Raw genomic sequence first — 57,107 nt, forward strand, 5'->3', positions numbered from 1 at the left:
GTGTTTAAGCGGCGAGTGCGAAACGTTCGTCGTTTGCAGTTAGTTTTTTGAATGCAGATTTACGAGCGCCACTCAAGCTCGACATGCACCACGCCGATTCCGAACCCACGTCGAAACCAGGGCAGCCCCAAGCCTCGTATCTTAAGGCGCCGAGATCAATTTCAACACCTCGATGGGAGATTTAATTACAGCGTGTGCGCCCCACTCATGCACAGCGGTTTGCGTACCGAGGTAACCGTACAGAGCAGCCACCGTACGCATGCCGGCTGCTTGACCCGCAATGATGTCGCGCTCGTCATCACCGACGTAGATGCAATGCGCCGGCTCGATACCCAGACGCTTTGCCGCTTCCAACAAGGGCGCAGGATGCGGTTTGCTGTGCGGCGTCGTGTCGCCACTGATCACCGCACCGGCAGTATTGAATAGCGGCGTGGCACCCACCAGCACATTCGTAAATCTGGCCGCCTTGTTGGTGACAATGCCCCAGGCCATGCCAGCTCGGGTCAATTGGTCAATCAGGGCATCCACACCGTCGAACACTTTCGTGCGCTGCTGAATGCACGCCTCGTAGTTGACAAAGAACTCTTCCCGCAAGGCTGGGAAATCGGGATGGGTTGTGTCCATGTCGAATGCCACGGACAACATACCCCTCGCTCCGGCCCCTGCCATGGGCCGATACCGCTGTGCAGGCAGAGACGGCAAGCCACGGTCCGTTCTCAATTTGTCGGCGGCGGCGCCCAAGTCGGGAGCACTGTCGATCAAGGTGCCGTCGAGGTCAAACAATACGGCACGAACATGGGTGAAGGCGGATGAACTCATACGGCGGCGCGGCGTGCAGCGAACATGTAGTTGACGGAGGTGTCGGCACTGAGCCAGTAGCGCTTGGTCAGCGGGTTGTACTCAAGACCCCTGCTGTGAGAGATATCCAGTCCTGCTAGGCGGCAGGCGTTCGCCAACTCGCTGGGTTTGATGAATTTGGCGTATTCGTGCGTTCCCTTGGGCAGCATCCGCAATATATATTCCGCACCCACAACAGCCAGCATGAATGCCTTGGCATTGCGATTGATGGTGGAAAAAAACACCCAGCCGCCCGGCTTGACCAAGCGCGCGCATGCCTGCACGACGGAGGCAGGGTCTGGCACATGCTCCAGCATTTCCATGCAAGTCACGGTATCGAAGGTGCCGGGCGCTTCATTCGCCAAGTCCTCTACGCTGACTTCACGATATTGCACATTGGGAGTTCCGGTCTCCAGTGCATGCAGTTGCGCAACGCGCAATGATTTGCTTGCCAAATCGATGCCTGTGACGTGCGCGCCTTTTCTGGCCATGGAATCCGCGAGGATACCGCCACCACACCCCACATCGAGCACCTGCTGCCCATTCAGCGGCGATATTCCATTGATCCATTCAAGGCGCAAAGGATTAATCTGATGCAACGGGCGAAATTCACTTTCCGGGTCCCACCATCGATGGGCGAGTGCGGAAAATTTGGCCAGTTCTGCCGGGTCGGCATTAATGTGATCGCTCATGTGAAGAGATGCTCCAAAAGAGATGGCCCATAAAAAAAGCCCCGTTTCCGGGGCTTTTCATGGCTGATTTGAAAATCAGTTAGAAGCGCGGGTACCGACCACTTCGATTTCCACGCGACGGTTCTTCGCACGGCCTTCCTTGGTCTTGTTGTCGGCGACAGGTTGCTTCTCGCCCTTGCCTTCAGTGTAGACGCGGTTCTTTTCGATGCCCTTGGACACCAGATAAGCCTTCACAGCTTCAGCGCGGCGAACCGACAGCTTCTGGTTGTAGGCGTCCGTACCGACGGAGTCGGTGTGACCCACAGCGATAATGACTTCCAGGTTCACGTTCTTGACCTTGGAAACCAAGTCGTCCAGCTTGGCCTTGCCTTCTGGCTTGAGCACGGACTTGTCAAAGTCGAAGAATGCATCAGCTGCATACGTCACCTTGCTGGCCACTGCAGGAGCAGGAGTCACAGCAGGAGCAGGCGTAGCAGGCGTTGCTGGGGTAGCAGCGGCGGGGGTAGAAGCGGGAGCCTGAGCAACCAGAGCACCATCACAACCGACAGCAGCGGTAGCAGGGGTCCAGTTGGCATCGCGCCAGCACAGTTCATTCGTGCCGTTCTTCCACACCAGTTCGCCGGTACCGTTCTGCCAGTTGTCAACAACCTTGCCGCCGTCGGCTGCTTTGACTTGAGCGCCAGCCGAGGTAGCAAGTACAGCGGAGGCCAACAACATCGCCACTTTGTTCAGTTTCTTCATGGTTCTCCTCTTGGGGAAAAAGCCGCAGCCGCGCTGCGAATATGGACGTCATCAGTGACCATCACTAAAAACGTTGAAATGATTGTGCCATACGTAACAACCCAAAGTGGTTGCAGACAGGGGGGGTACGGTAGGACAAAAGCGCTTTACCCCTGATGTGTTGCGCACTTGCGACAAGACGTTGCGCCTAGAATGGCCCTCCTCCGCCGTCCACGCAGTTCTCCATGACACAGTTCGCCAAAGAAACCCTGCCCATCAGCCTTGAAGAGGAAATGCGGCGAAGTTATCTCGATTACGCAATGAGCGTAATTGTGGGTCGCGCACTGCCCGATGCGCGTGACGGCCTCAAGCCTGTACACCGGCGCGTGCTGTTTGCCATGCACGAACTCAACAACGATTGGAACCGGCCTTATAAGAAGTCCGCCCGCATCGTGGGCGACGTGATCGGTAAATACCACCCCCACGGCGATCAATCGGTGTACGACACCATCGTGCGCATGGCGCAAGACTTTTCCATGCGCCATCTGCTGGTCGATGGGCAAGGCAACTTCGGCTCGGTGGATGGCGATAACGCAGCAGCCATGCGTTACACCGAAATCCGGTTGGCGAAGATCGCCCATGAAATGCTGGCCGACATCGATAAAGAAACCGTCGATTTCGGCCCCAACTACGACGGCAGCGAAAGGGAACCGCTGGTGCTTCCCAGCAAGCTGCCCAATCTGCTGGTCAATGGTTCTGGCGGCATCGCCGTGGGCATGGCCACGAACATTCCACCGCACAACCTCAACGAGGTGGTGGATGGCTGCCTGCATTTGCTGCACCACCCGGATGCGACCATCGACGACCTGATGGAGATCATTCCGGCCCCGGACTTCCCCACCGCCGGGATCATCTACGGCATCAACGGCGTGAAAGATGGCTACCGCACGGGCCGGGGCAAGGTGATCATGCGCGCGCGCTGCCACTTCGAGGACATCGACCGCGGCCAGCGCCAGGCCATCATCGTGGATGAGCTGCCCTACCAGGTCAACAAGAAGACGCTGCAGGAGCGGATGGCCGAGCTGGTGCACGAAAAGAAGATCGAAGGCATCAGCCACATCCAGGACGAATCCGACAAGTCGGGCATGCGCTTGGTGGTCGAACTCAAGCGCGGCGAAGTGCCCGAGGTGGTCCTGAACAACCTGTACAAGCAAACGCAGCTGCAGGACACGTTCGGCATGAACATGGTGGCCCTGGTGAACGGGCAGCCGCGCCTTTGCAACCTGAAGGAACTGGTCAGCGTCTTCCTGCAGCACCGCCGCGAGGTGGTGACCCGCCGCACGGTCTTCGAGCTGCGCAAGGCACGCGAGCGCGGCCATGTGCTGGAAGGCCTGGCGGTGGCGTTGGCCAACATCGACGATTTCATCCGGATCATTCGCGAGTCGCCGACACCTCCAGTTGCCAAGGCAGAACTGATGACCCGTTCGTGGGACAGCAAGCTGGTGCGCGAAATGCTCACACGCTCCCGGGCCGATGGCGGCACGGTGAATGCCGACGATTACCGTCCAGAAGGCTTGGAGCGCGAATACGGCATGGGCCAGGACGGCCTGTACCGGCTGTCCGATACCCAGGCACAGGAAATTCTGCAGATGCGTCTGCAGCGCCTGACAGGCCTGGAGCAAGACAAGATCGTCTCCGAATACCGGGACGTGATGGCCGTGATCGAAGACCTTCTGGACATCCTGTCCAAGCCCGAGCGCGTGTCCGTCATCATTGGCGAAGAACTGGCGTCCATCAAGCAGGAGTTCGGCCAGCACAAGCTGGGCGCGCGGCGCAGCGTGGTCGAATACAGCGCGCAAGACCTGTCCACCGAGGACCTGATCACGCCCACCGACATGGTGGTCACGCTCAGCCACACCGGCTACATCAAGAGCCAGCCCCTGTCCGAATACCGGGCGCAAAAGCGCGGCGGACGCGGCAAGCAGGCGACGGCCACCAAGGAAGACGACTGGATCGACCAGCTCTTCATTGCCAACACGCACGACTACATCCTGTGCTTTTCCAACCGGGGCCGCCTGTACTGGCTCAAGGTGTGGGAAGTGCCAGCCGGCTCGCGTGGCTCGCGCGGCCGCCCGATCGTCAACATGTTCCCGCTGCAAGAAGGCGAAAAGATCAACGTGGTTCTGCCGCTGACCGGCGACATGCGCACGTTCCCGGCGGATCGCTACGTGTTCATGGCCACGAGCATGGGCACCGTGAAGAAGACGGCGCTCGATGAGTTCAGCAATCCCCGCAAGGGCGGCATCATTGCCGTCAACCTGGACGATGGCGACTACCTGATCGGCGCGGCGCTCACCGACGGTGCGCACGACGTCATGCTGTTCAGCGATGGCGGCAAGGCGGTGCGCTTCGACGAAAACGACGTGCGCCCCCTGGGCCGCCAGGCACGCGGCGTGCGCGGAATGATGCTGGAAGACGGGCAAAGCGTGATCGCCATGCTGGTGGCCGAGGACGAAACCCAGAGCGTGCTCACCGCCACCGCGAACGGCTACGGCAAGCGCACCAGCATCGTCGAATACACGCGCCATGGCCGGGGCACCAAGGGAATGATCGCGATCCAGCAGAGCGAGCGCAACGGCAAGGTCGTGGCGGCCACGCTGGTCCACGCCGATGACGAGATCATGCTGATCACCGACAAGGGGGTCCTGGTCCGCACGCGGGTGTCGGAGATCCGCGAACTGGGCCGCGCCACCCAAGGGGTCACGCTGATCGCGCTGGACGAAGGCTCGCAGTTGAGCGGCCTGCAACGCATCGTGGAAAACGATGCCAATGTGGCGGATATCGAACCGGACGAAGAAGGCGACACGCCGCCCGCAGAAGCCTGAACACGCTCCATGCAAAGCGTCCCAGCGGACGCCTTGCTACTATAAATATAGCAATCAGCCCTAGATGAATATGCGCTGAAGCCCTATTTGACTTGAAAACCATGAATCGCCCGTACAACTTCTCCGCCGGCCCGGCCGCCATTCCCGCCGAAGTCCTGCAGCAAGCGGCTGCCGAAATGCTGGACTGGCATGGAAGCGGCATGGGCGTCATGGAGATGAGCCACCGCGGCAAGGAATTCGTCTCGATCTACGAACAGGCCGAAGCCGACCTGCGTGAGCTGCTGGCGGTGCCTTCGCATTTCAAGATCCTTTTCATGCAGGGTGGCGGACTGGCAGAGAACGCCATCGTGCCGCTGAACCTTTCGCGCGCAGCGACGGTGGACATGGTCGTCACGGGTAGCTGGAGCCAGAAATCGGTGAAAGAAGCCCGCAAATATGCGGCGGAAGTGCGCGTGGTGGGGTCCAGCGAATCCAGCAACTTCACCACGCTGCCCGAGCCTGCCAGCTGGGATTTGAGCCGCGGTGCGAGCTACCTGCACCTGTGCAGCAACGAGACCATCCACGGCGTCGAGTTCCACGAACTACCCGACCTCAAAGCATTGGGCAGCGACGCTCCGCTGGTCATCGACTTTTCCTCGCACGTGGCGTCACGCCCTGTCGACTGGTCGCGGGTGGGCTTGGCATTCGGCGGGGCGCAAAAGAACCTGGGGCCGGCTGGCCTCACGCTCGTGGTGGTGCGCGAGGACCTGCTCGGCCATGCCCTGCCCGCCTGTCCCAGTGCCTTCGACTACAAGATCGTGGCGGACAACGGGTCCATGTTCAATACCCCGCCCACCTGGGGCATCTACGTGGCCGGCCTCACGTTCCAGTGGCTCAAGCGCCAGCGCGAGGGCGAACTCAGCGGTATCGCAGCGCTGGAGCAACGCAACATCGCCAAAGCCCGGCTGCTGTACGGCACCATCGATCAATCGCAGTTCTACGTGAACAAGGTGTCTGAAAACGCCCGGTCCCGCATGAACATTCCCTTTTTCCTGCGCGACGAATCGCGCAACGATGCATTTTTGGCGGGCGCCAAGGAGCGGGGCCTGCTGCAGCTCAAAGGGCACAAATCGGTGGGCGGCATGCGCGCCAGCCTGTACAACGCCATGCCCCTGGCAGGCGTCGAGGCCCTGGTGGCCTACATGCGAGAATTTGAACAGAAGCACGCTTGAGCCCTGATCGCCGCCCAGAGAAACGCTCCTCCACATTTTCATGACCATTCCGCAAGCCTCTCCGGACCTCGCCAGCCTGCGCGTCCAGATCGACAACATCGACCAGCAGTTGCTCACGCTGCTGAACCAGCGCGCCCTGGTCGCCGAACGGGTGGGCGAAATCAAGAAGCGCGAAGGCACGCCCTTCTTCCGGCCTGACCGGGTGGCCCAGGTCATCGAAAAAATCCAGACGGCCAATCCCGGTCCGTTGAAGGGACCGCATGTCGCGGCCATCTGGCGCGAGATCATGTCCGCCTGCCTGGCGCTCGAGTCCCCGCAGCGGGTGGCCGTGCTCGGCCCGGCCGGCACCTTCTGCGAGCAGGCAGCAGTGGAGTTCTTCGGTGGCGCAGCCGACCTGATGTATTGCGCCAATTTCGACGAGGTGTTCCACGCCACGGCGGCAGGCAGCGCGCAATACGGCGTGGTCGGCGTGGAGAATTCGGTCGAAGGCGTGGTGACCCGCTCGCTCGACCTGTTTCTGCACACGCCTTGCCACGTGGTCGGTGAAGTCAGCCTGCTGGTGCGGCACAACCTGATGCGTCAATCCGACTCGCTCGAAGGCATCGAAGCCGTGCTGGCGCATCCGCAAGCGCTCGCACAGTGCCAAGGGTGGCTGTCCAAGCACCTGCCCCACGCAGAACGCCGTCCGGTGTCCAGCAATGCGGAGGGTGCCCGGCTCGCCGCCACCAACCCGGCTTGGGCGGGAATTGCCAGCGAACGTGCTGCCACGCAATTCGGCCTGCACCTGGTTGCACACGCCATCCAGGACGATGCCTACAACCGCACCCGGTTCGCCATCATCTGCCTGCCGCACACGCTGCAGACGCCGCCGCCTTCGAGCAAGGACTGCACGAGCCTGGTGATCTCCGTGCCCAACCGGCCAGGGGCGGTCCATGATCTGCTGGTGCCGCTCAAGACGCACGGGGTGTCGATGACCCGGTTTGAATCCCGGCCAGCCCGCACCGGCCAGTGGGAGTACTACTTCTACATCGACCTCGACGGCCACCCGTCCCTGCCCCATGTGGCACGCGCCCTCGAAGAACTGCGCGCACTGTGCGCGTTCTACAAGGTGCTGGGCACCTACCCGGTCGCGCCATGAGCGGCCCCGCCATGTTTGAACAACTCGGGTTGATCGGCTGCGGCTTGATGGGCGGATCGTTCGCCCTGGCCATGAAGAAGGCTGGACTCGTCAAGCGCGTGGTCGGCTACAGCAAGTCGCCATCCACCACCGACCGCGCCCGCCAGATGGGCGTGATCGATGTCGAGGCGCCCTCGGCCTTGCTCGCCGTGGCGGGCGCGGACATTGTTTTGATTGCCGTCCCCGTGGCCGCGACCGAAGCCACGCTCAAGGCCATCAAGCACCTCGTCACGCCGCAAATGCTCGTCATGGACGTGGGATCGACGAAGGCCGATGTGGTACAGGCGGCGCGCCGCGCCCTGCGCGACCAGGTCGGCTCTTTCGTTCCCGCCCATCCGATCACCGGACGCGAAGTGTCCGGTGTGGAGTACGCGGAGGCCGAGCTGTACAGCGGGCGCCAGGTCATCCTCACGCCGACCGAGCGGACCCTGACCGCTCATTTGCAGAAAGCCGAAGAAGTGTGGCGCACGCTGGGCTGCAGAGTGCAAAGCATGTCGCCCGAATCGCACGACGCAGCCTTCGCATCGGTCAGCCACCTGCCGCATCTGCTGGCTTTCGCGATGATGAACAGCATCACGGCGCAGGACCATGGCGATATGTTCCTGTCTTTGGCAGGCCCCGGCTTTCGCGATTTCACCCGCATCGCGGCCAGCGACCCCAAGGTCTGGCGCGACATCCTGCTGTCCAACCGCGAGGAACTGCTGTCGCAGTCGCGGCTTTTCCAGCAGGCACTGCAGCAAATGGAACAGGCCATGCAGCAGGGCAACTCCCAGGCGCTGGAAGACCTGATCACCCTGGCCAGCGAGACCCGCGCGCACTGGCGCATGGGCGCGCAGCGCACAACGACCCACAATTCCTGATGTTCAGCACTGAGTTTCTCGACCTTCCGCCACTGGCCACGGCGGGCGGTGCCATTCAGTTGCCGGGCTCCAAAAGCATCTCCAACCGCGTCTTGCTGCTGGCGGCGCTGAGCGAAGGCACCACCGAAATCCACGACCTGCTGGCCTCCGACGACACGCGGGTCATGCTCGATGCGCTGCGGCAACTGGGCTGCGCAGTGGACGAGCAAGGCGCCAGCGTTCGCATCACGGGCCTGGGCACCCAACCTGCGCGCGCCCCGGCTGCGCTCTTCCTGGGCAACGCTGGCACCGCGATGCGCCCGCTGACGGCTGCGCTGGCACTGCTGGGCGGCGAGTTCGAGTTGTCCGGCGTGCCACGCATGCATGAGCGCCCCATCGGCGACCTAGTGGATGCGCTGCGCCAGTTCGGATGCCGCATCGACTATCTGGGCAACGAAGGGTTTCCGCCGCTTCGCATCGCGCATGCAGAGGGCGTACCGCCGCTGTCGCTGTCCAAGGCGATTCCCGTGCGCGGGGACGTGTCGAGCCAATTCCTCACCGCTCTGCTGATGGCCTTGCCGCTCGTCGCGGTCAAGGAAGACGTGGTGATCGAGGTGGTGGGCGAGCTGATTTCCCGTCCCTACATCCATATCACGCTGCAATTGCTCTCGCGGTTCGGCATCGATGTGCAGCACGACCAATGGCAGCGGTTCACCATCGCGGCTGGCAGCCGATACCGTTCGCCGGGAAGCATCCATGTCGAAGCCGATGCGTCGTCGGCCAGTTATTTCATTGCGCTGGGCGCCATTGCAGGCATCGCGCAGCACGACGATGGCGTGCAGATCCTTGGCGTGGGGCAAGACTCGATCCAGGGCGACATCCGCTTCATCGAGGCCGCGCGGGCCATGGGCGCGCAGGTCACGGGCGGCCCCAATTGGCTCAAGATCCGCCGGGGGGCGTGGCCGCTCCAGGCCATCGATCTCGATTGCAACCACATTCCCGATGCCGCCATGACGCTTGCCGTCATGGCGCTGTATGCCGAAGGGACGACCACCCTGCGCAACATCGCCAGTTGGCGCGTGAAAGAAACCGACCGCCTGACCGCCATGGCGACCGAACTACGCAAGCTCGGTGCCTTGGTGGAAGAAGGTGCGGATTTTCTGCGCATCACCCCACCGGCGGCGCTGGCGGACTGGCGTGCCGCCAGCATCCACACCTACGACGACCACCGCGTGGCCATGTGCTTTTCGTTGGCAGCCTTCAACCCGGCGGCCCTGCCTATACGCATTCAAGACCCCAAATGCGTGGCCAAGACGTTCCCCGACTATTTCGAAGCGCTGTTTTCCGTCACGCAAACCCCCACCGAACGCATTCCGGTGATCTGCATCGACGGCCCGACGGCATCCGGCAAGGGCACCGTGGCGGCTGCCGTGGCGCAGCGGCTGGGCTACCGTTTTCTGGATTCCGGTGCCATGTACCGCATTGCCGCGCTGGCGGCCCTGCGCACAGGCCTGCAGATCGATGCCGCGCATGAGTCGCGCATCGCAACCTTGGCACGCGCGCTGCCCGTGCGTTTCGAGGGCGGGCGGATCTGGCTCGGTGCCGACGATGTGACCGATTCAATACGCACCGAAGAAGCGGGCATGAATGCCTCGCGCGTCTCTGCGCTTCCCGCCGTGCGGGAGGCTTTGGTGGCGCTGCAGCACAGTTTCCGGCGGCTTCCCGGCCTGGTGGCGGACGGACGCGACATGGGCACCGTGATCTTTCCCCAGGCAGCCCTGAAGGTCTACTTGACCGCCAGCGCGGCATGCCGGGCGGAACGCCGGCATAAACAGTTGATTTCAAAGGGGATTTCGGCTAGCATCGCGGATCTTCGCGCCGATTTGGAGGCGCGCGACGCCCGGGACAGCTCCCGCAGCGTTGCGCCCTTGAAGCCGGCGCAGGATGCCCTGGTTCTGGACAACTCCTCGCTCACGGTCGATGCGGCCGTCGAGCAAGTGCTTGCCTGGTGGCAGGAACGACAGCCCTTCGCCATCTAGGCACGGGGTTGCAAACCCGAGGCTCGCTGCCCCGGGCAGGCCCATACGGTCCCACACGCGCATGCAGCGCCCAGGCCGTGCGGTTCTACAACCTAACCGCGGTTTTGCCGCAAAAAACCTCCGCAGGCAGCTTTAAAAACGATGGCAATGGTGCTGTCGGAACCCTGTTTGCGCTTTAGGAAATACATGTCTGAATCTTTTGCCGCCCTTTTCGAAGAGTCTTTGACACGCACCGAAATGCGTCCGGGCGAAGTGATCACCGCCGAAGTCGTGCGCGTGGAACACAATTTCGTCGTGGTGAACGCTGGCCTCAAGTCTGAAGCCTACGTGCCCCTGGAAGAGTTCAAGAACGACAAGGGCGAAGTCGAAGTCCAAGTAGGCGATTTCGTCTCCGTGGCCATCGGCTCGATCGAAAACGGTTACGGCGACACCATCCTGTCGCGCGACACCGCCAAGCGCCTGGCCTCCTGGCTGGCGCTGGAAAAGGCCCTGGAATCCGGCGAATTCGTCACCGGCACGACCAGCGGCAAGGTCAAGGGTGGCCTCACGGTGCTGGTCAACGGCATCCGCGCCTTCCTGCCAGGTTCGCTGATCGACACGCGTCCGATCAAGGACCTGACGCCTTACGAAAACAAGACCCTGGAATTCAAGGTCATCAAGCTCGACCGCAAGCGCAACAACGTGGTGCTGTCGCGCCGCGCTGTGGTGGAAGCGTCCATGGGCGAAGAGCGCGCCAAGCTGATGGAAACCCTCAAGGAAGGCTCCATCGTTCAAGGCGTGGTCAAGAACATCACCGAATACGGTGCATTCGTGGACCTGGGCGGCATTGACGGCCTGCTGCACATCACCGACATGGCATGGCGCCGCGTTCGCCATCCTTCGGAAGTGGTCACGGCCGGTCAGGAAATCACGGCCAAGATCCTCAAGTTCGACACCGAGAAGAACCGCGTGTCCCTGGGCCTCAAGCAAATGGGCGACGATCCCTGGATGGGCGTTTCGCGCCGCTATCCTTCGAGCACCCGCCTGTTCGGCAAGGTCACGAACATTGCCGACTACGGCGCTTTCGTGGAACTGGAACCCGGCATCGAAGGCCTGGTGCACGTCTCCGAAATGGACTGGACGAACAAGAACATCGCTCCTTCCAAGCTCGTGTCACTGGGTGACGAAGTCGAAGTCATGGTCCTCGAGATCGACGAAGACAAGCGCCGCATCAGCCTGGGCATGAAGCAGTGCAAGGCCAACCCATGGCAAGAGTTTGCACAGAACACCAAGCGTGGCGACCGCGTCAAGGGCCCGATCAAGTCGATCACCGACTTCGGCGTGTTCGTGGGCCTGGCTGCCGGCATTGACGGCCTGGTGCACCTGTCCGACCTGTCCTGGAACGAAACCGGCGAAGCCGCCGTTCGCAACTACAAGAAGGGCCAGGAAGTCGAAGCGATCGTGCTGGCCGTGGACGTGGACCGCGAGCGCATCTCCCTGGGCATCAAGCAGCTCGACGGCGACCCGTTCACGACCTTCGTGACGGTGAACGACAAGGGCCAGACGGTGACCGGCAAGGTCAAGACCGTGGATGCCCGTGGCGCTGAAATCGACCTCGGCGAAGACATCATCGGCTACCTGCGCGCTTCGGAAATCTCACGCGACCGCGTGGAAGATGCCCGCAACGTGCTCAAGGAAGGCGACGAAGTCACGGCCGTGGTGGTGAACGTGGATCGCAAGACCCGCAACATCCAGCTGTCGATCAAGCAAAAGGACATGGCCGACGAGCAAGGCGCCATGGCCAACCTGAGCCAGCAATCGAGCCGCGAGAGCGCCGGCACGACCAGCCTGGGCGCCCTGCTGCGCGCCAAGCTGGACAACTCGGACAAGTAAGCCGAGAGTCGAACAACGACCGCTTCGGCGGTTGTGAACGGCGGGCGCCTCGTGCGCCCGCTTCTTTTTGTTCTGTTTCCCAGGTTGCAAAGACTAGGATTCCATGACCCGATCAGACCTCGTTGAAGAACTGGCAGCACGGTTCAGCCAGCTGACCCAGCGCGATGCCGAGTACGCCGTCAAGACCATTCTGGACGCCGTGGGCGACGCATTGGTGCGCGGGCACCGCATCGAGATCCGGGGTTTCGGCAGCTTTTCGGTCAACCACCGCCCTCCCCGGATGGGACGCAATCCCCGCAGCGGCGAAGCCGTGGCGATCCCGGAAAAGCGCGTGCCCCACTTCAAGCCCGGCAAGGCGCTGCGCGAAGCGGTGGACCAGCGCACGGTCGAAATGGGCATCGTCGATGCCCCGCAGCCGAAAGATCAAAATTGATAGCTGCCCGCGCTTTCCTGTCAAGCGCCGACAGCCTGTAGCACGGGTATCGGCAAGGATGGAAGACACGCCACGGCGTGCCCGTAGAATGCCCCCACACCACCAGGGAGACGCATGAAATACCTCCTGTGGCTGCTCAAGGCAGCCATTTTTTTTACCCTGTTCGCTTTTGCGCTGAACAACCAGCAAGACGCCACCGTGCACTTTTTCTTCGGCACGCACTGGAGCGCCCCCTTGGTGCTCGTCGTGCTGACCGCCTTCGCAGCGGGGGTCGTGGTGGGTGTGCTGGGCATGGTGCCCCGCTGGTGGAAGCACCGCAGCGCCGCCCGCCGCGCGCAGGCCGCCTTGCCGCCCGAGCCCGCTGCCCCTGCGCCGGTGGCGGCACCCGCCGTGCCGGACCTGCAACAACAACCGCCCTCCATCCATGGAATTTGATTTCAGCTGGCTGCTGCTGGGCCTGCCGCTGGCGTTCGTGCTGGGATGGTTCGCCTCCCGCTTCGACCTGAAGCAGCTGAGGGAAGAGAACCGCCGTGCGCCCAAGGCCTATTTCAAGGGCCTGAACTTTCTGCTCAACGAGCAGCAGGACCAGGCGATCGATGCGTTCATCGAGGCGGTGCAGAACGATCCGGACACGTCCGAGCTGCATTTCGCGCTGGGCAATCTCTTTCGCCGCCGGGGCGAATACAACCGCGCCGTGCGCGTGCACGAGCATCTGCTGTCCCGGGGCGACCTGAGCCGCACCGACCGCGACCGGGCGCAGCATGCGCTGGCGCTGGACTTCCTCAAGGCGGGACTGCTCGACCGTGCAGAAGATGCCCTGCGCCGGCTGGAGAACACGCCGTTCGAAAGCCAGTCGCGCCTGGCCCTGCTGGCCATCTACGAACGCTCGCGCGACTGGCCTCAGGCTGCGGCCATCGCCCTCAAGATGCACGGCTCGCACCAGGGCGACTTCAGCACGCGGCAGGCCCATTACCTGTGCGAACAGGCGATTGCGCGCGCAGCCCAGGGCGACCAGGAAGCGGCGCAGGCCCAGTTGGAAGAGGCCGTGGCCGCCGCGCCCCACGCACCCCGGCCGCGCATCGAACTGGCCCGCCTGCACCACCGCTGCGGCCGGCCGGAAAAAGCATTCGCCACGCTGCTGGAACTGTCGCGCGAATCACCCGGCGCCCTGCCCCTGGCGGCGCCGCTGCTCGTCGAAGTCGGCGCGGCCACGCGGCGGACGGACGAAACCTACCAATTGCTGCTCGGCCATTACGAACGGGCGCCGTCGCTGGACATGCTGGAGGCCATCGTGTCGATGGACGAGGCTTCGGGCGACGCGGCCCGGCCGGGGCCACAGTGGTATGTGCGCCATCTGGACAAGGAACCTTCGCTGGTGGCCGCCGCAAAGTGGCTGGCGCAGGAAAAACTCGAGCATGAGCAGTTCCATCCCCAGGTGCAAAAAGCGCTGGACCAGGCGACCAAGCCCCTCACCCGCTACCGCTGCGCGGCCTGCGGCTTCGAGGCGCGGCAGCATTTTTGGCAGTGCCCCGGATGCCAGACCTGGGACAGCTACCCGGCCCGGCGCGTGGAAGAGCTGTGACGCCCCTTGCCATGAAACACCTTAACGGCGGGCCTCGACTGCCGTCCCGCGCCAAAGCCCTGCTGCGCTCCCTGATCGCCCTGGTCGCGGCTTTTCACTGCATGGCCGCATCGGCCGCGGTGGAGGTCAATACCGCCTCCGTGGCCGATCTGGACGGCATCAAAGGCATCGGCCCTGCCCTGTCGGCCAAGATCCTCAAGGCGCGGGAGCAAGGCCCTTTCGAGGGCTGGACCGACCTCGTCGCGCGCGTGCAGGGCATGGGCAAGACCTCCGCCGCGCGGCTTTCCAACGAAGGTTTGACCGTCAACGGCGCAGCGTTCGGCCAATCGCCCACTGCAGCGGCCCCGCAGCCGCCGATCGCAGGCGCGTCGCGTTAGACGCCCAAAGGATTCCGGGCCCGCAGCAGGCCCAATCTCCGGGCTCTGCTAGGGTATTCATAGCAGGTGCGAAAAGGCATGCCCGTAGAATCGTTCGGGCATGCCCCTGATCCTCCTCGTCCTCCTCCCCTTCATCGGCAGCCTGCTGGCGGCGGTGCTGCCATCGAATGCGCGCAACACCGAATCCACGCTCGCCGGTGCGATCGCGCTGTTCTGCGCGGTACAGACGGCGCTGTGCTTTCCGGAGATCGCCGCGGGCGGGGTATTGCGGCAGGAGATCCCCTGGCTGCCCGCGCTGGGGCTGAACCTGGTGATCCGCATGGACGGGTTCGCCTGGATGTTCTGCATGCTGATCCTGGGCATCGGCTCGCTGGTGGTGCTGTATGCGCGCTACTACATGTCGCCGGCCGATCCGGTGCCGCGCTTCTTCTCGTTCTTCCTGGCGTTCATGGGGGCGATGACCGGCGTGGTGCTGTCGGGCAACATCATCCAGCTGGCCTTCTTCTGGGAGCTGACCAGCCTGTCCTCCTTCCTGCTGATCGGCTACTGGTACCACCGCCAGGACGCGCGCCGCGGGGCGCGCATGGCGCTCACGGTCACGGGCACCGGCGGGCTGTGCATGCTGGCGGGCATGCTGGTGATCGGGCACATCGTGGGCAGCTACGACCTGGACCATGTGTTGGCCGCCGGCGAGCAGATCCGCAACCACCCCTGGTATCTGACGGCGCTGGTACTGGTGCTGCTGGGCGCGCTGACCAAGAGCGCGCAGTTTCCCTTCCACTTCTGGCTGCCCAACGCCATGGCCGCGCCGACGCCCGTGTCGGCCTACCTGCACTCGGCCACGATGGTGAAGGCAGGCGTTTTTCTGCTGGCGCGCATGTGGCCGGTGATGGGCGGCACCGAGCCCTGGTTCTGGCTGGTGGGCGGCGCGGGCGTGTGCACACTGCTGGTGGGCGGCTACGCGGCCATGTTCCAGAACGACCTCAAGGGTCTGCTGGCGTATTCCACGATCTCGCACCTGGGCCTGATCACGCTGCTGCTGGGGCTGAACAGCCCGCTGGCGGCCGTGGCGGCCGTGTTCCACATCATGAACCACGCCACCTTCAAGGCGTCGCTCTTCATGGCGGCGGGCATCGTGGACCATGAAAGCGGCACGCGCGACATCCGGCGCCTGTCCGGGCTGCGCACCATGATGCCGGTGACGGCCACGCTGGCGATGGTGGCCAGTGCGTCCATGGCGGGCGTGCCGCTGCTCAACGGCTTTCTGTCCAAGGAAATGTTCTTCGCCGAGACGGTGTTCCTCGACGCCTCGCCGCTCGTGGCCACCGTGCTGCCCGTCGCCGCCACGCTGGCCGGCGTGTTCAGCGTGGCCTATTCGCTGCGCTTCATCGTGGACGTTTTCTGGGGCCCGCGCGCGCAAGACCTGCCCCGCCAGCCGCACGAGCCGCCGCACTGGATGCGCGTGCCGGTGGAGCTGCTGGTGCTGGCTTGCCTGGTGGTCGGCGCCTTTCCCGCGTGGTCGGTCGGGCGCTATCTGGACGCGGCTGCGCGCCCGGTGGTCGGCGGAACCCTGCCGGAATTCAGCCTGGCCATCTGGCACGGCTTCAACACCCCCTTCGTGATGAGCCTGGTCGCCCTGGGCGGCGGCACCGCGCTCTATCTTCTGCTGCGCCGCCAGCGCGCCGCGGGCAAGGTGGATGCGCCCCCGCTCATCTACCGTGTGAGCGGGCGGCGGCTGTTCGAGATCGCGCTCACCTGGCTCACGCTGTGCGGGCACAACGGCCGGCGGCTGATGGCCACGCCGCGGCTGCAGTGGCAGATGCTGTGGCTGGTGCTGGCGGCGCTGGCCGGCGCGGCCTTGCCGCTGTGGACGCAGGGCCTGCAGCTCGGCGACCGCGGCACCCTGCCCTTGTCGCCGGCCTTCGTCGTGCTGTGGACCCTCGGCTCGATCTGCGCGGTGGCCGCCGCGTGGCAGGCCAAGTACCACCGGCTCGCGGCGCTGACGCTCATGGGCGGCGCGGGCCTGTGCACCTGCATCACCTTCCTGTGGTTCTCGGCGCCCGACCTCGCGCTCACGCAGATCGTGGTGGAGATCGTCACCACCGTGCTCGTGCTGCTGGGCCTGCGCTGGCTGCCGCGGCGCGACGAGCGGCTGCGCGGCGTCGATACAACCCATCCGGGCATCGTGCGGGCACGGCGGCTGCGCGACATGGCGGTGGCGGTGGCCGCCGGCGGCGGCATGGCCTGGCTGGCCTTCACCATGATGAGCCGGCCGTTCCCCGAGAGCACCTCCACCTTCTTCCTGGAGCGTGCGCAGACCGAGGGCGGCGGCACCAACGTGGTCAACGTGATGCTGGTGGACTTCCGCGGCTTCGACACCTTCGGCGAGATCGTGGTGCTGGGCATCGTCGCCCTGACGGTCTATGCGCTGCTGCGCCGCTTCCGCCCCGCGCGCGAGACCATGGACCTGCCCGAGCAGCAGCGCAACATGCCGGCCGATCTGCAGACCGACCTGCTCAACCCGCGCAATGCCGCCGACACCGCCATCGGCTACCTGATGGTGCCCGCCGTGCTGGTGCGGCTGCTGCTGCCATTCACGGCCCTGGTGTCGTTCTACATGTTCATGCGGGGCCACAACGAGCCGGGCGGCGGCTTCGTGGCCGGGCTGGTGCTGTCGGTGGGGCTGCTGCTGCAATACATCATCTCGGGCACGCACTGGGTCGAGGCCCACCTGCCGCTCTACCCGCGCCGCTGGATCGGCATGGGGCTGCTGTTCGCCCTGGGCACCGGGCTGGGCGCCATCGCGCTGGGCTACCCGTTCCTGACCAGCCACACCGCACACCTGCACCTGCCGGTGATCGGCGACATCCACATCGCCAGCGCGCTGTTCTTCGACATCGGCGTGTTCACCCTGGTGGTCGGCTCGACGCTGCTGATCCTCACCGCCATTGCCCACCAGTCGGTGCGGGGCCACCGCTACCACGCGCGCCTGGCCGAGGAGCGCGAGGCCGAGCTGGCCGCCAGCCCCGGCGCCACCGCCCCTGAAGGAGGAGCCCGCTGATGGAAATCGTTCTCGCCATTGCCATCGGCGTGCTCACCGGCTCCGGCGTGTGGCTGCTGCTGCGCCCGCGGACCTTCCAGGTCATCATGGGCCTGGCGCTGCTGTCGTATGCGGTCAACCTGTTCATCTTCAGCATGGGCCGCCTGGGCCTGGCCATCAACAAGGAGCCGGTGCTGGTGGAGGGCATCCCCAAAGACCTGCTGCACTATGCCGACCCCATGCCGCAGGCGCTGGTGCTGACCGCCATCGTGATCGGCTTCGCCATGACGGCGCTGTTCCTGGTGGTGCTGCTGGCATCGCGCGGCATGTCGGGCACCGACCATGTGGACGGCACGCGCTCGCACGACGTGCAGGAGATGCCATGACCCCGGCCCTGGCGCACACCCTCTCCGCGCTGATGCCGCACCTGATGCTGGCCCCCATCGTGCTGCCGCTGCTCACCGCCGCGCTGATGCTGCTGCTGCGCGAAGAGCGCCAGCGGTTCAAGCTGGGCCTGAACATCGCATCCACCTTTCTCGGGCTGATGATCGCCGTGGCCCTGCTGCTGTGGACCGCCCAGGCCACCGTGCCGACCACCATGGGCGTGTACCTGCCGGGCAACTGGCCGGCGCCGTTCGGCATCGTGCTGGCGCTGGACCGGCTCTCGGCCATGATGCTGGTGCTGACCAGTGCCGTCGCGCTGTGCTCCATCGTCTTCGCGGCCGCGCGCTGGCACCGCGCCGGGGTGCACTACCACCCGCTGTTCCAGTTCCAGCTGATGGGGCTGGCGGGCGCGTTCCTCACCGCCGACCTGTTCAACCTGTTCGTATTCTTCGAGATCATGCTGGCGGCCTCCTACGGGCTGCTGCTGCACGGCTCGGGCCGCACGCGCGTGCAGGCCGGTCTGCACTACATCGCGATCAACCTGGCGGCGTCGTCGCTGTTCCTCATCGGCGTGTCGATGCTCTACGGCATCACCGGCACGCTGAACATGGCCGATCTGGCGCAGAGCATCCCGAAGGTCGCGGCGGCGGACCGGGGCCTGCTGCATGCGGCAGCGGCCATCCTGGCCACGGCCTTCCTCATCAAGGCCGCGATGTGGCCGCTCAACTTCTGGCTGGTGCCGGCCTACAGTGCCGCCACCGCGCCGGCAGGGGCCCTGTTCGCGCTGATGACCAAGGTGGGCGTGTACACCCTCCTGCGGCTGTGGACGCTGATGTTCAGCAGCGAGGCCGGAGCCTCCGCGCTGTTCGGCAGCCTGTGGCTGATCGGCGGGGGCATGCTCACCATGGCCTTCGGCGGCATCGGCATGCTGGGCTCGCAGCGGCTCACGCACTTGGCGGGCTATGCGGCCATTCTTTCGTCCGGCACCTTGCTGGCCGCCGCCGGCTTCGGGCAGAACGTGCTGACCGCCGGGCTGCTGTATTACCTGCCCAGCTCCACTCTGGCGATCAGCGCGATGTTCCTGCTGGCCGACCTGATCGACCGCTGGCGCAACGACGGGGCCACGCTCGCGCCGCACGAGCGGCACGACGACGCGCCCTTTCTCACCGCCGAGCTGGTGCCCGCCGCAGGCCTGAACCTCGACGAAGACGAAACCGTGCTGATCGGCCGCGTCATTCCCGCAGCCGCCGCCTTCCTGGGTCTGGCCTACCTGCTGTGCACGCTGGTGATCGCCGGGCTGCCGCCGCTGTCGGGCTTCGTGGGCAAGTTCGCCATGCTCACCGCGCTACTCAACCCGCTGGGGCTGGGATCATCGGCCGGCTACCAGCCCGGCGCGCCGGGCTGGATGCTGCTGGCGCTGATGATCGTCACGGGCCTCTTCGCGCTGATCGCGCTCACGCGCACCGGCATCCGCTATTTCTGGACCACGCACGACCGCCGCCCGCCCCAACTGCGCGTGCTGGAGGGCCTGCCGATCGCGGTGCTGCTGGCCGGGTGCGTGGGCCTCACGCTGTACGCCGGTCCGGTGATGCGGTTCACGCAGGCCACGGCGAACGCGCTGCACACGCCGTCCAACTACATCCGCGCGGTCATGTCGGCGCGGCCCGTGCCCGGGCCGGTCACGCCGGCGCAGCCGCCGGCCCAGGAGACGCCATGAAACGCCTGTTCCCGGCCCCGCTGCTGTCCGTGGCGCTGTTCGTGCTGTGGCTGATGCTCAACCGGGTCAGCGCAGGGCAGATCGTGCTGGCGGCTTTCGTGGCGATCGCCATTCCCGCGCTCACGCGCGGCCTGCGGCCCCTGCCGGTGCGCATCCGCCGGCCGGGCACCGTGCTGCGGCTGGTGGCGTCGGTCATCGCCGACAGCCTGGCGTCCAACCTGCAGTTGCTGCGCTTTCTGGCCACGCCATCGGGCCGGCGGCCCCACCCGCCGGGCTTCGTGCAGATTCCGCTGGAGATGCGGGACCCGAACGCCCTGGCCGTGCTGGCGATGATCGTGTGCATCACTCCCGGCACGTCGTGGGCCGAACTGTCGCTAGACCGCTCGATCCTCATGCTGCATGTGCTGGAGCTGGACGACAAGCAGGCCGCGATCGATCACGTCAAAACGCGCTACGAGCGCCCCCTGATGGAGATTTTCGAATCATGACCAACGGTTCCATCCTGGCCATCGCACTGCCGATCGCGGTCTTCCTGCTGGTGCTGGCGATGTCGTGCGCCCTGGTGCGCATGCTCAAGGGCCCCTCGGCGCAGGACCGGGTGCTGGCCCTGGACTGTATGTACCTGAACGGCATGCTGTGCATGCTGGTGCTGGGCATTTACTACGGCAGCACGAACTATTTCGAGGCGGCGCTGCTGATCGCGCTGCTGGGCTTTGCCAGCTCCACCGCGATGGCGAAGTTCCTGCTGCGCGGCGAGGTGATCGAATGACCGCCACCACCCTGCCCCTGTGGGCCGAGATCGCCATCGCGGCCCTGGTGCTGATCGGGTGCGGCATCGCCTTGCTGGGGTCGCTCGGGCTGCTGCGCCTGCCGACCTACTTCGAGCGGGTGCATGCGCCTTCCGTGATCGCCACGCTCGGGTGCTGGTGCATCGTGCTGGCCACGCTGCTGTACTTTTCGGTCCAGGGCGCCGGGCTGGCGCTGCACGCGCTGCTCATCGGCCTGTTCGTGGCGGTCACCGTGCCGGTGACCAACATCTTCCTGATGCGCGCGGCCCTGTTCCGCGCGCGCCGGGCCGGCCAGAACGTGCCGCCCAGCCTGAGCCGCCTGCTGGAGAGCACCGACCGCGACTCCTGAATCGATTGCTACTGAATTTATAGCAATATGCCCTAGTGGAATATGCGGTGGAGGCCTTTTTGGCTGATATGCCGAACCGCGGCCCTGGAAGGGATGGCGACCAGCTGTGGCCTTGGCCTGTTGCTATTGAATAAATAGCAACAGGCCCTAGTCCCATATGCGCTGGTGGCCTTTTTCAATCGGATGCCGAACCCGCACCACCAAAGCCGCCACCGCCCGGCGTGTGCACCTCGAACACGTCGCCCGGCTCCATCTGCGCCTGGCCGATGTGCTCCAGCACCTCCACCCGGCCGTCCGCACGCACCACGCGGTTGACGCCCGGCTGCCCAGGCTGGCCGCCCGCCATGCCGAACGCGCCGTGGCGGCGCCCGTTGGAGAGGATGCCGGCCGTCATCGGCTCCAGAAAGCGCACCCGGCGCACGCCGCCGTTGCCGCCCCTCCAGCGCCCGGCCCCGCCCGAATCGGCGCGGATGGCATAGCTCTCCAGCCGCACCGGAAAGCGGAACTCCAGGATCTCCGGATCGGTCAGGCGCGAGTTGGTCATGTGCGTCTGCACCACGCCCGTGCCGTCGAAACCGTCCACCAGTTCTCCGCCGTCGCCGAACACCCCGCCCGCGCCGCTGCCGCCCGAGATGGTCTCGTAGTACTGGTGGCGGTCGTTGCCGAAGGTGAAGTTGTTCATCGTGCACTGGCTGCCCGCCGACACGCCCAACGCGCCCAGCAGCGCGTTGGTGATGCAAGTGGACGTCTCCACGTTGCCTGCCACGACGGACGCCGGCGGCAAGGGGTTGAGCATGGAGCCGGGCGGGATGATGACCTGCAGCGGCTTGAGGCAGCCGGCATTCAGCGGAATGTCGTCGTCCACGAGCGAGCGGAACACGTACAGCACCGCGGCCATGCACACCGCCGTGGGCGCGTTGAAGTTGTTCGCCTGCTGCGGCGAGGTGCCAGTGAAGTCGATCACCGCGCTGCGTGCCGCGGCGTCCACGCGCACCGCGACCTGGATCTGCGCGCCGTTGTCCAGCGGCAGGGTGAAGGCGCCGTCCTGGAGCCGGGCGGCCAGGCGGGTGATGGCGCGGCGCACCGACTCCTCGGCGTTGTCCTGCACATGGCCCATGTAGGCCTGCACCACGGGCAGTCCGAACTGCTGCACCATGCGCCGCAGCTCCTGCACGCCCTTTTCGTTGGCGGCGATCTGCGCCTTCAGGTCGGCCAGGTTCTGCTGCGGGTTGCGGCTGGGGTACTCGCCGCCCTGCAGCAGGGCCACCATTTCGGCCTCGCGCAGCACGCCGCTCTCCACCAGCTTGACGTTGTCGATCTGCACGCCCTCTTCCTCGATGCGCGTGGAAAACGGCGGCATCGAGCCGGGGGTGGTGCCGCCCACGTCGGCATGGTGGCCGCGGCTGCCCACGTAGAACGTGGGCTCGGCCTCTTCGGCCAGGTACACGGGCGTGATGACGGTGATGTCCGGCAGGTGCGTGCCGCCGTGGTAGGGGTCGTTCAGCACGTACACGTCGCCCGGCTGCATGCGCCCGGCATTGCGGTGGATGACCGCCTTGATGCTCTCGCCCATCGAGCCCAGGTGCACCGGCATGTGCGGCGCGTTGGCGATCAGGTGGCCTTCGGCGTCGAACAGCGCGCAGCTGAAATCGAGGCGCTCCTTGATGTTCACCGAGTGCGCGGTGTTCTGCAGCTGCAGGCCCATCTGCTCGGCGATGTTCATGAAGAGGTTGTTGAACACCTCCAGCAGCACCGGGTCCACCGTGGTGCCCAGCGCATGCCGCACGCTGCGCGCGGTGGTGCGGTCGATCACCAGGTGGTCGAGGGCCGTCAGCGCGGCCTGCCAGCCCGGCTCCACCACGGTGGTGGCGTTCTTCTCGGCAATGATGGCCGGGCCGGCGATCACGTCGCCGGGGCGCAGGTCTTCGCGCACCACCAGGGCCGCGTCGTGCCACGCGGGCACGCCATCGACGCCCACGGTGTACATGCGCACGGTGCCGCGGCGCGGCGCCTCGCGCGACGGGTGCAGGGCCTGTACCGGCTCGACCGGCGCGTCGCCCGCCACCACCGCCTCGACCGAGACCGCCTCCACGATCAACGCCCGGCCCGGCATGAGAAAGGCGAAGCGCTGGCGGTAGGCCGCCTCGAACCCCGCCGTGATGGCCGCCACCTCCGGCACCTCACCGAAAGGCACGACCAGCGCCGCGTCCGAGCCCTCGTACCGCACATGCACCCGGCGGCGCACCGACACCGGCGCGGCGCCCAGCTGCTGCTGTGCCATCTCGGCCCGGGCCGCCGCGGCCAGCGCATCCAGCGTGCGGCCGATGCCGCCCAGGGCTTCGGGCGACAGACGCACCTCCACCGCCTGCTCGCGGATCAGGTTCTGGTCGGCCAGGCCCATGCCATAGGCCGAAAGCACCCCGGCCAGCGGATGCACGAACACGCGCTGCATGCCCAGCGCATCGGCCACCAGGCAGGCGTGCTGCCCGCCCGCGCCACCGAAGCACTGCAGGGTGTAGCGCGTCACGTCGTAGCCCCGTGCGACCGAGATCTTCTTGATGGCATTGGCCATCTGCTGCACCGCGATCTGGATGAATCCGTGCGCCACGTCGTGCGCGGGGCGGCCGGCCTGCGCCGCGAGGTCGGCAAAGCGGGCCTGCACCACGCCCGCATCGAGCGGCTCGTCGCCGCCATGGCCGAACACGTGCGGAAAGTGTGCGGGCTGGATCTTGCCCACCATCACGTTCGCATCGGTCACGGCCAGCGGCCCGCCACGGCGGTAGCTGGCCGGCCCCGGGTTGGCGCCCGCGCTCTGCGGGCCCACCCGAAAGCGTGCGCCGTCGTATTCCAGCAGCGAGCCGCCGCCCGCGGCCACGGTGTGGATGCTCATCATCGGCGCGCGCATGCGCACGCCCGCCACCTGGGTTTCGAACTCGCGCTCGAACTCGCCCGCGTAGTGGCTCACGTCGGTGGAGGTGCCGCCCATGTCGAAGCCGATCACGCGCACCGAATCCCCGGGGGCCGCGGCCCCGCCGGCACCTCCCGCCTCGCCCGCGAAGGCCAGCTCCGCCGTGCGCGCCATGCCCACGATGCCGCCGGCCGGGCCGGAGAGGATCGCGTCCTTGCCCTGGAAACGGTGCGCATCGGTGAGCCCGCCCGACGACTGCATGAAGTACAGGGGCACGCCCGGCATCTCGGCCGCCACCTGCTCCACGTAGCGGCGCAGGATGGGCGACAGGTAGGCATCGACCACGGTGGTGTCGCCCCGGCTCACGAACTTCATCAGCGGGCTGGTGCCGTGCGAGGTGCTGACCTGCGTGAAGCCCGCCTCGCGCGCGAGCCGCGCCGCCGCCTGCTCGTGCGCGGTGTAGCGGTAGCCGTGCATGAACACGATGGCCACGCTGCGCAGGCCCGCGTCGTGGGCGGCCCACAGGCGCTCGCGCAGGTGGGCCTCGTCCAGCGCCTGCTCGACCTCGCCGTGGGCCCCCACGCGCTCCTGCGCCTCGATCACGCGGCTGTACAGCAACTCGGGCAGCACGATGCGGCGGTCGAACAGGCGGGGACGGTTCTGGTAGGCGATGCGCAGCGCATCGCGAAAGCCGCGGGTGGTCACCAGCAGCGTGGGCTCGCCCTTGCGCTCCAGCAGCGCGTTGGTGGCCACGGTGGTGCCCATCTTCACGCACTCCACCTGCGTGGGCGACACGGGCGCGCCGGGCGCCAGGCCCAGCAGGTGGCGGATGCCGGCCACCGCGGCATCGCGATAGTGCCCGGGGTTTTCGGACAGCAGCTTGTGCGTGACCAGGGAGCCGTCGGGCCGGCGGCCCACCACGTCGGTGAAGGTGCCGCCACGGTCCACCCAGAACTGCCACAGTTGCGTTGCCATGTCGATGCTTTCCTCAGCCTGTTACGAATGAAATGTTTGGACAACATTGACGCAGGCATCACCTTCGAGACAGGAGAACATCCACGATTTGCCGACCTTTTTCGATGATATCTTCGGCCCGCGGCATGCCGCGGCGGCCCGCTTGCATCCCAGGGTGCGCGATTGTCGAATTCCCCTCCTTTCAACGAACTGGCCCGTTCCACCGAATGCGGCAGCCACCGACCACCTTCATCCACCAGACATGCCAGAACAAATCGACTATGCATTCCTGAGCGCCCTGGAGGGCGGCTCGCTGACCACCGGCTACGTGCCGGCGGCCAACGTGAGCAAGAGCGGCGTGACCATCGCGACCGGGTTCGACCTGGGCCAGCGCTCCGAGAGCGATCTGAAGAACCTGGGCCTGGCCAGCGGCCTGGTCACCAAGCTCAAGCCCTACCTCGGCACCAAGGGCGCCGATGCCAAGACGCTGATCGAGAAGACCCCGCTGACGATCACCGCCGCCGAGGCCGAATCCATCGACAAGGCCACCAAGGCCAGCCACATCGCCAGCGTGAAGCTGAAGTACGACTCGGCCTCGGCCGCCAAGAAGAATTTCATCGACCTGCCGGCGGAAGCGCAGACCGTCATCGCGTCGGTGTCGTTCCAGTACGGCGTCAACCTGGATGCCGCCACGCCGAAGTTCTGGAAAGCCGTCACCGAACAGGACTGGACCGAAGCGGTCAAGCTGCTCAAGAACTTCGGGGATGTGTACCCCACCCGCCGCGGCAAGGAAGCCGCCCTGCTGGAGAAAGTCAAATGAAACGATGGATCGCCCTGGCCACCGCCGTGATGGTTTCCGGCGCCGTGCATGCCGCCAATGCCGCCAGTTCAGCCCATGCCACCCATGCCGCTGACAACGCGGCCGGCGTGGTGCACGTCGCCAACCCCGAACTGCTGTCGGCGCTGCAGAACCTGAAGGCATCGCTCACCGCCGACCGCACGCCGCTCGCGTTCGACAACGGCGCGTCGGCCAAGAACTGCGTCGAATATTCGGACCTGCTGTCGAAAAGCCAGCCGGTCGAATCCACCCGCAACTTCGAGATCCGAAGCGAATACCTGCTGTGCGACAGCATCCGCCTGGTTGCCGGCAAGCCCTTCGTCGCCGAGAAGGCATCGGCCTCCGGCCAGCAGGCCAAAGCCCTGTACGAAAAGCTGGACCTGCGGTCGTTCCCTTCGTCGCTGCGCAACCGGGCCGATGCCAAGAAGCACACGCTGAAGACGCTGCTGCCCGGCAAGCCCCAATCCGAAGGCGGCGCTGTGAAGGTGGAAACCCCGGACCAGTTCTTCCGGCTGGAGGTCGTGGGCACCATCGACCACGGCAAAGGCAGGAAGCCCGAATGGATCGTGTGGGTGACGGACGAGCTGAAGAACGGCACCTACCGCGGATACAGCAACATCGTCGTGCATCCACCCCGCACGGCTTCGGGGCTGTACACCGCTGCAGGTGCTGCCGCCCGATGAGCGGCCTTTTCTTTTAGCCCCGCCTTCGGGCACCGCAGGAAATTTGTCGCATGTCCGCTTTCGCACCCAGCCATCCCCTGTGGGACCAGACCTTCCCGCGCACCCTGGACGCATGGGTGGACCGCTTCGGGCAGCCCGCGCATCGCGGCGCCCGCATCGAAGGTTGGCTGTTCGAAGGCGTGGCAGCGCGGCGCGCGGCCGAGCAGCGTTTGGCGGCGGCGGGTGTTGCGGCGCGCCTTCGCAGCGCCTACAAGCCGCTGGTGCACTACTTTCTGGAAGAGGTCGATACCGACCAACTGGCCGCCGCCACGGTGCGCTACCCGGTGCCGGCCACTGGTTCGCCCGGGCGTTTTCTGCTGGAGGCCTATCCGCTGGCCGACCTGCTGGCCGGCTGCGACCTGCGGTTCGAGCCCGGGGACGACGACCTGCACTACCGCGTGGCGCTGCGCTTTCGCGATGGCCGCGAAACGGCCGATCGGGTCTTTGCGCCCAACCGGGTGCATGCAGACCCCACCGGCCCGGACCCGCTGCTCTCGCCCACGGGCTGGTTGCGCGTGGTCTCGTCCGGTGCGCCGGGCGGCCACCTGGATGGGGCCGAATCCACCGACTTCGAAGACCTCTTCGCGCACGCCATGCGCACGCTGCGGGAGCACGCCTGGCCCGCGCAGGAGCCCTACTTCGAACGGCTGGACATTCGCGTCGATCTGCCGGGCTTCGAGCAGCCGCTGTTCACGCCGCACGAATGCATGAGCCTGCACGAGGCCCTGCACGAAGACCTGTATTTTTCGCTGCTGGAGTTCTTTCAGCAGCGCTCCGGCCGCCCGGCCGGCGACCGCCGGCTGCAGCCCGGGCAGATCGTGCCTGACGTGCGCCACTACGACGGCCCGCCGCGCCTGCGCATCGCGCTGCGCGCCTTCGACATGGCCGCGCAGGACGCCAGCGCGTGGGCGGACACCACGGCCGGACAAGCCCTGGACGACATGGGCCAGGCCCCGCCGCCAGAGCGCATCGCGCAAGCCATGGCGCGGCTGGGCGGCCAGCGCTTTTCCGCGCGCAGCCGCCAGGGGCGCGAGGTGCTGGGCCTGTACCGTACCGGCACCGACGCCCCGGTCCTGCTGAGCGGCGGCCAGCACGCCAACGAAACCTCCGGCGTCGTGGGCGCCCTGCGCGCGGCCGAGGCGCTGCAGGCGCGGCCCGGTGCGCACTTCGCCCTCATCGCGCTGGAGAACCCCGACGGCTATGCGCTGCATCGCGAACTGGGCGCGCACCATGCCCACCACATGCAGCATGCCGCGCGCTACAGCGCGCTGGGCGACGACATCGAATACCGCGAGACCGCGCCGCTTTATGAGCGCGAAGCCCGCGAACAGGCCCTGGCCCTTTCCGGCGCGCAATTGCACATCAACCTGCACGGCTACCCCGCCCATGAGTGGACCCGGCCGCTGTCCGGCTACGTGCCGCGCGGCTTCGGCCTGTGGACGGTGCCCAAGGGGTTCTTTCTGATCCTGCGCCACCACCCGGGCTGGCAGGCCGAGGGCCGCGCGCTGCTGGAGCGGGTGGCCGCCGCGCTGCAGGCCGTCCCCGGCCTGCCCGAGTACAACGCCCGGCAGATGGCGCTGTACGAACGCCACGCGGGTGCGTTGCCGTTCGAGGTGATCCACGGCACGGCCTGCACGCAGTCCGAGAACCCGCGCGGCGCGCCGGTCACGCTCATCACCGAGTTCCCCGACGAGACGGTGTCGGGCGATGCCTTCCGCTTCGCGCACGGCGTGCAGAAGGCCGCCGTGCTGGCGGCGGTGGACGCGTGGCAGGCCATTCTTTCCCAACGCGGCTGATTGCGCCTGGGTGGATGGGGGGCGCGGCCCCTGTTCCCTTCGGCGGTGCGTGACGTGGTGCACGCCCGGCGCTGAAGGCCATCGCGTCGCATGCCGCAAGCGCCAAGCGGCATGAAAGCAGGGGGGTTGGCAGCACCCTTCTCTGGCACGGTCTGTGCATACCGAACCGCAGTGGCGATGGGCCCGGTCCGGGCCTTTGCCATGCGCTTTGTTCAGGTAAACACCTGAGGGTGTTACCGCAAACACGCGGTTACATTGAATGCGGTCTTCCGTTTCCCTGTCTCACTACCACTGTGGAGTTCATCGATGAAGCGTAGCGCTCTCCCTCTGTCCGCATGGGCCCTCGCCGGCGCCCTGGGTTGCGGACTGTTTGCCCCCACCGCATTCGCGCAGACCAAATGGGACCTGGCCGCAGCCTATCCCGCCACCAACTTCCATACCGAGAACCTGGCCGAATTCGCCAAGGACGTGGACACCGCCACGGGCGGCAAGCTCAAGATCACGGTGCATGCCAACGCATCGCTGTTCAAGGCCAACGAGATCAAACGCGCGGTGCAAGGCGGCCAGGCGCCGGCCGGTGAGATCCTGCTGCCCAACTTCGAGAACGAGAACCCGATCTTCGGCGTGGACGGCATTCCCTTCCTGGCCACCTCCTACGCCGACTCCAAGCGGCTGTACGAAGCGCAGAAGCCCGTGCTGGAGAAGCTGCTCAATGCGCAGGGCCTGCGGCTGCTCTACACCGTGGCCTGGCCTCCACAGGGCATCTACTCCAAGCGGGAAATCACCTCGGTGGCGAATCTGCGCGGCATCAAATGGCGCGCCTACAGCCCCGCCACGGCCAAGATCGCCGAGCTGATCGGCGCGCAGCCCGTCACCATTCAGGCGGCCGAGCTGTCGCAGGCCACCGCCACCGGGGCGGTCGAATCGATGATGACGTCCGGCTCCACCGGCTACGACAGCAAGCTGTACGAGAGCATCAAGTACTTCTACGACACCCAGGCCTGGCTGCCCAAGAACGCCATCATCGTGAGCAAGAAGGCCTTCGATGCGCTCGACAAGCCCACGCAGTACGAGTTGCTCAAGAGCGCCGCCGCGGCCGAGGCCCGCGGCTGGAAGATCAGCGCGGAAAAGAACGAGTGGTACAAGAAGGCCCTGACCGACAAGGGCATGAAGATCCTTCCACCGCCACCCAAGCTCGTGGCCGACCTGCGGCAGGTCGGGGACATCATGCTGGCCGACTGGCTCAAGAAGGCCGGGCCCGATGGTGAGGCGATCATCGCCGCCTACCGCAAGCCGGCCCCTGCGGCAGCCCAGTGATGCGCCGCTTCCTGGATCGGCTCTACCTGGGCGCAGGCGCCCTGGGCGCCACTTTCGTGGCGCTGATCTGCGTGCTGATGATCGCCCAGAGCGTGCTGCGCGAGGTCGGCGTGCGCACCGGGGCGCTCAACGACGTGGTGGCGTGGTTCTGCGCCGCCGCGGCGTTCTTCGCCATGGCGCATGCCTTCAAGCACGGCGACTTCGTGCGGGTCACGCTGCTGCTGGAGAAGCTCTCGCCGCCCCGGCGCCGGCAGTTCGAGATCGTCTCGCTGGCCATCGGCTCGGTGGCGGTGGCCTACCTGGCCTGGTCGGCGTGTCTCTTCACCTACGAAAGCTGGGAGTTCAACGATGTCGCCCAGGGCCTGCTGCCGCTGCCGATGTGGATCCCCCAGATGAGCTTCGCGCTGGGTTCGGTGCTGCTGTTCGTCGCAGTGGTCGATGAATTCATCATCGTGCTGCGCGGCGGCGTGCCCACCTTCGTGCGCCAGGTCGAGGAGCGCCACGCGCGCGGCGACTTCTCCTCCGACATCTAACCCACCCCGATCCGACCTGAACCCTTGCTGCGGCCCGGCCGGGCCCGAAAGAAGAATCCCATGGACATTCTGATGGTGGGCGGCGTCCTGCTGCTGCTGATGATCGTGCTGCTCTCGGGCGGCGTGTGGATCGCGATGACGCTGGCGATCTGCGGCTGGGTCGGGCAGGCGTTCTTCACGAACACGCAGCCCGGCAAAAACCTGTTTTCTGCCTTCTGGGAAAGCAATGCCAGCTGGGAGCTGGCGGCGCTGCCGCTGTTCATCTGGATGGGCGAGATCCTGTTTCGCACCAAGCTGAGCGAAGAGATGTTCGAGGGCCTGCGCCCCTGGCTCAACCGGGTGCCGGGCCGGCTGATGCACACCACCATCCTGGGGTGCGGCATCTTCGGATCGGTGTCGGGCTCGTCCGCCGCCACCTGCGCCACCATCAGCAAGGTGGCCCTGCCCGAGCTGCTCAAGCGCGGCTACGACGAACGCCTGGCGCTGGGTTCGCTCGCCACGGCAGGCACGCTGGGCATTCTCATTCCGCCGTCCATCACGATGGTGGTGTATGCCGTGGCGGCCGATGCGTCCATCATCCGCATCTTCCTGGCCGGCTTTCTGCCGGGCCTGCTGCTGATGCTGCTGTTCTCGGGCTACATCGGCTGGTGGAGCCTGCGCAACCCCGACAAGGTGCCCCCGGCCGATCCACCGACCACCTTCCGGCAGAAGATCCGCCAGTCGGGCAACCTGATTCCGGTGGCGGTCCTGATCGTCTTCATCGTGTGGGTGCTGGTGGCCGGCTACGCCACCGCCACCGAATGCGCGGCCTACGGCGTGGCCGGCTCGCTCGGGCTGGCGCTGTGGAGCCGCTCGCTCACGTGGAAGAACTTCACCGAAGGGCTGATGAGCACCACGCGCACCAGCTGCATGATCATGTTCATCCTGGCCGGGGCGGCCTTCCTGACCAAGACCATGGCGTTCACCGGCATTCCGCGCGAACTGGCCGAGTGGGTCAATGCGATGAACCTCTCGCCCATCGCGCTCATCGGTGTGCTGACCATCGTCTATCTCGTGCTGGGCACGGCGCTCGACGGCATCAGCATGATCGTGCTCACCAGCGCAGTGGTGCTGCCCATGATCCAGAAGGCCGGCTTCGACCTGATCTGGTTCGGCATCTTCATCGTGCTGCTGGTGGAAATTGCCGAGGTCACGCCGCCGGTGGGCTTCAACCTCTTCGTGCTGCAGAACATGACCGGCAAGGACAGCAACACCATTGCGCGGGCGGCCATCCCGTTCTTCCTGTGCCTGGTGGTGTGCATCGCGATCATCACGGTGTTTCCGCAGATCGTCACCGTGCTGCCGGATTTGGTGATGGGCAAGGACGGCGGCTGAAGGCACAAACACGCGCCAGTCCGTTCGACGCGGCGCCGATCCACGGCACGGGCGGCTGGTTGCCTCCTGGTTTTTGCGATACTTTGCGGCATGCTGCTCAACGTCGCCGTCATCTGCCTGGCTGCCTGCCTTGGCGCCCTTCTGCGCTGGGGCTTCGCCCTGTGGCTCAACCCTGGCGGCTTGCTGCCCTGGGGCACGCTGGCGGTGAACCTGATCGGCGGCTACCTGATCGGCATCGCCATCGCCGTGTTCACCCAGCGGCCCGACATCGACCCGGCCTGGCGGCTGCTCATCATCACCGGCTTTCTCGGCACCCTGACCACCTTCTCCAGCTTCTCTGGCGAAGTCGTCACCATGCTGATGCAGCAGCGCTACGGCATCGCGCTGGCCACGCTGCTTTTGCACGTGGGCGGCTCCTTCACCCTCACCTGGGCCGGCATGCGCACGGCCCTCTGGTGGGCAGCCCGCTGACCCCTGGCCCGGCAACGGGCCCTTCTTTTTTGCCCGCACAATCTCACCCCATGGATTCCAACACCGACCTGAACGACAGCCGCCTGGCCAATGCCTGGGCCGAACTGAACAACCACGCCGTGAACGGCAACCCGCTGCATGCCGATGCCTACCGGCTGGCGTTTGCAGACCCCGAATTCCTGCTGCGCCGCGAAACGCGCGGCATCCGCTTCCAGCTCGAAATGCTCAAGCCCGACCTGGGCCAGACCGCGCAAGGCATCGAGAACACCGTGGTGGTGTACGGCAGCGCGCGCTTCATCGCCCCCGACGAGGCCGAGCAGCAGCTCGCCGATGCCGAGGCCAGCGGCGACGACAGCCGCATCGCGCGCGCCAAGCTGGCCGTGCGCAACGCCCGCTACTACGACCTGGCGCGGCAATTCGCGCGCGTGGTCGCCGAGCACAGCGAGCAAAAGCCCCCCGCCGACCGCATCTACGTGTGCACCGGCGGCGGCCCCGGCATCATGGAAGCCGCCAACCGCGGCGCGCACGACGTCGGCGCGCTCAACGTGGGCCTGAACATCGCCCTGCCCCACGAACAAAGCGGCAACCGCTTCATCTCGCCCTCGCTGAGCTACAAGTTCCACTACTTCGCGCTGCGCAAGATGCACTTCATGATGCGCGCCAAGGCGCTGCTGGCCTTCCCCGGCGGCTTCGGCACGCTGGACGAATTATTCGAAGTGCTCACCCTGGTACAGACCGGCAAAGCCAAGCCGGTGCCGATCGTGCTGTTCGGCACCGACTTCTGGAGGAAGGTCGTCAACTTCGATGCGCTCGTGGAGCAAGGCACCATCTCCGCCGCCGACCTGAACCTGTTCCACTACACGGACGACCCGCAGGAAGCCTGGAACATCATCAAGGCGTTCTACAAGCTTTGACAAACCGCCTGGCATGGCGCCGAAACCAGGCGCCATCGCCGGCTATTGCGCCCAGGAGCCAGCAGCTCGCGCCATTGACGCCGCTGCCACGGCCTGCTGCGAAAACAGGCCGTCACCCCCTGCAGCCCGTCCTCAATGGGACGCTACGGAATGCGTCCCCTCTTCGCCCAGGCGCATGGCCCACCGCGAGCCTGCACCGACGCTCGCGCCCACCACCCAGAAAAGCCCCGATACGCCGATCAGCGCCCCCGCCGAGCCGAACAGCACCGGCATCAGCACGCTCGATGCATTGATGGCCATGAGCCGCAGGCCGAGCGCCTCGCCGTGGCGGTTCGACGGCGTGATCTGGTGCAGCATGCTCATGATCATCGGCTGCACCGAGCCCAGAGCGAAGCCCAGCAGCACCGAGCACAGGCCCAGCGCCCAGGCGTTGGGCAGCAGGGGGTACACCGCGAACAGCGCCGCAGTGGCGACCATCGCCCAGGTCACGACCACGGCCTCGCGCAGGTGCGCCGCCACCAGGGGCATCAGCACGCGGATCACGGCCGCAGCGATGGCGAAGGCGCCCAGGATGGTGCCGATGACCGACGCCGACAGGCCCCGCTCGTGCCCCAGCAGCGGCACCACGAAGGTGTGCACGTCCCAGCACGACGACAGCAGCCAGTTCACGATGAGCAGACGGCGAAAGCCCGGCTCGCCCAGCAGGTCCCAGGCCCGGGGGCGTGCCCCACCAGCCGCGGCGATCACCGGCGGCAGCTCCACCGTGGCCCGCACCCAGAACCAGGTGGCGACGGGCAACACGGCCATCAGCGCGAAGGCGGCGCGGTAGCCCTCGGTGCTGCCGGCAACGGTCCCGGCATGGTCGATCAGCATGCCGGCGCAGAACGGCCCGACGAAGTTGGAAACGGCCGGCCCGATGGCCAGCCAGCTGAACACCTGCCGCAATTGCGTAGAGTCGTGCGCCGCGCGCCCCACATGGCGCTGCAGCGCGATGGTGGCCGCCCCCGTGGCGCCGCCCGTCATGAGCGCGGCCAGGCACAGCATGGGAAACGCCGGCCACGCCAGCGCCCCTGCGGCACCGACCACCGCCACGACCACGGCATAGCCGACGGGGCGCTTGAGGCCGTGGCGGTCGGCATAGCGGCCCGCCGGCAGCGCCAGGAACACCTGCGTGAGCGCGAACAGCGCCAGCAAGACGCCGACCGCCGCTGCGCTGTAGCCCTCGCGCAGCGCCAGCAAAGGAGCGGCCAGCCGCATGCCGGCCATGCAGGCGTGGATACAGATCTGGCCGGCGATCAGGCGGGCGAGTGCAGCGTTCATGTCATGCGGCCTCGTCCTCGATGGCCGGCGGCAGGGCGGCATCCGGTGCACCCGCCCCCTCCAGTGGGGTGCCCGCCGCCGGTGCCGGCAAAACCTGCACGTCGCGCAGCCGGCGCTGGATGGCGCGCGTTCGCACACCGACCTCGTCGAACCGTTTGGCCGCCGCGTCGATGGACTTGCGCGTGGCCTCGACCACTTCGCCGAACTTGAAAAACTCGGTCTTCACCGCGCCGAGCAGGCCCCACACCTCGGACGAGCGCTTTTCGATCGCCAGCGTCTTGAAGCCCATCTGCAGGCTGCTGAGCATGGCCGCCAGGTTGGCGGGGCCGGTGATCATCACGCGACAGTCGTTCTGCAGCGCCTCCACCAGCCCGGGCCGGCGGATCACCTCGGCGAACAGGCCCTCGGTGGGCAGGTACATCACGGCGAAGTCGGTGGTATGCGGCGGCGAGACGTACTTGGCGAAGATCTTGCGCGCCTCGGCCTTGATGGAGGTCTCGAACGCGCTGCCTGCGGACAGCACTGCCGCCTTGTCGGCCACATCCTGCGCGTCCAGCAGGCGCTGGTATTGCTCCACCGGGTATTTGGAGTCGATGGGCAGCCACACGGGATGCTCGTCGCCCCGGCCCGGCAGCCGGATGGCGAACTCCACGAGGTCGTCGCTGCCGGGCACGACCTTCACGTTTCGGGCGAACTGGTCCACGGTGAGCACGTTCTCGATGATGGCGCCCAGCTGCATCTCGCCCCAGGTGCCGCGCGTCTTCACGTTGGTCATCACGCGCTTCAAGTCGCCCACGCTGCCGGCCAACGTCTGCATCTCGCCCAGGCCCTTGTGCACCTGCTCCAGCCGGTCGCTCACCAGCTTGAAGGATTCGCCCAGGCGCTGCTCCAGCGTGGCGTGCAGCTTCTCGTCCACGGTGCGGCGCATTTCCTCCAGCTTGGCGGCGTTGTCGGCCTGGATGGCGGACAGCCGCTCGTTGAGCACGCCGCGCAGGGCCTCGCCGGTCTGCGTGAGTTCGGTGCGGAAGGCGCCCAGCGCCTGCACTAGCTCCTGCCGTGCCGCGACGGCATCGGTCTGGCCCAGCGCCAGGCGCTGCTCCAGCTTGCCTTCGAAGGCGGTGAACGCGGCGAGCAACTCCGCACGGCCGCTGCGCGATTCGTGCACCGCCTGCGCCAGCCGCTCGTCCACGGCCTGGCGCACGCTCTCCAGCGTGCCCTGCATGGTCTGCGTGAAGCCGCGCAGCTGCTGGGCCATGCCCTCCAGGGCGCCATCGTTCTTGGCCACCGCCAGCTGCGTGGCCTGGGCCGTGGCCTCCAGCCGCTGCAGGCGCATCAGCCACTCGGGGGGCAGTTCGGCGCGCGGACTGCGCAGCAGCAGCACCGCCAGCATCAGGACGACCAGCACCAGCAAACCCAGGACAGCGAACATTTCCAAAACCCGACACTCCTTTTGCTATTTATTTGATAGCTACACCGGCATGAAAATCGCCGGCATGCGGCCTATTTGGCTTGAAACCACGGCAGCAGCGCCGCCATGGTCCGGATCACGATGGCCGCTCGCCCGGCGTGTTCACGGGCGTCAGCGCGCCGCGCCCGTCGAAGAACGCGATCAGGTTGTCCGCCGCCAGGTTGGCCATGGCCAGCCGCGTGGGCACGGTGGCGCTGGCGATGTGCGGGGTCAGCACCACGTTGGGCACGGTGAGCAGGTCCGGGTGCACCTGCGGCTCGCCCTCGAACACGTCCAGCCCGGCAGCGGCGATGCGCCTGTCGCGCAGCGCGGCAGCCAGCGCCGCGTCGTCCACGATGCCGCCGCGCGCGATGTTGACCAGGGTGGCGGTCGGCTTCATCTGCGCCAGTTCGGCGGCGCCGATGGCGTGGTGCGACTCGGCCGTGTAGGGCAGCACCAGCACCAGGTGGTCGGCCTTGCGCAGCAGCTCCTCCTTGGAGACATAGCGCGCACCGCACTCGCCCTCCAGCGCGGGCGACAGGCGGGAACGGTTGTGGTAGATCACCTGCATGCCGAAGCCGTGCGCACCGCGCCGGGCGATGCCCTGCCCGATGCGGCCCATGCCCAGGATGCCGAGCGTGCTGCCGTGCACGTCGGAGCCGGCGAACATATCGTAGCTCCACTTCGTCCACTGGCCGGCCCGCAGATAGTGCTCGCTCTCGGTCATGCGGCGCGCGGTGGCCATCAGCAGCGCGAAGCCGAAGTCCGCCGTGGTCTCGGTCAGCACGTCCGGCGTGTTGGTGCCCTGCACGCCCGCTGCGGTGAGCGCGTTCACGTCGAAGTTGTTGTAGCCCACCGCCATGTTGGCCACGATGCGCAGCCGCGGGCAGCGCGCCAGCAGCTCGGCGTCGATGCGCTGGCTGCCGGTGGTCAGGGCGCCGTCCTTGTCCTGCAGGCGATCGGCCAGCTCGGCCGGCGACCAGACCGCATCGGCGGGATTGGCCTCGACCTCGAAATGCTGCGAAAGCCGGTCCACCACCTCGGGAAAGATGGCTCGGGCGACCAGGATGCGGGACTTGGACATGGATCAGGACCTTTCAGCGAAACCAGAGGAACGTCATGGCGACGAGCAGCGGCACCAGGATGCCGCACGACCACAGCATGTAGCCGAAGAAGCTGGGCATCTTCACGCCACGCTCTTCGGCAATGGCCTTGACCATGAGGTTGGGCGCATTGCCGATGTAGGTGCCCGCGCCCATGAACACGGCGCCGGCCGAGATCGCGGCCAGCGTGGGTGCGAGCGTGGTCATGAGCACGGCCGGGTCGCCGCCGGCGGTGTTGAAGAACACGAGGTAGGTCGGCGCGTTGTCCAGGAACGCGCTCAGCAGGCCGGTGGCCCAGAAGTACATGGCCGGATCGGGGGAGCCGTCGGGCCGGGTCACCGCAGCCACGATGGCACTGAACGGACCTTGCGTGCCCGCCTTGAGCATCGCGATGACCGGGATGATGGTGAGAAAGATGCCCGCGAACAGCTTGGCCACTTCCTGCATGGGGGCCCAGCCGAACTGGTTGTCCGCATGCACCTTTCGCGGCGTGAGCCACAGCGACGCGCCCACCACCGCCAGCAGCCCCACGTCGCGCACCAGCCCGGGCAGGCCCACGGGCGTGCCGGCAATGCTCCACACCACCGGCGACTTCCAGAACCCGCTGAGCAGCACCAGGGCGATCACCACGCCCAGCAACCAGAAATTCACCTGGCCGTCGAAGCCGATCGACCGCGTGTCGGGCGTGGGGTCCGCCCGCGCCGCCTCGCCCGGCCGGCCATGGAACCAGCGGTCGATGGCATAGAAGATCGCCAGCAGTGAACCCACCAGAAACAGCGTCTCCTGGTGGATGTGGCCAACCGTCCAGAAGAAATCCACGCCCTTCAAAAAGCCCAGGAACAGCGGCGGGTCCCCCAGCGGGGTGAGCGAGCCGCCGGCGTTGGAGACGATGAAGATGAAGAACACGACGATGTGCGCCACGTGCTTGCGGTGGTCGTTGGCGCGCACCAGCGGCCGGATCAGCAGCATCGATGCGCCCGTCGTCCCCATGAAGCTGGCCAGCACCGCCCCGATGGCCAGGATCGCAGTGTTCAGCCCGGGGCCGCCATGCAGGTTGCCGCGGATGTGGATGCCCCCCGCCACGGTGAACAGCGCCGCCAGCAGGATCACGAACGGCAGGTACTCGGCCAGCAGCGCATGCACCAGGTTCACGCCCGCCGCGCCGACGCCGAAGACCGCCGCGAACGGCAGCAGGAACGCGAGCGCCCAGGCGGCGGCGATCTTGCCGAAGTGGTGGTGCCAGAACGCGGGCGCGAACAGCGGCACCAGCGCGATCGACAGCAACAGCCCGGCGAAGGGCACGCCCCACAGCACCGACAGCGCGCTCCCGTCGATCTCGGCGGCCTGCGCCAGGCCCGGCAACAGGCCGGCTGCGATCAGCAACATGCCGCGCAGGCAGTGCGGCATCGGCATCGGCAAAGACATGGGCATGGGGTCAGGAGCCTCCGTGGTGTGGTTTGGGGATTGCCATCAAGGCGCGTGCCGGCCGGCCGGCGCGCTGCATGCGGTCCGATGCGGTCACGGCAGCGCCGGAATCTCGAACACCTGGCGCAGGTAGGCCAGGTATTTCTCGTCGTCGCACATGCCTTTGCCCGGGGTGTCGGACAGCTTGGCCACGGGCTGGCCGTTGCAGCGCGTCATCTTGATCACGACCTGCAGCGGCTCGCAGCCCAGGTCGTTGGTGAGGTTGGTGCCGATGCCGAACGCCAGCTGGCAGCGCCCGCGGAACTGCTGGTACAGCTCGATGGTGCGCGGCACAGTGAGGGCGTCGCTGAAGATCAGCGTCTTGGTCAGCGGATCGACCCGGTTGCGGCGGTAATGGTCGAGCAGGCGCTCGCCCCAGGCGAACGGGTCGCCGCTGTCGTGGCGCGCGCCGTCGAAGAGCTTGCAGAAATACAGGTCGAAGTCGCGCAGGAAGGCGCTCATGCCGTACACGTCCGACAGCGCGATGCCCAGGTCGCCGCGGTACTCCTTGGCCCACATCTCGAAGCCGAAGATCTGGCTGTCGCGCAGGCGCGGGCCCAGCGCCTGGCACGCCTGCAGGTACTCGTGCGCCATGGTGCCCAGCGGCGTCACGCCGAGCTTCATCGCATACAGCACGTTGCTCGTGCCGGCGAACTGGCCGGGCCCGGACGGCGCTCCAGAAGAGCGCCGCTCCCCGGTGCCCAGCCGCGCGCACAGCACGCGCAGCACCTCTTCATGCCACGCGCGGCCGAAGCGGCGGCGCGTGCCGTAGTCGGCGATCTTGAGGTCGCCCAGGCCATCGGCCTGCAGCAGCGCGATCTTGGCATCGAGCCGGCGGCGGCCTTCGGGAAAGTCGGGCACCTTCTGCGTGTTGCGAAAGTACACCTCGTTCACGATGGCCAGCACCGGCACCTCGAACAAGATGGTGTGCAGCCACGGCCCGGTGATGGTGATGTCGATCTCGCCCGAGGGCAGCGGGCTCACGGTGATGTACTTTTCGTTGAGCTTGAAGAGCCCGAGAAAGTCCACGAAGTCGCTCTTGATGAAGCGCATGGACCGCAGGTAGGACAGCTCGGCATCCTGGAAATGCAGGCTGCACAGCGAGCGGATTTCCTCGCGAATCTCGTTGACGAAAGGCACCAGCTGCACGCCGGGGTTGCGGCACCGGAAGCGGTATTCCACCTGCGCGCCGGGAAACTGGTGCAGCACCACCTGCATCATGGTGAACTTGTAGAGATCGGTGTCGAGCAGGCTGGTGATGATCATGGGTGAAAGCGGCCGCGGCGGGCCGGCTGGGCATCTGCAGTGAACGGCAGCGGCGCACCGTCGCATGGCATTGTGTCATCAAGGGCGCCCCATTGCCGGGCGCTGCGTTGGTCCGGATCTTGCACCGCACCGCTGCCGCCGCCCTGCACGCCACGCCACGCCACGCCACGCCGCGCCACCGGCTCCGCCGCCGATCGCATGTCGCACATGTCGCACGGCGGAATGGGACTGGCCGCAACGGGCCTGCGCAGCGCGTATGCTCGATGCGCCGCAGAGACGACGGCACTTCCTTCATCAAGAACAAAGGTATTTTTCCAATGCGCCATTCCCGCCCATCCATCGCTCCTTCCAACACGCGCCCCGTGTGGCGCTACACCGCCACGTTGACGGCGGCCCTGCTGGTCCTCGCCGGCTGCGGCGGGGGCGGAGGTGGCAGCGGCAGCGCTTCGGCTCCGGGCCAGGACTCGGCCTGCGCGGTCGTCAGCGACGGCGGCTCGGTCACGGTCGGCTCCGGCCTGCCCGGCGATCCCGCAGCGCCCGAACCCGCCTCCGGCTACAAGGTCGGCAAGACCGCCGTCTATGCCAAGCAATACATGGTGAGCACGGCCAATCCGCTGGCCTCCCGCGCGGGCTGCGAAGTGCTGCGCCAGGGCGGCTCCGCGGTCGATGCGGCCGTGGCGGTGCAGATGGTGCTGGGCCTGGTCGAGCCGCAATCGTCCGGCCTCGGCGGTGGCGCGTTCATGCTGCACTACGATGCGGCGCAAAAGAAAGTGCAGGCCTACGATGGCCGAGAAACCGCACCCGCAGCCGCGACGGAAAACTACCTGCGCTGGGTGAGCGACAGCGACCGCACCCTGCCCCAGCCCGGTGGCGCACGCGCCAGCGGCCGCTCCATCGGCACGCCCGGCGCCGTGCGCATGCTGGAGATGGCCTACCAGGACCACGGCAAGCTCAAGTGGAGCGAGCTGTTCCAGCCCGCCACCAAGCTGGCCTCGGACGGCTTCCAGATCAGCGGCCGCATGGCCAGCGCCATCGCCGGCGCAACGGCCGGCCTTTCGCGCGACCCTGAAGCCGTCGCCTATTTCTTCAATGCCGACGGCACGCCCAAGGGCCTGGGCACGCTGATCAAGAACCCCGCCTACGCCACCACGCTGAACACCATCGCCAGCGGCGGTGCCGACGCGTTCTACACCGGCCCCGTGGCGCAAGGCATCGTGAACAAGATCAAGGTCACCAGCGGCGGCACGCCCACCGTGGCGATCACCCCCGGCCTGACCGAGATGAGCGACCTGGCCAACTACCGCGCCAAGCGCCGCGACCCGGTCTGCACGACCTACCGCGACTACTGGGTCTGCGGCATGTCGCCTCCGTCCTCCGGCGGCATCGCCGTGGCCTCGGCGCTCGGCATCCTGGAGAACTTCAACCTGGCCAGCTACAAGCCCACGGCCATCGATATCGAAGGCGGCAAGCCTTCGGTGATGGGCGTGCATCTGGTGAGCGAGGCCGAGCGCCTGGCCTATGCCGACCGCGACAAGTACATCGCCGACACCGACTTCGTGTCGCTGCCCGGCGGCTCGCCCGCGGCCATGCTGGACAAGACCTACCTGCGCAACCGCGCAAGCCTGATCAGCACGACCAAGAGCATGGGCACGGCCGTGGCCGGCGACCTGAGCAACAAGCCCGCGGGCGTGAGCCTGATCGACGAGAAGGGCACGACGCACTTCACCATCGTGGACAAGCAGGGCAATGCCGTGGTGATGACCACGACGGTGGAAGCCGGCATGGGTTCGTTCCACATGACGCAGGGCTTCTTGCTCAACAACCAGCTGACCGACTTCTCGGCAACGCCGACCGACAGCACCGGCGCCGTGGTGGCGAACCGCGTCGAGGCCGGCAAGCGGCCCCGCAGCTCGATGGCACCCACGCTCGTGTTCAAGAAGGCCGCGGACGGCAGCATGGGCGACTTCCTGATGGGCACAGGCTCGCCCGGCGGCGGCACCATCATCCAGTACGTGGTGAAGACGGTCGTCGGCGCGCTCGACTGGGGCCTGGATGCGCAGCAGGCCACTTCACTGGTGGACTTCGGCGCCAGCAACAGCCCCACGACCTCGCTGGGCGGCGAACACCCGGCCATCGACAGCAGCAACGGCGGCAACAACGATCCACTGATCACCGGCCTGCGGGCGCTGGGCCACACAGTGTCCACCTCGGCGCAGTCGAGCGGCACGAGCACCATCATCCGCGTGCAGCGCAACGGCGAGAGCGTGCTGCAAGGCGGCGCCGATCCCCGCCGCGAAGGCGTGGTGCTGGGCGATACCTACAAGCCCTGACGCTTTAACGAAGCGGCAATGAAGCGCAAGGTGGCCCTGCCGAAGGGCTGCCGCTTCTCCTCAATGAAAGCACCGGGTGCGCGAGCGTCCAGGTGCTTGTTTCATGGGCGCATGCAGATCAGGTGCTGCCGGTGCGCAAGGGTTCGAGGGCGTCCTTGAGCGCCTGCGGCAGCGCGCGGGGCCGCCGGTCCTCGCGGCCCACGTACACGTGCACGAAGTGCCCGCCGGCCGCCGACTCGGGCGCGCCTTGGGCGAACAGGCCCACTTCATAGCGCACGCTGGAGTTGCCCAGGTGCGCTACCCGAATGCCGGCCTCGACCGTCTGGGGAAAGGCGAGCGGCACGAAATAATGGCATTGGGTTTCGACCACCAGGCCAATCGTCTCTCCCGAGTGGATATCCAGGGCACCCCGCTCAATCAGATAGGCATTCACCGCCGTATCGAACCAGCTGTAATAAATCACATTATTGACGTGGCCATACGCGTCGTTATCCGCCCAGCGGGTGGTAATCGTGCGGAATACGGAGTACGCCGAGCGCGGCTCCGGCATGCGGCGCGGTGGGGTGGAGGCGGCAGGAACGGGGGTGGCATTCATGGCCGGGAATTTTGCCAGTGGGGTCGCCGCTTTGATGTTCCTCATGCGACGCACATTTTTGGTTATGCACTCTAATCATGCTGCAACGCAGCAAAATCGCTTGATTCCTGAACCCAACCGCCTAGAATCCGTCCCATGCTGCACTGCAACATGACTTTCAGGTCACGACAGCGCAGATGTCTCAACCATCCGTCCCTCGAGGACCCATCAATAGGAGATACACCATGTCGCTGACCCCTGAACAACTCATTGCATCCCACAAAGCCCACCTCGAAACCCTGTTCGGCCTGACGAACAAGGCGTTCGAAGGCGTCGAAAAGCTGGTGGAGCTGAACGTCACGGCCTCCCGCGCTGCCCTGGCCGAAGTCGCCACGCACACGCAAGCCGTGCTGAGCGTCAAGGATGCGCAAGAACTGCTGGCCCTGCAAGCCAGCCTGTTCCAGCCCCTGGCAGAAAAGACCGCTGCGTACAACCGCCACCTGTACGACATCGCTTCGAGCACCAGCGCCGAATTCGGCCGCACGTTCGAAGCCCAGGCTTCCGAAGCGCAGCGCAACTTCAGCAACCTGGTGGACAGCGCCGCCAAGAACGCACCCGCCGGTTCCGAAACCAGCGTGGCCGTGTTCAAGAGCGCCGTCTCTGCCGCCAACAACGCTTTCGAATCCGTTCAAAAGGCCGTGAAGCAAGCCAGCGATGTCGCTGAAGCCAACTTCAACGCCGTGGCCAACACCGCTGCCAACGCTGCCGCCAAGTCGGCCGCCGCCGTGCAGCAGCGCAAGCGCTGAAACCGTTGTCTCCTTGGATCTCTCGAAACCGGGTTTCAGGGATCCAATTCAAGCCCGGTCTTGCGACCGGGCTTTTTTTATGGGCGCCCGGCGCGGCGGCGATGGTGCGCCGGGCGCGATCGCCGCGATAAGACCTCTGGTCCAGCAGGTCTTGTTTAAGAATCATTCTCGTTCGGCCTATCATCGCCCGGTTTCCACCATCCAGAGAAGAGACCCTCTCCATGCAGAAGTCCATGAAAGCCGTTTTGGCGGCCTGCCTTTTGGCCGCCGGCGCCGCCGCATCCGCCCAGGACCAGGTCGTCAACCTGTACTCCGCCCGCCACTACGCCACCGATGAAGCGCTGTACACCGGCTTCACCAAGGCCACGGGCATCAAGGTGAACCGCGTGGACGCCGACGACGCCGGCATCATGGCCCGCCTGAAGGCCGAAGGCACCGCCTCTCCCGCCGATGTGATCCTGCTGGTGGACGCCGCCCGCCTGTACCGCGGCGAGGTTGATGGCCTGTTCTTGCCCATCCGCTCCAAGGTGCTGGAAGACACCATTCCCTCCAACCTGCGCGCCAAGCCCGCAGCCGATGGCGGCATCGCCTGGTTCGGCCTTTCCACCCGCGCCCGCGTGATCGTCTACAACAAGGACAAGGTCAGCAAGGAAGACGTGGACACCTATGAAGAGCTGGGTGACCCGAAGAACAAGGGCAAGATCTGCATCCGCTCCGGCTCGCACCCCTACAACCTGAGCCTGTTCGGCGCCGTGACCGAGCACATGGGCGAGCAGAAGGCCGAGGCCTGGCTCAAGGGCGTGGCCGGCAACCTGGCGCGTCCTCCGAAGGGCGGCGACACCGACCAGATCAAGGCCGTGGCGTCCGGCGAGTGCGACATCGCCGTGACCAACAGCTATTACCTGGCCCGCATCATGCGTTCGGACAAGCCCGAGGACAAGACCATCGCCAGCAAGGTGTCGGTGGTGTTCCCCAACCAGCAATCGTGGGGCACGCACATGAACATCGCCGGCGGCGCCGTGGCCCGCAACACCAAGAACCAGGCCAATGCGGTCAAGTTCCTGGAATACCTGGCCAGCCCCGAAGCGCAGAACTACTTCGCCAACGGCAACAACGAGTGGCCGGCCGCCAAGGGCGTGGACCCGGGCAATCCGGCCCTGAAAGCCATGACGGACGGCAAGCCCTTCAAGAGCGAGACCATCCCGATCAGCGCGGTGGGCGAGCACATGACCAAAGTGCAGCAGATGCTGGACAGAGTGAACTTCCAGTAAGCCACGCAAGTTCCTTTCCTCGCATCGAAAGCCCGGCATGCCGGGCTTTTTCACGTCCGATGCTTCGGCCATAATTGACGTTTACGTTAACGTCATATCAAGGAGACATTCCCCATGGAAATCCAAGGCAAGGTATTCATCGTCACCGGCGGCGCATCGGGTCTGGGCGAAGGCACGGCACGCCGGCTGGCCGCGCAGGGCGGCCAGGTCGTCATCGCCGACATGCAGGCGGACAAGGGCGAAGCGGTCGCCCGCGACATCGGCGGCGCCTTCGTGAAGTGCGACGTGAGCCAGGAAGCCGATGGCCAGGCCGTGGTGGCGAAGGCCGTTTCGCTGGGCAAGCTGATGGGCCTGGTCAACTGCGCGGGCATTGCCCCCGCCGAGAAGACCGTGGGCAAGAACGGCGCGCACGCCCTGCCCCTGTTCGCCAAGGCCATCACGGTGAATCTGATCGGCAGCTTCAACATGATCCGCCTGGCCGCCGAGGCCATGGCCAGGAACGAGGCGGAGGCCACCGGCGAGCGCGGCGTGCTGATCTCAACGGCCAGCGTGGCGGCCTACGACGGGCAGATCGGCCAGGCGGCCTATGCCGCATCGAAGGGCGGCATCGTGGGCATGACGCTGCCGATCGCACGCGACCTGGCGCGCAGCGGCATCCGCAACATGACCATCGCCCCGGGCATCTTCGGCACGCCCATGCTGTTCGGCATGCCGCAGGAAGTGCAGGACGCGCTGGCCGCGGGTGTTCCTTTCCCGAGCCGCCTGGGCACGCCCGAGGATTACGCGCGCCTGGTGCAGCACATCTTCGAGAACGACATGCTCAACGGCGAGGTGATCCGCCTGGACGGCGCCATCCGCCTGGCACCACGCTGAGCAGGTTTGCTATTTAATCGATAGCAATATGCCCTAGTGGAATATGCGCTGGCGGCCTTTTTCATTCATACCCCCTTGCTGCCCGCGCCCCCTCGCCTGCCGATCCGTCCAAGCGGATGCGGCGGGGCGGGCTCATCCGCGCAGTTGCTCGCGCAACCGCTGGCCGATGTCGGGCCGGGCCAGGAACGGGTCCGGCGGGTTCTCGCCGCGCACAATGTGTTCCATGCGGCTTTGCACATTGCCCAGCGCCTGCGGGTGGCTGAAGATGTAGAACTGCCCTGCCGCGACGGCGTCGAACACCTTCTGCGCCACTTCGGCCGCCGTCACCTTGCCGCTGCCCACGGCCTTGTCCGTCATGGCCTGGCCGATCAGCTGGCTCCGGGTGGGCTGGGCGGCCTGCGCGACGGGCCGGTTGCGCTCGCTGCGGCCGATGCCGGTGGGCACGAAATACGGGCACAGCACGCTCGCGCCGATCTGGTCGGTGACGAGCGAGAGGTCCTGGTACAGCGTTTCGGACAGGCTCACCACCGCGTGCTTGCTCACGTTGTAGATGCCCATGTTGGGCGCCGTCAGCAGCCCGGCCATGCTGGCCGTGTTGACGATGTGGCCGCGCCACTTCGGGTCCTGCGCGGCAGCGGCCAGCATCATGGGCGTGAACAGGCGCACGCCGTGCACCACGCCCATCAGGTTCACGCCCATCACCCAGTCCCAGTCCTGCACGCTGCTTTCCCACAGCAGCCCGCCGGCGCCCACGCCCGCGTTGTTGAACACCAGGTGCGGCGTGCCGAAGCGCTGCTGCACGTCGGCGGCCAGTTGCTCCATCTGCGCGGCGTCGGCCACGTCCACGCGCCGGGCCAGCACGGCGGCGCCCGCGGCCTGCAGCTCGGCCGCGGCGGCATCGAGCGCATCCTGCTGCACATCCACCAGCACGAGGTTCATGCCCCGCTGTGCGCCGATGCGCGCGCATTCGAGGCCGAAGCCCGATCCCGCGCCGGTGAGTACCGCCGTCTTGCCCTGGAACGTTTCGATCATGCCGATGTCTCCGTTTTCTTGAGTACGTAGCCGATACGGGGAAAGTGAACGTGCAGCGCGCCCGCCCGCGCATCGGTGCGGGCCAGCGTATAGCGCGTGCGCGTGGCCGCCACCAGCGTGCCTTCGGTCGGCTCGGTGCCGAAGGTCTCGGCGGCGATAGTGACCGCGCTGCCCAGGGGAATGCCGTGTTCGTCCTGGAAAGGCTCGGGCGCCAGCGGCAGGGGTTCGGCCGCGGCCGCCACGGCGATGGCGTCCTGCGCGTTGAATTTCTCCATCCGCCCGTGGCCCAGGGCGGCGATGCGGTCCATCCACTCGGGCACGGCCGGCGTGGCGGCGAAGATCTCGGCCATCACCGGCACACAGGTGCGCGTGAACCACAGCGGGTGGTAGGCCGCGAAGTCCGCCAGGCACGGCTCGGCGCCGAAGAGGAACTCATGCTCTTCCGCCATGTGCGCGATGCGGCGCAGGTACGAGCGATAGGCCGCCGTGGCGTCGTGCGGGCGCAGGCGGTTCATGCCGGCGCTCATGGCCTTGCGGTCGTCGCCGAAGGCCTGCGCGGCTGCCGGCGGCAGGTTGGCGAACAGCACGGCCGCGCCGCGCGGCTGCAGGTTGTAGGCCATGGCGGCCCAGAACAGCGTGGTGTCGGCCCACTGAGCGAACACGCGCGAGACGCCCTTGAGGTGCGGCGGGTACAGCACCGGCTCGGGCTGGGTGTGTTCCAGCACGTCGCAGATCAGCGCGGTGTCGCAGTAGATGTCGGCCCCCACCTGCAGGAAGGGCGTGCGGCGGTAGCCGCCCGTAAGCGCCAGCACATCGGGCTTGGGCGAGACGCTGGGCACGATGACCGACTTCCAGGCCAGTTGCTTGAAGCCCATCACCGCGCGGATCTTTTCGGAGAACGGCGACGAAGGGTAGTGGTGAAGGATCAGGGCGGACATGGACGATCTCCTGGCCAGTTGCTGCGTGCGTGCGTGCGTGCGGGCCGCCGGGCCGTCAGGCCGGGCTCCACAGCATTTCGATGTGGGGGATGTTGTCTTCGAGGTACTCCGCCGAGACGGCCACGAAGCCCATCTCGCCGTAGAAGCGCTGCAGGTGCGCCTGCGCGCTGATGCGCACCGCGCGGTCCGGCCAGGTGGCCTGCGCGCGGGCCATGCCCTCGCGCACCAGGGCCCAGCCCATGCCGGTGCCCCGCGCCTCGGGCGCGACCACCACGCGGCCGATGGAGGGCTCCACGTAGTGCACGCCCGGGTCGGACAGCCGCAGGTAGGCCTGCAGGTCGCCCGCGCCGCCGCGGCCCAGCAGGTGCCAGGCGGTCTTGTCGGCCTCGTCGGGGTCTTGGTAAGGGCCCTGCTCCAGGATGAACACGCGGCAGCGCAGCGCCAGCGCATCGTGCAGCGCGTGCACGCCCATGTCGTCGAAGCGGGCCCAGGTCCAGTGCAGCGCCATCGTCAGACGAGCTTGACGAGTTGCTTGCCGAAGTTCTTGCCCTTGAGCAGGCCCAGGAAGGCCTCGGGCGCTGCGGCCAGGCCCTCGGCGATGGTCTCGCGCGGGCGCAGTTTGCCAGAGCCGACCAGCGTGCCCAGCTCCTTGAGGGCCTCGGGCCAGATCTCCATGTGCTCGCTCACGATGAAGCCTTCGATCTTCATGCGGTTCACCAGGATCAGAGCGGGGTTCTGCATCGGCAGCGGCTGGCCGTCGTAGCCGGCGATCATGCCGCACACGGCCACGCGGGCGAAGGCGTTGGCGCGCAGCAGCACGGCGTCGAGGATGTAGCCGCCCACGTTCTCGAAGTGGCCGTCGATGCCGTCCGGGCAGGCTTCTTTCAGGGCCTTGGACATGGCCTTGAGGTCGCCATGCTCGCGGTGGTCGATGCAGGCGTCGAAGCCCAGTTCCTCGGTCGCGTACTTGCATTTTTCCGGGCCGCCGGCAATGCCGACCACGCGGCAGCCGCGGGCCTTGGCCAGCGCGGCGAAGGCACTGCCCACCGCGCCCGTGGCCGCGCTCACCACCACCGTTTCACCGGCCTTGGGCGCGATGATCTTCACCAGGCCGTACCAGGCGGTCACGCCCGGCATGCCCACGGCGCCCAGGTAGTGCGACAGCGGCACGTGGGTGGTATCGACCTTGCGCAGCATGCCGGGCGCGTTGCCGTCCACCACGCTGTACTGCTGCCAGCCGCCCATGCCGACGACCTTGTCGCCCACGGCGAACTTCGGGTGGCGGCTTTCCGCCACCTCGCCCACCGTGCCGCCGATCATTACCTCGCCCAGCGGCTGGCTGGCCGCGTAGCTCTTGCTGTCGTTCATGCGGCCGCGCATGTACGGGTCCAGGCTCAGGTAGTGGTGGCGCACCAGCACCTCGCCGTCCTTCAGGGCCGGCGTGTCGGTGGTCGCCAGCTTGAAGTTGCTGGTGCTGGCCTCGCCCTGGGGGCGGTTGTCGAGCAGGATCTGCTGATTGCTGGGCATGGTGGACTCCTTTGGGTTGACTATTGTTTTGATAGCAGCCTGCCCTAGTGCTTATTGCGCTGGCAGGCGATTTGGCTTGAAGCCTTGCGGGCCTGTCGGGCCACGCCTGGCTTTTTCAGGCCCATTCAGTTCAGTCGGTGGACAGGGCCCCTTCCGCGGCGCCCGTGCCTTCGGGCGCATCGGCCGGCGCGGGCTTGCGCCGCACGTACTTGAAGGTGCCGGTGGCGTGGCAGCACACGCGGCCTTCCGCATCGGTCACGGTGCCTTCGGTGAAGGCCATGGACACGGTGCGGTGGATGAGCCGCCCCCGCGCCACCAGCGGGCCGCGCGCGGGCTGCATGAAGCTGGTCTTCATCTCGATGGTGACGACCCCGAAGTCAGGCGTATCGCTGCGCGCCGCCGTGGCCATGGCCACGTCCAGCAGCGTCATGGAGGCGCCGCCGTGCGTCACGGCGAACGAGTTCATGTGCTCGGGCCGCGCTTCGTAGCGCAACTCGGACGCGCCGCCCTCCATGTGGTGCAGCGTGAAGCCGAGTTCACGGACGAAAGGGATTTCCACACCAAAACTCAGCACAGGCAACTCCGATAAGCCAAAGGAAAGACGAAAAGCATAGCCCGACCACGGAGGGCGCCGGATGGTTTCGCCGCCGGGCCGCCCCAAGGCGAAACGCGGCCCCCTCGGGGGGCAGGAAGCGACACGCAGTGCGCGACCGTGGGGGCCACACCTAGCCCCCGGTGACGATGCTCACGCCGCCGTCCACAGCCAGCCACTGGCCGGTGATGTGCTTGCCCGCATCGCTGGCATACAGCGCGCACAGGCCCTTCAAATCCTCGTCATCGCCCAGCCGGCCCAGCGGCGCATGGTTGGCGAGGTTTTCCTCGCCCATGGCCTTCAGGGTGCCCACCGTCATCCGGCTCGGGAAGAAGCCCGGGCAGATGGCGTTCACTCGGATGTTGTACTTGCCCCATTCGGCGGCCAGCGCACGGGTGAAGTTGATCACGGCGCCCTTGGAGGTGTTGTAAGCGATGGTGTTCATGCCGCTGGGGTTGCCGCCCAGCCCGGCGATGGAGGCCACGTTGATGATGCTGCCACTGCGCCGCCCGATCATGCTGCGCTTGGCGATCTGCTGGCTCAGGATGAAGTAGCCGCGCACGTTCAGGTTCATCACCTTGTCCCAGGCCTCCACGGGGTGGTCCTCGGCCGGGGCGCCCCAGGCGGCGCCGGCGTTGTTGACGAGGATGTCCACATCGCCCACGCGCTGCAGCGTCTCGTCGGCCAGGCGGCGGATGTCGGCCTCCTGCGCGCAGTCGGCGGCGATCCAGCGGGTGTCGATGCCGGCCTGCTGCAAGGTGGCCGTGGCCTCTTCCAGGTCGGAGGCCTTGCGCGAGCTGAGCACGATGCGCGCGCCGGCCTCGCCCAGCGCCTGCGCCAGCTGCAGCCCCAGCCCGCGCGAGCCGCCGGTGACCAGGGCGGTCTTGCCGGAGAGATCGAACAGTTGTTGGATGGTGCGGGTCATGTCGGGGTCTCCTCGTTGGTGGTGATGGGGGCCGGCGCGGCCTGCGCGGCGCCGGTGCATTGTGCGGCGGGCCGGGCCCCGGCGGTGTCCCGGGGGCGATGGCCGGGCGGGCTCAGAACGCGTCTTCCGGCAGGCTGGCGCAGGTGTCGTCGCGCGTGCGCACCACGTTCAGCCAGGCGCCGATCTTGGGCAGCTCGTAGTGAAAGAAGTAGCGCGCCGCGCCCAGGCGGCCCACGCTCGCGGGCGCGGCCTGCGCGGCATCCGCGCGCAGCGTGGCCAGGGCCACGTCCAGCCACACCCAGGCCAGCACCGTGTGGCCGAAGGCCTGCATGTAGGGCACGGCGTTGGCGAGCGCCTCGGTGGGCTCGCCCGTCGCCCAGGCGGCCTTGGTGGCCGCGCCCACCTGCTGCAGCGCCTGGGCGAGCGCGTTGGCGTGCGCCGCCAGCGCGGGCTGCTGGATGGCCTGCTCCACCGTGGCGTTGATGCGCGCGGCCAGCAGTTGCAGGCCGCGGCCGTTTTCCATCAGCACCTTGCGGCCCAGCAGGTCCAGCGCCTGGATGCCGTGCGTGCCCTCGTGGATCATGTTCAGGCGGTTGTCGCGCCAGTACTGCTCCACGGGAAAGTCGCGCGTGTAGCCGTAGCCGCCGTGGATCTGGATGGCGAGCGAATTGGCCTCCAGGCACCACTCGCTGGGCCAGCTCTTGGCAATGGGCGTCAGCACCTCCAGCAGCAGCCGCGCCTCGTCGGCGTCGGGCGAGGTGCCGGTGTGCTGCTCGTCCACCAGGCGCGCGCAGTACAGGTTGAGCGCCAGCGCGCCCTCGCCGTAGCTCTTTTGCGCCAGCAGCATGCGCTTGATGTCGGCGTGCTCGATCAGGCGCACCTGGGGTGCGCTGGCGTCCTTGCCGGCCTTGCCCAGCAGCCGGCCCTGCGGCCGGTTCTTCGCGTAGTCCAGGCTCGCGTGGTAGCCCGCCAGGCCCAGCATGGTCGCGGCCATGCCGATGGCGATGCGCGCCTCGTTCATCATGTGGAACATGCACCTCAATCCCTCGCCCGGCTGCCCCACCAAGTAGCCGATGGCGCCCGCGCGGCCCTCGACGGGGTAGCTCCCCTCGCCGAAGTTGAGCAGCGTGTTCGTCGTGCCGCGCCAGCCCAGCTTGTGGTTGAGCCCCGCCAGCGCCACGTCGTTGCGCACGCCCGTGAGCTGCCCTTCGGCATCGACCAGCCGCTTGGGCACGATGAACAGCGAGATGCCGCGCGTGCCCGCCACCAGCTTGCCGTCCGGCCCGGGGATCTTGGCCAGCACCAGGTGCACGATGTTCTCGGTCAGTTCGTGGTCGCCGGAGGAGATCCACATCTTGTTGCCGGTGAGGCGGTAGCGCGGGCCCAGCGGGTCCTGCTGCCAGGCATCGCCGTCGCCGTCCGCACCGGCCTGCGCATCCGGCACAGCGCGGGTGGCCACGTCCGACAGCGACGAGCCCGCCTGCGGCTCCGACAGGCACATGGTGCCGGCCCAGCGGCCGTTGAATTCGTTGTGCGCGAACACCTGCTGCTGCGCCGGCGTGCCGTGCGCCATCAGCAGGTTGGCGTTGCCCGAGGTGAGCAGGTTGGAGCCGATGCTGGCCGACGCCGCGGCGAAGAAGCTGTTGGCCGCCGCCTCCACCGTGTAGGGTAGCTGCATGCCGCCCAGCTCGTAATCCTGCGCGGCGCCCAGCAGGCCCGATTCGGCATAGGCGCGGCGCGCCTCGTGCGTGGCCTGCGGCAGGATGACCTTCTCGCCGTCGAAGCGCGGCTCTTCGGTATCGACCAGGCGGTTGAACGGCGCGTACTTCTCGCGGGCGATGCGTTCGCAGGTGTCCAGCACCGCATCGAAGGTTTCGCGCGAATGGTCGGCAAAGCGCTCACGCGCCTGCAGCGCCGGGGCGTCGAGCCATTCGTAGAGCAGGAAGTCAACGGTGGTGCGCAGGCTCATGATGTGGCATCAAATAAGGCCCCGCCGCAATGAATACGGCAGCACCTTGCTACAAAATAAATAGCAAACATCTGTCGCCGCCGGCTTGGGCGCCGGCGGCGCGCTGGTCATAGGAGCACCGCCCCGGGCGTGCCCCCCCCCGGGGTTACAGCACTTCGAAGATGCCGGCCGCGCCCATGCCGCCGCCGATGCACATCGTCACCGCCACGCGCTTGGCCCCGCGGCGCTTGCCTTCGATGAGCGCATGGCCCGTGAGGCGCTGACCGCTCACGCCATACGGGTGGCCCAGGGCGATGGCGCCGCCGTTCACGTTCAGGCGGTCGGCGGGAATGCCCAGTTGGTCGCGGCAGTACAGCACCTGCACGGCGAAGGCCTCGTTCAGCTCCCACAGGTCGATGTCGTTCACCGTGAGGCCCAGATTCTTGAGCACCTTGGGCACGGCGAACACGGGGCCGATGCCCATCTCGTCGGGCTCGCAGCCCGCCACCGCGAAGCCCAGGAAGCGGCCCAGGGGCTGGAGGCCCTTGCGGCTGGCGTAGTCCTCGCTCACCAGCACGCAGGCGCCGGCACCGTCGGAGAACTGGCTGGCATTGCCAGCCGAGATCACGCCGCCGGGCATGGCCGGGCGGATGCCGCTGATGCCTTCCTTGGTGGTGCCTTCGCGCGTGCCTTCGTCCTTGGAGACCGTCACCTGCTGGGTGATGAGGCCGCGCACCTTGTCGGCCACGCCGGCCGTCACGGTGATGGGGGCGATCTCGTCGTCAAACAAGCCCGCGGCCTGCGCGGCGCAGGCCCGCTGCTGGCTGGCGGCGCCGTATTCGTCCATGGCATCGCGGCCTATCCGATAGCGCTTGGCGACCTGCTCGGCGGTCTCCAGCATGCTCCAGTAGATCTCGGGCTTGGCCTTGGCCAGCGCCAGGTCGCGCAGCATGTGCAGGTTCATCTCCTGCTGCACGCAGGAGATGCTCTCCACGCCGCCGGCCACGTACACGTCGGCCTCGCCGGCGATGATGCGCTGCGCCGCCAGGGCAATCGTCTGCAGGCCCGACGAGCAAAAGCGGTTCACCGTCACGCCCGACACGCTGACCGGCAGGCCGGCGCGCAGCGCGATCTGGCGCGCGATGTTGGCGCCCGTGGCGCCCTCGGGGTTGGCGCAACCCATGATGACGTCTTCCACTTCCGCGCCGTCGATGCCGGCGCGCGCGATGGCGTGCTGCACGGCATGGCCGCCCAGCGTGGCGCCGTGGGTCATGTTGAACGAGCCCTTCCAGCTCTTGGCGAGCGGCGTGCGGGCGGTGGAAACGATCACTGCGGAGGTCATGTGCAATTCCTTGGGATTCGGGGGGACACGTGCGGTGCGGTCGGTCGGGTCAGGAGAAGGCCTTGCCTTCCGCGGCGAGCCGGGCCAACAGCGGCGCGGGCTCCCAGAACTTCGCATCGTCCAGCGGGTTCTGCGCGAAGCGCTTCATGGCCTGCACCACGTTGAACAGGCCCACCTCGTTGGCGTAGTGCATGGGGCCGCCGCGGTGGATCGGAAAGCCGTAGCCGGTGAGGTACACCATGTCGATGTCGCCCGACTTGCCGGCGATGCCGTCCTCCAGGATGTGCGCGCCTTCGTTCACCAGCGAGAACACCAGGCGCTGCACGATCTCTTCGTCCGAGATCTTGCGCGGCGTGATGCCCAGGGCCTTGCGGTGGTCTTCGATCATGCGGTTGACCACGTCGCTCGGGATCGCATCGCGCTTGCCGGCCTGGTAGTCGTACCAGCCCGCGCCGGTCTTCTGGCCGTAGCGGCCCATCTCGCACAGCAGGTCGGCGGTCTTGCTGTACTTCATGTCCGGCTTTTCCTGGTAGCGGCGCTTGCGGATCGCCCAGCCGATGTCGTTGCCGGCCAGGTCGCCCATGCGGAACGGGCCCATGGCGAAGCCGAACTTCTCCACCGCCTTGTCCACTTGGCTCGGCGTGGCGCCCTCCTCGATCAGGAAGCCCGCCTGGCGGCTGTACTGCTCGATCATGCGGTTGCCGATGAAGCCGTCGCACACGCCCGAGACCACGGCGGTCTTCTTGATCTTCTTGGCCAGGGCCATCACCGTGGCCAGCACGTCCTTGGCGGTGGCCTGGCCGCGCACCACTTCCAGCAGCTTCATCACGTTGGCAGGGCTGAAGAAGTGCATGCCCACCACGTCCTGCGGGCGCTTCGTGAAGCCGGCGATCTTGTCCACGTCCAGCGTGGAGGTGTTGGACGCCAGGATCGCGCCGGGCTTGGCCACGGCATCGAGCTGCTTGAACACGGCCTCTTTCACGCCCAGCTCTTCGAACACGGCCTCGATGAGGAGGTCGGCATCTTTCAAGTCGGCATAGTCGAGCGTGGTGGCGAGCAGGCCCATCCGCTGCTGGTACTTGTCTTCCTTGAGCTTGCCCTTCTTGACCTGCGACTCGTAGTTCTTCTTGATGGTGGCGATGCCACGGTCCAGCGCCTCCTGCTTGGTCTCCAGGATGGTGACGGGAATGCCGGCGTTCAAAAAGTTCATGGCGATGCCGCCGCCCATGGTGCCGGCGCCGATCACGCCCACCTTGCGGATGTCGCGCTTGGGCGTGTCGGAGGGCACGTCGGCGATCTTGCTCGCGGCGCGCTCGGCCATGAACAGGTGGCGCAGCGCGCGCGATTCGGGCGTCCACATCAGGTTGATGAACAGCTCGCGCTCGTAGGCGATGCCATCGGCGAACTTGCGCTTGGTGGCGGCCTCGACGGCGTCCACGCATTTTTCGGGCGCCGGGAAGTTCTTCGCCATGCCCTTAACCATGTTGCGCGCGAACTGGAAGTACGCATCGCCCTCAGGGTGCTTGCACGGCAGGTTGCGCACCAGCGGCAGCGGACGCACGTCAGCCACGCTCTGGGCGAAGGCCAGGGCCTCGGCGGCCAGCGCCTCGGGCGAGGCCACCAGCTTGTCGAACAGCTTCTGGCCGGGAATGGAGCCGATCAGCTCGCTCTTGACGGTCTCGCCGCTCACGATCATGTTGAGCGCGGCTTCCACGCCCAGCACGCGCGGCAGGCGCTGCGTGCCGCCGGCGCCGGGCAGCAGGCCCAGCTTGACCTCGGGCAGCGCCACGCTGCAGCCCGGCGCGGCGATGCGGTAGTGGCAGCCCAGCGCCAGCTCCAGCCCGCCGCCCATGCACACCGAGTGGATGGCCGCCACCACGGGCTTGGCCGAGTTCTCCACCGCCAGGATCACCGATTGCAGGTTGGGCTCCTGCAGCGCCTTGTCGGTGCCGAACTCCTTGATGTCGGCCCCGCCGGAGAACGCCCCACCGGCGCCCGTGATGACGATGGCGCGGACGGCTGCGTCGGCATTGGCACGCGCCAGCCCGTCGGCCACGCCCTGGCGGGTGGCATGGCCCAGGCCATTGACGGGAGGGTTGTCGAGCGTGATCACGGCCACATCGCCGTGGACTTGGTACTCAGCGGTCATTGCTTGTCCCTTGGTTTGATCTAGAAAACTAGAAAAGAACGATCGTGCTTTTGATTCTAGAGAGTCCGGGCGCGGATGCCAGCCAATGTTGTCCCGGCTGGGACAGAAAACGCGGCGGCCCCGCAGGTGAATCACGGCCACGGCAGACACCCTGTCACATTGTTTCGAAAGGTTTCGATGGTTGGGGCCCCAGCGCGGGCGCGGGTGGCGCAACCCCGGCCCCGCGGGCGCAGGCTCAGGGCCAGCGCGCCTGCAGCCAATCCCGCACAGTTGTGGCAGGCCCATGGGCGCGGCGATATGGTAGCCCTGGCCTTCGCCGCAGCCAATGCGCAGCAGCGCATAGCTGGCGGCGTCCTCGATGCCTTCGGCCATCACTTGCAGGCCCAGTTGGTGCCCCAGCCTCACGACCGTCTCGGCAATCCGCGCGCCTTACGCACCAGTAGTGGGTTGGCACACGAAGCTGCGGTCGAGCTTGAATCGGCGGGCGGTTCATCGATTTATTGCTACAGGAAGCCTTGCGACAAACATTCCGTCACTGACAGCTTTCGCATCGAAGCGGCACCGCGTGTAGCCATGAGATTCTTTCGGAATGGGAAACAGCTCTTCGCAGCATCGCTCCTCAATTTCTGTGCCGGGCCCATGCTTGCGACCTTCTAACTAACAAATATTCTCCATGCTTAGCAGTTCCATTAAATCGTCCAGTAGTAACTCCACGCGTTCCCAGACGCTTGAGGAGACGCAACGCCATACAAAACAAGCCGCCGGTTCGTCGGGACCATCAGCAAAACTGGCTCATCCCGAACTCCAAGGAATGCCAGCAGCCAAGCGCACGGCACCAATGCCGATGCAAGCGCGAGCCGAGAGCCCGTTAGCCCAGAAAACACGGCTCACCCAGACTTTCGACGCACAGCGCCATGGCATCGCCGAACAAGCAGGTCCGTCCAATGACCCTCACCGGGTTGCACTCGATAAACTGCAGGCGCGCGGCTTCATGCCGGCTGTTGGAGGGATAGAAATTCCGCTCACGCCCCACTCTCTCCCGGGCGGAGGCAAGCGGGTCCGAACAACTGGCGCTTCTTCATCGAACAATGTCAATGTCGTCCCTAGTCGCGAGGTCGCCCAGCAGCTTCGACAGTCCATAGAAGACACGCAGCTATTGATTCAAACTGTGACCGAAGATCTTGCACAAGCCGTAGAAGACGGCAATCCGAATGAAATAGAAATCAACCGGGAACTACTCACCAATGCACGTTTTGACCTACAAAATTACACCCAACAATATAGGGCGCTTGGAGAAGAAAGCCGTCGAAGAAACCGTTGAATTCCAATAGACACATTGTCAGTGCATGGCCTTTCACTGTTGGTAAGCACAAGTACGCCCCCGTCGATTGTTGATGGCCCGCGAGCATTTGAGGGAGGCATCGCCGGCTC

Annotated in this window: 49 protein-coding genes and 1 other RNA gene (1 of these 50 only partly in view); 30 read left to right on the plus strand and 20 right to left on the minus strand. The window is 66.5% G+C overall.

All coding sequences use genetic code 11. The features are described 5' to 3' along the window. The 4 genes from ssrA to ompA all read right to left on the minus strand — a co-directional run. Window positions 1-129, minus strand: a transfer-messenger RNA (tmRNA) gene (gene ssrA, locus M5C98_RS13340) (it extends 250 nt beyond the left edge of the window). Between the two features lie 12 nt (window positions 130-141). After that, complete coding sequence (gene gph, locus M5C98_RS13345) at window positions 142-819, minus strand: phosphoglycolate phosphatase (RefSeq protein WP_272547919.1); 678 nt, start codon at window positions 817-819, stop codon at window positions 142-144. Beyond that, window positions 816-1,529, minus strand: coding sequence for a bifunctional 2-polyprenyl-6-hydroxyphenol methylase/3-demethylubiquinol 3-O-methyltransferase UbiG (gene ubiG, locus M5C98_RS13350; protein ID WP_272547920.1), 714 nt, complete (start codon window positions 1,527-1,529; stop codon window positions 816-818). Before ubiG ends, gph begins: the two co-directional genes overlap by 4 nt. 75 nt (window positions 1,530-1,604) lie before the next feature. Next, on the minus strand, window positions 1,605-2,270 hold the full coding sequence (gene ompA / locus M5C98_RS13355; protein ID WP_272547921.1) for an outer membrane protein OmpA: 666 nt from the start codon (window positions 2,268-2,270) through the stop codon (window positions 1,605-1,607). Window positions 2,271-2,494: 224 nt separating this feature from the next. On the opposite strand from ompA, the gene gyrA reads away from it, so the two are divergent. The 16 genes from gyrA to mnhG all read left to right on the plus strand — a co-directional run bounded on the left by gyrA (window position 2,495) and on the right by mnhG (window position 20,942). Beyond that, window positions 2,495-5,134: a DNA gyrase subunit A gene (gyrA, locus tag M5C98_RS13360; protein WP_272547922.1), complete on the plus strand. Its 2,640-nt coding sequence runs from the start codon at window positions 2,495-2,497 to the stop codon at window positions 5,132-5,134. Between the two features lie 101 nt (window positions 5,135-5,235). Further along, a complete protein-coding gene (serC, locus tag M5C98_RS13365; RefSeq protein ID WP_272547923.1) occupies window positions 5,236-6,345 on the plus strand; it encodes a 3-phosphoserine/phosphohydroxythreonine transaminase in 1,110 nt (369 codons plus the stop codon). A 40-nt stretch (window positions 6,346-6,385) separates the two neighbouring features. After that, window positions 6,386-7,483 carry a prephenate dehydratase gene (gene pheA / locus M5C98_RS13370; RefSeq protein WP_272547924.1) on the plus strand — a complete coding sequence of 366 codons (1,098 nt, stop codon included), beginning with the start codon at window positions 6,386-6,388 and terminating at the stop codon, window positions 7,481-7,483. Between the two features lie 11 nt (window positions 7,484-7,494). Then, a complete protein-coding gene (locus tag M5C98_RS13375; protein ID WP_272547925.1) occupies window positions 7,495-8,382 on the plus strand; it encodes a prephenate dehydrogenase in 888 nt (295 codons plus the stop codon). Continuing rightward, window positions 8,382-10,400, plus strand: coding sequence for a bifunctional 3-phosphoshikimate 1-carboxyvinyltransferase/cytidylate kinase (locus M5C98_RS13380; RefSeq protein ID WP_272547926.1), 2,019 nt, complete (start codon window positions 8,382-8,384; stop codon window positions 10,398-10,400). Before M5C98_RS13375 ends, M5C98_RS13380 begins: the two co-directional genes overlap by 1 nt. A 186-nt stretch (window positions 10,401-10,586) precedes the next feature. Then, on the plus strand, window positions 10,587-12,272 hold the full coding sequence (gene rpsA, locus M5C98_RS13385; protein ID WP_272547927.1) for a 30S ribosomal protein S1: 1,686 nt from the start codon (window positions 10,587-10,589) through the stop codon (window positions 12,270-12,272). A gap of 103 nt (window positions 12,273-12,375) precedes the next feature. Continuing rightward, window positions 12,376-12,705: an integration host factor subunit beta gene (locus M5C98_RS13390; protein WP_272547928.1), complete on the plus strand. Its 330-nt coding sequence runs from the start codon at window positions 12,376-12,378 to the stop codon at window positions 12,703-12,705. Between the two features lie 114 nt (window positions 12,706-12,819). After that, window positions 12,820-13,140, plus strand: a complete 321-nt coding sequence (locus M5C98_RS13395) for a LapA family protein (protein ID WP_272547929.1) — start codon at window positions 12,820-12,822, stop codon at window positions 13,138-13,140. Next, window positions 13,130-14,287 (plus strand): lipopolysaccharide assembly protein LapB, encoded by a 1,158-nt coding sequence (gene lapB / locus M5C98_RS13400; protein ID WP_272547930.1) that lies wholly within the window; start codon window positions 13,130-13,132, stop codon window positions 14,285-14,287. The genes M5C98_RS13395 and lapB overlap by 11 nt, the downstream gene beginning before the upstream one ends. A gap of 11 nt (window positions 14,288-14,298) precedes the next feature. Then, entirely contained in the window at window positions 14,299-14,664 is a 366-nt protein-coding gene (locus M5C98_RS13405) for a ComEA family DNA-binding protein (protein ID WP_272547931.1), read from the plus strand. 100 nt (window positions 14,665-14,764) lie between these two features. Next, the gene (locus M5C98_RS13410) at window positions 14,765-17,725 is read left to right on the plus strand and encodes a monovalent cation/H+ antiporter subunit A (RefSeq protein WP_272547932.1); all 2,961 of its coding nucleotides are present in this window, start codon (window positions 14,765-14,767) and stop codon (window positions 17,723-17,725) included. Further along, window positions 17,725-18,090, plus strand: a complete 366-nt coding sequence (locus tag M5C98_RS13415) for a Na+/H+ antiporter subunit C (protein ID WP_272547933.1) — start codon at window positions 17,725-17,727, stop codon at window positions 18,088-18,090. The genes M5C98_RS13410 and M5C98_RS13415 overlap by 1 nt, the downstream gene beginning before the upstream one ends. Next, entirely contained in the window at window positions 18,087-19,805 is a 1,719-nt protein-coding gene (locus tag M5C98_RS13420; protein WP_272547934.1) for a monovalent cation/H+ antiporter subunit D, read from the plus strand. The genes M5C98_RS13415 and M5C98_RS13420 overlap by 4 nt, the downstream gene beginning before the upstream one ends. Continuing rightward, window positions 19,802-20,293, plus strand: a complete 492-nt coding sequence (locus M5C98_RS13425) for a Na+/H+ antiporter subunit E (protein ID WP_272547935.1) — start codon at window positions 19,802-19,804, stop codon at window positions 20,291-20,293. Before M5C98_RS13420 ends, M5C98_RS13425 begins: the two co-directional genes overlap by 4 nt. Beyond that, the gene (locus tag M5C98_RS13430; RefSeq protein WP_272547936.1) at window positions 20,290-20,574 is read left to right on the plus strand and encodes a K+/H+ antiporter subunit F; all 285 of its coding nucleotides are present in this window, start codon (window positions 20,290-20,292) and stop codon (window positions 20,572-20,574) included. Before M5C98_RS13425 ends, M5C98_RS13430 begins: the two co-directional genes overlap by 4 nt. Next, window positions 20,571-20,942, plus strand: coding sequence for a monovalent cation/H(+) antiporter subunit G (gene mnhG, locus M5C98_RS13435; protein ID WP_272547937.1), 372 nt, complete (start codon window positions 20,571-20,573; stop codon window positions 20,940-20,942). The genes M5C98_RS13430 and mnhG overlap by 4 nt, the downstream gene beginning before the upstream one ends. Window positions 20,943-21,117: 175 nt before the next feature. On the opposite strand, the gene M5C98_RS13440 is transcribed toward mnhG, so the two are convergent. Further along, window positions 21,118-24,825, minus strand: a complete 3,708-nt coding sequence (locus tag M5C98_RS13440) for a hydantoinase B/oxoprolinase family protein (protein ID WP_272547938.1) — start codon at window positions 24,823-24,825, stop codon at window positions 21,118-21,120. A gap of 241 nt (window positions 24,826-25,066) precedes the next feature. Here M5C98_RS13440 and M5C98_RS13445 point away from each other — a divergent pair, with 241 nt between their 5' ends. The 8 genes from M5C98_RS13445 to M5C98_RS13480 all read left to right on the plus strand — a co-directional run bounded on the left by M5C98_RS13445 (window position 25,067) and on the right by M5C98_RS13480 (window position 32,769). After that, on the plus strand, window positions 25,067-25,624 hold the full coding sequence (locus tag M5C98_RS13445) for a pesticin C-terminus-like muramidase (protein ID WP_272547939.1): 558 nt from the start codon (window positions 25,067-25,069) through the stop codon (window positions 25,622-25,624). Further along, complete coding sequence (locus M5C98_RS13450) at window positions 25,621-26,325, plus strand: hypothetical protein (RefSeq protein ID WP_272547940.1); 705 nt, start codon at window positions 25,621-25,623, stop codon at window positions 26,323-26,325. The genes M5C98_RS13445 and M5C98_RS13450 overlap by 4 nt, the downstream gene beginning before the upstream one ends. 50 nt (window positions 26,326-26,375) lie before the next feature. Beyond that, window positions 26,376-28,160 carry a peptidase M14 gene (locus M5C98_RS13455; protein ID WP_272547941.1) on the plus strand — a complete coding sequence of 595 codons (1,785 nt, stop codon included), beginning with the start codon at window positions 26,376-26,378 and terminating at the stop codon, window positions 28,158-28,160. Window positions 28,161-28,466: 306 nt separating this feature from the next. Next, window positions 28,467-29,477: a TRAP transporter substrate-binding protein gene (locus M5C98_RS13460; protein ID WP_272547942.1), complete on the plus strand. Its 1,011-nt coding sequence runs from the start codon at window positions 28,467-28,469 to the stop codon at window positions 29,475-29,477. After that, entirely contained in the window at window positions 29,477-30,010 is a 534-nt protein-coding gene (locus M5C98_RS13465; protein ID WP_272547943.1) for a TRAP transporter small permease, read from the plus strand. Before M5C98_RS13460 ends, M5C98_RS13465 begins: the two co-directional genes overlap by 1 nt. A 60-nt stretch (window positions 30,011-30,070) precedes the next feature. Then, window positions 30,071-31,384 (plus strand): TRAP transporter large permease, encoded by a 1,314-nt coding sequence (locus M5C98_RS13470; RefSeq protein ID WP_272547944.1) that lies wholly within the window; start codon window positions 30,071-30,073, stop codon window positions 31,382-31,384. A 90-nt stretch (window positions 31,385-31,474) separates the two neighbouring features. Further along, window positions 31,475-31,855 (plus strand): fluoride efflux transporter CrcB, encoded by a 381-nt coding sequence (gene crcB / locus M5C98_RS13475; RefSeq protein ID WP_272547945.1) that lies wholly within the window; start codon window positions 31,475-31,477, stop codon window positions 31,853-31,855. A gap of 50 nt (window positions 31,856-31,905) precedes the next feature. After that, window positions 31,906-32,769, plus strand: a complete 864-nt coding sequence (locus M5C98_RS13480; RefSeq protein ID WP_272547946.1) for a TIGR00730 family Rossman fold protein — start codon at window positions 31,906-31,908, stop codon at window positions 32,767-32,769. A 132-nt stretch (window positions 32,770-32,901) separates the two neighbouring features. Here M5C98_RS13480 and M5C98_RS13485 read toward each other — a convergent pair whose 3' ends face one another. The 5 genes from M5C98_RS13485 to pncB form a co-directional block, all read right to left on the minus strand. Continuing rightward, window positions 32,902-34,089 (minus strand): MFS transporter, encoded by a 1,188-nt coding sequence (locus M5C98_RS13485; RefSeq protein WP_272547947.1) that lies wholly within the window; start codon window positions 34,087-34,089, stop codon window positions 32,902-32,904. 1 nt (window position 34,090) lies between these two features. Then, window positions 34,091-35,518 (minus strand): DNA recombination protein RmuC, encoded by a 1,428-nt coding sequence (rmuC, locus tag M5C98_RS13490; protein WP_272547948.1) that lies wholly within the window; start codon window positions 35,516-35,518, stop codon window positions 34,091-34,093. Between the two features lie 115 nt (window positions 35,519-35,633). Then, window positions 35,634-36,620: a 2-hydroxyacid dehydrogenase gene (locus M5C98_RS13495; protein ID WP_272547949.1), complete on the minus strand. Its 987-nt coding sequence runs from the start codon at window positions 36,618-36,620 to the stop codon at window positions 35,634-35,636. A gap of 13 nt (window positions 36,621-36,633) precedes the next feature. Further along, entirely contained in the window at window positions 36,634-38,046 is a 1,413-nt protein-coding gene (locus tag M5C98_RS13500) for a sodium:proton antiporter (RefSeq protein ID WP_442867283.1), read from the minus strand. A 111-nt stretch (window positions 38,047-38,157) separates the two neighbouring features. Next, the gene (pncB, locus tag M5C98_RS13505; protein ID WP_272547950.1) at window positions 38,158-39,369 is read right to left on the minus strand and encodes a nicotinate phosphoribosyltransferase; all 1,212 of its coding nucleotides are present in this window, start codon (window positions 39,367-39,369) and stop codon (window positions 38,158-38,160) included. A 317-nt stretch (window positions 39,370-39,686) separates the two neighbouring features. On the opposite strand from pncB, the gene ggt reads away from it, so the two are divergent. Next, on the plus strand, window positions 39,687-41,699 hold the full coding sequence (gene ggt, locus M5C98_RS13510; RefSeq protein ID WP_272547951.1) for a gamma-glutamyltransferase: 2,013 nt from the start codon (window positions 39,687-39,689) through the stop codon (window positions 41,697-41,699). Between the two features lie 118 nt (window positions 41,700-41,817). On the opposite strand, the gene M5C98_RS13515 is transcribed toward ggt, so the two are convergent. Then, entirely contained in the window at window positions 41,818-42,294 is a 477-nt protein-coding gene (locus M5C98_RS13515; protein ID WP_272547952.1) for an acyl-CoA thioesterase, read from the minus strand. Window positions 42,295-42,518: 224 nt separating this feature from the next. On the opposite strand from M5C98_RS13515, the gene M5C98_RS13520 reads away from it, so the two are divergent. The 3 genes from M5C98_RS13520 to M5C98_RS13530 all read left to right on the plus strand — a co-directional run bounded on the left by M5C98_RS13520 (window position 42,519) and on the right by M5C98_RS13530 (window position 45,223). Next, window positions 42,519-43,079, plus strand: a complete 561-nt coding sequence (locus M5C98_RS13520) for a phasin family protein (RefSeq protein WP_272547953.1) — start codon at window positions 42,519-42,521, stop codon at window positions 43,077-43,079. Between the two features lie 221 nt (window positions 43,080-43,300). Next, a complete protein-coding gene (locus M5C98_RS13525; protein ID WP_272547954.1) occupies window positions 43,301-44,350 on the plus strand; it encodes an extracellular solute-binding protein in 1,050 nt (349 codons plus the stop codon). A gap of 114 nt (window positions 44,351-44,464) precedes the next feature. Further along, on the plus strand, window positions 44,465-45,223 hold the full coding sequence (locus tag M5C98_RS13530) for a 3-hydroxyacyl-CoA dehydrogenase (RefSeq protein WP_272547955.1): 759 nt from the start codon (window positions 44,465-44,467) through the stop codon (window positions 45,221-45,223). A 132-nt stretch (window positions 45,224-45,355) separates the two neighbouring features. Here the strand turns inward: M5C98_RS13530 and M5C98_RS13535 are convergent, their stop codons facing one another. From M5C98_RS13535 to M5C98_RS13575, 9 genes are all read right to left on the minus strand, one after another. Beyond that, entirely contained in the window at window positions 45,356-46,255 is a 900-nt protein-coding gene (locus M5C98_RS13535) for an SDR family oxidoreductase (RefSeq protein WP_272547956.1), read from the minus strand. Beyond that, a complete protein-coding gene (locus M5C98_RS13540) occupies window positions 46,252-47,193 on the minus strand; it encodes a glutathione S-transferase family protein (RefSeq protein WP_272547957.1) in 942 nt (313 codons plus the stop codon). Before M5C98_RS13540 ends, M5C98_RS13535 begins: the two co-directional genes overlap by 4 nt. 55 nt (window positions 47,194-47,248) lie before the next feature. Then, on the minus strand, window positions 47,249-47,701 hold the full coding sequence (locus M5C98_RS13545) for a GNAT family N-acetyltransferase (protein WP_272547958.1): 453 nt from the start codon (window positions 47,699-47,701) through the stop codon (window positions 47,249-47,251). A 2-nt stretch (window positions 47,702-47,703) separates the two neighbouring features. Continuing rightward, window positions 47,704-48,720, minus strand: coding sequence for an NADP-dependent oxidoreductase (locus M5C98_RS13550; RefSeq protein WP_272547959.1), 1,017 nt, complete (start codon window positions 48,718-48,720; stop codon window positions 47,704-47,706). Window positions 48,721-48,850: 130 nt separating this feature from the next. Then, window positions 48,851-49,294 (minus strand): PaaI family thioesterase, encoded by a 444-nt coding sequence (locus M5C98_RS13555; RefSeq protein WP_272547960.1) that lies wholly within the window; start codon window positions 49,292-49,294, stop codon window positions 48,851-48,853. A 151-nt stretch (window positions 49,295-49,445) separates the two neighbouring features. After that, window positions 49,446-50,237, minus strand: coding sequence for an SDR family oxidoreductase (locus tag M5C98_RS13560; protein WP_272547961.1), 792 nt, complete (start codon window positions 50,235-50,237; stop codon window positions 49,446-49,448). 112 nt (window positions 50,238-50,349) lie between these two features. Next, window positions 50,350-52,206, minus strand: a complete 1,857-nt coding sequence (locus M5C98_RS13565) for an acyl-CoA dehydrogenase (RefSeq protein WP_272547962.1) — start codon at window positions 52,204-52,206, stop codon at window positions 50,350-50,352. A 145-nt stretch (window positions 52,207-52,351) separates the two neighbouring features. Beyond that, window positions 52,352-53,527, minus strand: a complete 1,176-nt coding sequence (locus tag M5C98_RS13570) for an acetyl-CoA C-acyltransferase (protein ID WP_272547963.1) — start codon at window positions 53,525-53,527, stop codon at window positions 52,352-52,354. Window positions 53,528-53,576: 49 nt separating this feature from the next. Continuing rightward, window positions 53,577-55,676, minus strand: a complete 2,100-nt coding sequence (locus tag M5C98_RS13575; RefSeq protein ID WP_272547964.1) for a 3-hydroxyacyl-CoA dehydrogenase NAD-binding domain-containing protein — start codon at window positions 55,674-55,676, stop codon at window positions 53,577-53,579. Window positions 55,677-55,973: 297 nt separating this feature from the next. Between M5C98_RS13575 and M5C98_RS13580 the strand changes: the two genes are divergently transcribed. Together M5C98_RS13580 and M5C98_RS13585 are read left to right on the plus strand one after the other, a co-directional pair. Further along, the gene (locus tag M5C98_RS13580; RefSeq protein WP_272547965.1) at window positions 55,974-56,333 is read left to right on the plus strand and encodes a hypothetical protein; all 360 of its coding nucleotides are present in this window, start codon (window positions 55,974-55,976) and stop codon (window positions 56,331-56,333) included. Between the two features lie 16 nt (window positions 56,334-56,349). Then, complete coding sequence (locus M5C98_RS13585) at window positions 56,350-56,997, plus strand: hypothetical protein (RefSeq protein WP_272547966.1); 648 nt, start codon at window positions 56,350-56,352, stop codon at window positions 56,995-56,997. The last annotated feature ends 110 nt before the right edge of the window (window positions 56,998-57,107 follow it).

It is taken from the genome of Acidovorax sp. NCPPB 3576 (assembly GCF_028473605.1).
In the GTDB taxonomy this organism is placed as follows: domain Bacteria; phylum Pseudomonadota; class Gammaproteobacteria; order Burkholderiales; family Burkholderiaceae_C; genus Paracidovorax.

Bases quoted from the DNA above. Each gene is read 5' to 3' on its own strand.
- gph (WP_272547919.1), bottom strand. From the start codon at position 819: ATGAGTTCATCCGCCTTCACCCATGTTCGTGCCGTATTGTTTGACCTC.
- ubiG (WP_272547920.1), bottom strand. From the start codon at position 1,529: ATGAGCGATCACATTAATGCCGACCCGGCAGAACTGGCCAAATTTTCC.
- ompA (WP_272547921.1), bottom strand. From the start codon at position 2,270: ATGAAGAAACTGAACAAAGTGGCGATGTTGTTGGCCTCCGCTGTACTT.
- gyrA (WP_272547922.1), top strand. From the start codon at position 2,495: ATGACACAGTTCGCCAAAGAAACCCTGCCCATCAGCCTTGAAGAGGAA.
- serC (WP_272547923.1), top strand. From the start codon at position 5,236: ATGAATCGCCCGTACAACTTCTCCGCCGGCCCGGCCGCCATTCCCGCC.
- pheA (WP_272547924.1), top strand. From the start codon at position 6,386: ATGACCATTCCGCAAGCCTCTCCGGACCTCGCCAGCCTGCGCGTCCAG.
- M5C98_RS13375 (WP_272547925.1), top strand. From the start codon at position 7,495: ATGTTTGAACAACTCGGGTTGATCGGCTGCGGCTTGATGGGCGGATCG.
- M5C98_RS13380 (WP_272547926.1), top strand. From the start codon at position 8,382: ATGTTCAGCACTGAGTTTCTCGACCTTCCGCCACTGGCCACGGCGGGC.
- rpsA (WP_272547927.1), top strand. From the start codon at position 10,587: ATGTCTGAATCTTTTGCCGCCCTTTTCGAAGAGTCTTTGACACGCACC.
- M5C98_RS13390 (WP_272547928.1), top strand. From the start codon at position 12,376: ATGACCCGATCAGACCTCGTTGAAGAACTGGCAGCACGGTTCAGCCAG.
- M5C98_RS13395 (WP_272547929.1), top strand. From the start codon at position 12,820: ATGAAATACCTCCTGTGGCTGCTCAAGGCAGCCATTTTTTTTACCCTG.
- lapB (WP_272547930.1), top strand. From the start codon at position 13,130: ATGGAATTTGATTTCAGCTGGCTGCTGCTGGGCCTGCCGCTGGCGTTC.
- M5C98_RS13405 (WP_272547931.1), top strand. From the start codon at position 14,299: ATGAAACACCTTAACGGCGGGCCTCGACTGCCGTCCCGCGCCAAAGCC.
- M5C98_RS13410 (WP_272547932.1), top strand. From the start codon at position 14,765: ATGCCCCTGATCCTCCTCGTCCTCCTCCCCTTCATCGGCAGCCTGCTG.
- M5C98_RS13415 (WP_272547933.1), top strand. From the start codon at position 17,725: ATGGAAATCGTTCTCGCCATTGCCATCGGCGTGCTCACCGGCTCCGGC.
- M5C98_RS13420 (WP_272547934.1), top strand. From the start codon at position 18,087: ATGACCCCGGCCCTGGCGCACACCCTCTCCGCGCTGATGCCGCACCTG.
- M5C98_RS13425 (WP_272547935.1), top strand. From the start codon at position 19,802: ATGAAACGCCTGTTCCCGGCCCCGCTGCTGTCCGTGGCGCTGTTCGTG.
- M5C98_RS13430 (WP_272547936.1), top strand. From the start codon at position 20,290: ATGACCAACGGTTCCATCCTGGCCATCGCACTGCCGATCGCGGTCTTC.
- mnhG (WP_272547937.1), top strand. From the start codon at position 20,571: ATGACCGCCACCACCCTGCCCCTGTGGGCCGAGATCGCCATCGCGGCC.
- M5C98_RS13440 (WP_272547938.1), bottom strand. From the start codon at position 24,825: ATGGCAACGCAACTGTGGCAGTTCTGGGTGGACCGTGGCGGCACCTTC.
- M5C98_RS13445 (WP_272547939.1), top strand. From the start codon at position 25,067: ATGCCAGAACAAATCGACTATGCATTCCTGAGCGCCCTGGAGGGCGGC.
- M5C98_RS13450 (WP_272547940.1), top strand. From the start codon at position 25,621: ATGAAACGATGGATCGCCCTGGCCACCGCCGTGATGGTTTCCGGCGCC.
- M5C98_RS13455 (WP_272547941.1), top strand. From the start codon at position 26,376: ATGTCCGCTTTCGCACCCAGCCATCCCCTGTGGGACCAGACCTTCCCG.
- M5C98_RS13460 (WP_272547942.1), top strand. From the start codon at position 28,467: ATGAAGCGTAGCGCTCTCCCTCTGTCCGCATGGGCCCTCGCCGGCGCC.
- M5C98_RS13465 (WP_272547943.1), top strand. From the start codon at position 29,477: ATGCGCCGCTTCCTGGATCGGCTCTACCTGGGCGCAGGCGCCCTGGGC.
- M5C98_RS13470 (WP_272547944.1), top strand. From the start codon at position 30,071: ATGGACATTCTGATGGTGGGCGGCGTCCTGCTGCTGCTGATGATCGTG.
- crcB (WP_272547945.1), top strand. From the start codon at position 31,475: ATGCTGCTCAACGTCGCCGTCATCTGCCTGGCTGCCTGCCTTGGCGCC.
- M5C98_RS13480 (WP_272547946.1), top strand. From the start codon at position 31,906: ATGGATTCCAACACCGACCTGAACGACAGCCGCCTGGCCAATGCCTGG.
- M5C98_RS13485 (WP_272547947.1), bottom strand. From the start codon at position 34,089: ATGAACGCTGCACTCGCCCGCCTGATCGCCGGCCAGATCTGTATCCAC.
- rmuC (WP_272547948.1), bottom strand. From the start codon at position 35,518: ATGTTCGCTGTCCTGGGTTTGCTGGTGCTGGTCGTCCTGATGCTGGCG.
- M5C98_RS13495 (WP_272547949.1), bottom strand. From the start codon at position 36,620: ATGTCCAAGTCCCGCATCCTGGTCGCCCGAGCCATCTTTCCCGAGGTG.
- M5C98_RS13500 (WP_442867283.1), bottom strand. From the start codon at position 38,046: ATGCCGCACTGCCTGCGCGGCATGTTGCTGATCGCAGCCGGCCTGTTG.
- pncB (WP_272547950.1), bottom strand. From the start codon at position 39,369: ATGATCATCACCAGCCTGCTCGACACCGATCTCTACAAGTTCACCATG.
- ggt (WP_272547951.1), top strand. From the start codon at position 39,687: ATGCGCCATTCCCGCCCATCCATCGCTCCTTCCAACACGCGCCCCGTG.
- M5C98_RS13515 (WP_272547952.1), bottom strand. From the start codon at position 42,294: ATGAATGCCACCCCCGTTCCTGCCGCCTCCACCCCACCGCGCCGCATG.
- M5C98_RS13520 (WP_272547953.1), top strand. From the start codon at position 42,519: ATGTCGCTGACCCCTGAACAACTCATTGCATCCCACAAAGCCCACCTC.
- M5C98_RS13525 (WP_272547954.1), top strand. From the start codon at position 43,301: ATGCAGAAGTCCATGAAAGCCGTTTTGGCGGCCTGCCTTTTGGCCGCC.
- M5C98_RS13530 (WP_272547955.1), top strand. From the start codon at position 44,465: ATGGAAATCCAAGGCAAGGTATTCATCGTCACCGGCGGCGCATCGGGT.
- M5C98_RS13535 (WP_272547956.1), bottom strand. From the start codon at position 46,255: ATGATCGAAACGTTCCAGGGCAAGACGGCGGTACTCACCGGCGCGGGA.
- M5C98_RS13540 (WP_272547957.1), bottom strand. From the start codon at position 47,193: ATGTCCGCCCTGATCCTTCACCACTACCCTTCGTCGCCGTTCTCCGAA.
- M5C98_RS13545 (WP_272547958.1), bottom strand. From the start codon at position 47,701: ATGGCGCTGCACTGGACCTGGGCCCGCTTCGACGACATGGGCGTGCAC.
- M5C98_RS13550 (WP_272547959.1), bottom strand. From the start codon at position 48,720: ATGCCCAGCAATCAGCAGATCCTGCTCGACAACCGCCCCCAGGGCGAG.
- M5C98_RS13560 (WP_272547961.1), bottom strand. From the start codon at position 50,237: ATGACCCGCACCATCCAACAACTGTTCGATCTCTCCGGCAAGACCGCC.
- M5C98_RS13565 (WP_272547962.1), bottom strand. From the start codon at position 52,206: ATGAGCCTGCGCACCACCGTTGACTTCCTGCTCTACGAATGGCTCGAC.
- M5C98_RS13570 (WP_272547963.1), bottom strand. From the start codon at position 53,527: ATGACCTCCGCAGTGATCGTTTCCACCGCCCGCACGCCGCTCGCCAAG.
- M5C98_RS13575 (WP_272547964.1), bottom strand. From the start codon at position 55,676: ATGACCGCTGAGTACCAAGTCCACGGCGATGTGGCCGTGATCACGCTC.
- M5C98_RS13580 (WP_272547965.1), top strand. From the start codon at position 55,974: ATGGTAGCCCTGGCCTTCGCCGCAGCCAATGCGCAGCAGCGCATAGCT.
- M5C98_RS13585 (WP_272547966.1), top strand. From the start codon at position 56,350: ATGCTTAGCAGTTCCATTAAATCGTCCAGTAGTAACTCCACGCGTTCC.